A 56,333-nucleotide genomic window follows, 5' to 3' on the forward strand; every position below is an offset into this window, starting at 1 on the left:
TATGCATCCTTGGCCGTGCAGGCGGAGAAGGTGCTGAAGCTCGATCCCTTTGTCGGGCATCTGTTTGTGTTCCGGGGCCGTCGGGGTGATCTGATCAAAATCATTTGGTGGGATGGCCAAGGCGCGTGTTTGTTCTCGAAGCGCCTGGAACGCGGCAAGTTTGTGTGGCCTGCCACCAAGGGAGGCAAAGTGTCCCTCTCGCCTGCGCAACTGGCGATGCTTCTGGAGGGCATCGACTGGCGCACGCCGGGTAGAACCTGGAGACCTTTGCGCGCAGGTTAGGATTCCTTACGCAAATCCAATGGTGTAAGCTGCAGCCATGATGGCCGAAGCGATGACATTGCCGGAAGATTACGGAGAGCTCAAAGAGTTCACGACCCAGCTTCTTGCCGAGATCAAAGCCCAGGCCATGCTGATTGAGAAGCTTCGCCACCAGGTCGCGGGGCAAAAGGCCTGGCGCTACGGATCGACCTCAGAACAGACCAAGCAGCTCATGTTGGCGCTTGAGGCAAGCGAAGTGGCCGAGGCCGCGATGACGGCCAAGATGAAGCCTCCCCAAATGAGCCCAAGGACAAACCAAAGCGCCGTCCGATCCCGGACCACATCCCACGCAACAACATCGAACTCTTGCCGCCAAAAGATCACTGCACATGCGGCGGTGCATTGCGCCAGATCGGCGAGGACGTGACCGAAGAACTGGAATATGTGCCGGGACGGTTCGTCGTGAACAAGATCACCCGCCCGCGCTTTGCCTGCAAACGCTGCGAGCAGTTCACCCAGGCTATCCTTCCATCTCGCCCCATCGAACGCGGTCGCCCAGGGCCCGGGTTGCTGGCGCATGTCTTGGTCAGCAAATATGCCGACCACTTGCCGCTGTATCGCCAGAGCCAAATCTTCGAACGCGATGGACTTGATCTCGACCGTTCCACCTTGGCGGACTGGGTTGGCAAAACGACAACGCTTTTGGCCCCGCTGGCAGATGCCATCGGCAAGCACGCCTTGAAGGGCAAGGCCGTCTTCACCGACGATACACCCGTCAACATGCTCGCACCCGGAACGGGCAAGACCAAGACCGGACGCCTTTGGGTCTATGGCCGTGATGAACGGCCATGGGGCAGCGATGCGCCTCCCGCTGCCTGGTATCAGTTCTCCGAAGACCGGCGCGGGGCGCACCCGAAGGATCATCTCAGCAAATACAAAGGCTGGATGAACGCCGATGGTTATGCCGGGTATGAGGAGCTTTATCGCGACCACGGCATCAAAGAGGTCGCCTGCATGGCCCACATCCGGCGCAAGTTCGTGGATGTTCATCGATCTCAGGGCTCAAGCATCGCCGAAGAAGCGATCCTGCGGATCAGCCAGCTCTACGCCGTTGAGAAAGAGGCGCGTGGTTCACCGCCAGATCAGCGTGTTGCCATCCGGCAGGCCAAGGCCACACCTGTCTTCGATGACCTGCAGGATTGGCTGGGTAGGCAACTCACGATCATATCGGGCAAATCCCCGCTCGCTCAGGCGATCCGATATGCGCTGACGCGCACGCAGCGGCTCAGGCCTTACTTGGCCAATGGTATCCTAGAACTCGACAACAACACAGCCGAACGCGCCATGCGGGCTATCGTTTTGGGCCGCAAAAACTACCTCTTCGTCGGTTCACCCGCCGGTGGCCGCGCCGCTGCCGTGGCATACACGCTCATAGAAACGGCAAAACTCAACGGCGTTGATCCCCAAACCTGGCTCGCTTACACCATCGCGCGCATCCCCGACTACAAGATCACCCGCGTGAACGACCTGCTGCCTTGGGTAAACGGAAAGGTTATCTCATGACTGCTGAACGTCCTGCACTTGGTCTGCGTCAGGCTTCTTTGTCTTTGACCGAATACGACCCCAGATGGGCTGAATTGTTTGCCAAAGAAGCCGCGTTGATCGCACAGGCTCTGCCAGATGTGCAATTTGATATCGACCATATCGGCAGCACCTCAGTACCCGGTCTGACAGCAAAACCCATCCTGGACATTGCCATGCGCTCAACCCACGAAGAGCAGATTGCGACCGCTCTTGCGAAGTTGGGTTACATAGACAGAGGCACTCGAAGCGGGCGGCTGTTTATCCGGCTGCGCGATGGTGACATCAGAACCCACAATCTGCACCTGTACCATCCCGACGATGCCGATTGCCGCGATCAAATCGCCTTCCGTGACGCGCTACGAGGCAACCCAAAACTCCGGCATCAATACGAACACCTTAAACAGACGCTTGTCGAAGAACTCGGTGACCAAGGCCGAGGATCATATGCAGGGCGGAAAACCGAGTTCGTAAGAGCCGTCATCGACGCCCAGAACAAGTAACGGCGGTCAGACCGGACGCTTACCCTGATCCGGCAGCGTGCCGGGACGAAGGAGCGACGATGGCCAGACGACCCAGACGGAACCAAAGACGCAGCAGCCAATATGGCGATCAGTCCGGAACGCCTGCCACGGGCGCCATTGCCGCGTGAGCGGCTTCGTCCATGGGCTCACTACCGACTTGCGGCGATGCGGCGGCAGGGCTGCAGCGAAACTTTATCGGGGCGCTTCTGCCAGACGACGTTAAGCTGCCCAACGTAGGTATGGCCGCCTCATGCCAGCTAGAGGCCGGTTTGGCGAGAAGTTTCATTTCAAGTTCTTCCTCCCGCAGGCGGAGTTTTCTCTGGTCGGCTTTGAAATCCTTAAGGGCATGCCGCCGGATATCTGTCGCAATCTGGCCTTCGGCGCTTCGCCTTGCGTCTAAATCCACCGGTTCTTCCGTCATCTCTTTGTCCTCTGATACATCAGCGTTCGGCCGCGGCCGTCAGGCCGGGAGAGGAAGGAGGCGTGCTCCCAGTCGGCTCCCCGGCCTCCATTCCTCTCAGAAACCTGAAAAGTTCGCTGTCCGTTGTCAGAACCAGCGTCGTTCCCCCTGAAATCATGTCCTTGTAGGCCTGCATTGTCCGGGTGAACGCATAGAATTCGGCTGCTTGGGCGTCGGTGTTGTAGGCTTTTGCGTAGATCGCAGCCGCCGAGGCGTCAGCCACGCCGCGGATTTCCTCGACGGCGCGATACGCTTCGGACTGTATCTTGTTCAGGTCGCGCACCCGGTTGCCGCGGATCCGCGCGGCTTCGCCATTGCCCTCGGAAAGAAAACGTTCAGCGATTTGGCGGCGCTCTGAGATCATGCGGTCGTAGATCTTCGGACGCACACTCTCGTTGTAATTGATCCTCTTGAAACGGATATCGAGAAGCTCGATCCCAAAAACGCGAACCTTCTCTGAGGCGGCTGCGAAAATCTCCTGTTCTACAAGTGCGCGGCCCTTCTGGATAGGAACCAGAGAACCTATGTCCTGCGCGCGCTCCTCATCGGTCAAAAGCGTGTCCCGCAGCGGGGTCCGGCCCTTCGTGGTCCGGATAATCTCTATCAGCTCGTGTTTGGCGACGGCATTGCGGGTTTCGCTGCCGAGAATATCGTCTAGACGGGATTGCGCGCTGCGCTCATCGCGCAGCCGCAGAAAATACTGCAACGGGTCGGTTATTTTCCAGCGGGCGAACAGATCGACGGATATGTAGAGCTTGTCCTTGGTGGGCATGTCAGAAGGATTGCCGTCCCACTCAAGAACCCGGCGGTCGATCCGGTTGACGTCCTGAACGATGGGCAGCTTCAGCTTTAAACCAGCCGTTATGACTGGTTCGCCCACAGGTTTACCGAATTGGGTGATAATGGCCTGCTCGACTTCGCCAACTGTGTAGAGGGAACCGGAGGCAATCACGCCGGCAGCAACCGCAATCCCTGCGAAGAGCCCCAATCTGATGTTCATGACGGATCCTCCTGAAGCCTGTCGAGGTTCAAAAGCGGCAGGATGCTCGCAGTCGATCCGTCGACAATGATTTTTGACAGGATGCTGGGCAGAACATCCTGGAGGGTTTCTATGTATATCCGCCGCCTCGTGACCTCAGGCGCCTTGACGTATTCGGCCAAAAGCGCGGTGAACCGTGCTGCGTCGCCTTCCGCCTCGTTGACGCGTTTCAGGCGATAACCGTCAGCCTCGCGGATCCGCTGATCTTTCTCGCCTTCGGCCAGCGGAATGACTTTGTTGTATTCGCGGCGCGCCTCATTGATCAGGCGCTCCTTTTCCTGCTGTGCCTGGTTGACCTCATTGAACGACGCCTGAACCGGTCCCGGCGGGTTGATGTTCTTCAGCTGGACCTGGTCGATGCTGATACCCATGGCGTATTTCGTGGACAGAGCCTGCATCTTGAGAAGCGCCTCGCTCTCGATCTCCTGACGGCCGATGGTGATGACCTCGTCAACGGTGCGGTCGCCAACGACCTCTCGCATCACGGACTCAGAGACGTAGCGCAAAGTCGCGCTTGGCTCGCGTACCTCGAACAGGAATTTCAGGGGGTCAGAGATCCGGTACTGAACCACCCATTCCACGAGCGCGGCATTCAGATCTCCCGTGACCATTTCGGTTTCGCGCCGGCCGTCTGACGGGCTCTGGAAGGGATCACTCCGGCCCGGAGTCGTGAATCCGAATTCCTGCTTCAGCTGCCGTTTCACGGGCACCAGCGTGGCAACGTCGATGCCAAGCGGGAATTTGAAATGCAGGCCAGGCGGAACCTCAGCAGTGTATCTGCCAAAACGCTGGACAACGGCGACAGAGTCGCTCGGGACTGTGTAATATGAAGACCAGGCCGCAACCGCTGCCAAGACTATCGCTCCTGCGACCAGTATGCCCTTCACAGGGGGCCGCCCATCAGGGAGCAATCCGCCCAGCCGGTCGCGGCCTTGACGAAGAATTTCGTCGATATCGGGCGGATTGCGCTTCTGTCTGCTTTGCCAAGGCCCGCGGTCTTCCGGGCCGCCGTTCTGGTCAGGCATATCGTTTCCTCTCCTGGTCTCTCAAACCGGCATCCGATACAGACCTTTGACGCCAAGGCGCCTGCGCGCGGCTTATTCCCTCTGTGTCGGCATTCCTTCGTTCTCCGCGGCCTGGATTGGTGAATTTTCCGTTGGCAATTCACCCGCTATAGCCGCATCCGGCGCCTCTTTGTGCGCCTGAGATGCGCCCCCGCCCGAGTAAAGGTTCCGCAGCTGAGTTTCGGAGACCCCGTCGGCCACCATCACCAGCCGGACCATCGGGTCAGAAAGCATTTCTTCCAGGAAATATTCGGCCAGTTCTTTTCCGGTCAGCTTGTCCTTTGCCAGGGCGTCATCGAGGTCGGCCAGCGAAACGGTCAAGGTTCTCGCCAGCCCGGGGTGGAATTCCCTGGGATGCAACTTCACGGCGACAGAAGCTCTCCAAGTCTCAGGCTGCAGGCTGTCGGGAGGTGAACACAGTTCCGTTTCAATGTCATATTCTCCGGCAGGGAGCGTTTCGCTGAAGCCCGGAACGTTGAAAGGCCGGGCAAAGACCGCAATGGATTTTCTAACTGCCTCGTTCATGGGTGGGGTCCTCTCATCTAAGCGACAAGCGGGCCAAGGCTGCGGCTACTGACGCAGTGCCCTTGTCGTGGTAGTCCCCGTGGAAAACACCGTCCACCTTGACCTCCCAGATTCCATTCCTCTTCCGGGCACGAACGCGCTCCGCCTTCGCAGTTGGACGATAGGGGTGTGTCGAAATTTGGATATCTTCCGGTTTGTGCAGTGGCTTATCGAGCACGCTGGAGCTTGCGGCCTTTGGCAAATGCGGTTCTCCAAGAGCCATTACGGTGCGAATGAATTCCTCTGCATAATCATCCGCGTTTCGGTGGTCATGCTCATGCCTCACCATGGCCATTGGCTCAACAAAACGCTTCTTAAGGTGTTCAAGGAAACGCGGTTCCGTGCGGGACATGTAAGCAATGAGCGACTGGAGAATCCGTTCATGGGCCAGAACGCGCCGTTCAAGATCTGTCATTTCAGGCAGAGATGGTAACATGGCACTGTTCATCCTTCATTGATCGTGTTTTCCGGGCGCTCCGACGACTTTTCGACGTCAAGGGCTGCAAGACAGGCCTGCGCAATGTCCCGGTCCGGAAACTCGGTTCCCGGGACCGTCGCCCAACCGGCTTTCATGAGGGCATCCCGCTGCCGGTAGGTAGCAACGGCCCTGATCGCTGCCAGCTTTGCGTCGCGTTCCGCATCGGTTCGGGCCATGTCCAGACAGACCGGGACCAAAGCCGTGACTACATTGTTGCGGGACATGGTCACGGCCATGCCGTGTGACGTTCCGCCGGTCACCCAGCCGCCCCAGGTAAATCCGCCGATGCCTAATAATGCGCCACCTATCACGGCGCCGTAGAGGCCGGGTTTAAGCCATTCGGGAGTGTACATTGTGAATCCTCCAGCGGGGAAAGCGCCGCCTCGCTATCTTCAAGTGTTGCGTTTCGGGTCTTGGCCGAGCGCTGCTTCCAGGTCGGTCCAGGTAATTGGCCGCAACTCTGTCCGGCCCGGCAAACGCCCCTTGCCGTGGATGGTCAGGTAAATCGCCGTTCTGCGGTAAGCCGTGAAACTCAGCCCTTCGATAAGCTCCTCCTCGACCAGCACTTCGTATTCGCCGGAAGGCAGTTCGTCCGGATATCCGGGCAAGGTAAAAGGCTGCGGGAAAGTCACGGTGGATCTGATTGATCGCAAGGCCATCACCGGTCTCCGCGATATGTGCATGTCTGCCGCGCTGCCTTGGCTGCAGCATCCCGGTTGCCGAGAGGCAGCCAAACTTTGCGGCCCTCCTACATTACCCCGGAACCGGGCGGTGCGTGCTGACCCATGTTAGCGCCGCTGGGGTCCTGACCGCTCTGGCATACCCGGACCCAAACCTTCGGCTAGACTTCAGAGGACTGGAGACCGGCTGATCTGCGTCAGCGCGTGCGTCGGGCAATGCGGGTATGATCGGAGTTATCCGAAGCGTGTTACCCGGCAGGCGGCAGCCCGGTTCTTCGGGAACAGCCGCTTCCCGATCCGAACACCTAAAAAGGAAGGATATGCCGATGCCAGCCGCTGGCATTCTTCAACCCCACAGCCCTGAGTTTGACCGCTTTTTGCAAGCCTTCGTTGGCGAGGACCGGAATGGCAATGCAGTTACGGTTCTATCGGCCCTCGCGCGGCTTGAGCTCGAACCTTGGAAGGAGGCAGCCGCGCTTGCCGCGTTGGAGAAAGAGGTCGCAGGCTCGCGACTGGAGATGCTGCTGTCGCAATTCCGCGACGTGCCCGCACTCAAGCAGGATAGCGGAACGCTCGCGCGGAAACTGACCCGGCTTCTCCCCAAACGCAAGCGCTTGATGGCTGTTTCTGGCGCCGCAGAAAACGGGCCGACGAATTTGTCTGGGTTGATCTGGGCGGTACTGACGATCCTCTTTCTGATTTTGCAGTTAATACTCACAGGCACTCCGGGGACGGGCCAATGATGTCAGGCAAAACACGGGACGGCGACCGCAGTGATGGTAAGGACTATGCGGTGCTATGGGATCTGGAGGAGCGGTGCTGGACCAGCGGCGCGGACAGCGCCCGCACCGTGACTGCAAAAAATGCAGTGATGATACTTCCCTATCCGCCGGGCATTCTTCAGGGCGGGCAGATCCTGGAGCATGTGAAGAAAAACACGGGCTGGCGAACCGTGGAGATGAAAGACCGCAGCCAAATCAGGCAAGGGGCCGTTGCTGTGCTCGCCTACCGCGTATTCGCCGAGAAGTCAGGCTTGCCAATCTATGAGGCGCTCTGCGCGTCCACATATCTGCTGGACAACGGCCGGTGGCTGCGGCTGTCACATCAGCAAACCCCCACCACCTGACGCCAGCGGGATGAACCCTCACCTTGGGGCGATATCTTTAACGCACTTCTCGGCATGTGAATCGGCTTCTGAGCTCTTCGTTCAAAGATCATCAGCCAGAAGATGCGGACCCGCCCCAAGCTAACCTGCATCAGTGCTGCGGAGCAGAGAAGATGGGTACATGGCTGCGTGCCTGCCGAATCTCCGGCGGCACTCATTTCCGAGCAGCAGAGAAGCACGGGATGCGTGCGGTTCCTCAAATGGACTGCATTGCAGTGCGTGCCCTATTCTCGGAATGTCCAAGAAAGGACAATCCAATGACACCCGAACAGACCAATGCCGCCGAGAAGATGACCTCGGTCAAAGCAGCCTGTGACAAGGCAATCGCCGGCCCCAAAAAAGACCGGGCTGTGAAGCACTACCAGGCGGCCGAGAAGGCGCACGCGGCAAAGAACCACGCCGAAACGAACAAGGAACTGGACGCGGCTAAAAAAGCGCTTTCGTGATACTCCTTTGCTTTAAATGAAGATCGGGCCGCCCCAGGTTGTTCCGGGGGGAGGGGCGGCCTTTTTCATTTCAAGAGCGGGCCGGTCTGATCCAGATACGCCGGATCGAACCCCGAAAACTCTACCAGCCCGTCATAATTGCCGAACGTTACACGGCCGTCCCGAAATGTCAGCAGGCCGCGTTCGCGAAGCTGCCGCAAGACGCGGTTCACATGGACGGCGCTTAGGCCGAGCGCGTCAGCAAGATGATACTGTGTCAAAGGGCAGACGTAGCCTTTCTTGCTCCCCATTCCGACCAGCTTCAGCCTTGCCCCCAATTCCAGCAGAAAATGCGCCATGCGTGCATCCGCAGCGCGGCGGCCAACTCCTACGAGATGCTCGACCACCATGGCTTCGTCCCGTGATGCCGCCCAGAGAATTGCTGCCGCGAGGCGAGGCGTCTTCTCGAAGGCTTCCAGAAGGTCGTCCGCGAAGACTTCCGCCGCCTGAATATCCGTGACCGGCTCGAAGCTATGGTCGGACGTGCGCAGCAGCACGCTGCGCAATCCAATAAAGTCCCCCGGTATCTGGAAATCCACGATCTGGCGGGTTCCGTCCGGCTGAAGCTTGTAGGAACATACCCAGCCGGCGGCCAGAATATAAGCGGCCTGATCCGACTGCCCCTGATGCACGAGATCACGCCCCGCCAAAAAGGACCGGCGGCGCAGATGCAAACGCTTCAAGACGCCCAATTCATCTTCAGACAATGCGACGAAGACTTGCAGCTTCCGTGTAAGCGGGCTTTCTAAGATATCTGTCAACGGGGCCTCTCAAGCTGGAAAGAAACTCCAGACGCAATCGCGCACAGACTGCTTTCGGTTAGCCCAGCATACCATTTTTCTGCGAAGATGGTTGGGACAAGCGAGGCCATTCTGCTGCGCGATGTTTTACCGTCACCGGAAGGATACAATAAAATGCTCAGCGAGAAAGACTTCTCGGGAATGGCTGCCCTCTCGATCTGCGAAGCACTGCTGCTGGCGATGAACGATCACAAGCTCCTGCCCGAGCGCGAGATCGTGGGTATCCTGCGGGACGCTGCAAAGACGCATGAAAACGCAGCTGTTACTGATGGCGAGATAGAGGCGCATCGAGCCGTAGCGGGTCTCATCAACCGGATCATTGCTGGCGGGAACTCCGTTCGGAGGCCGCCGGGATGATATACTCATCGCAGCGTGATAGACTTCGCCTATGCCGCTTTCGTTCAACTCGTGCAATGCACGGAGCCACCAGGCCGACCTGCAGGACATACCGGGTGGCACGGGCCGCAAAGACGGTAACGTCCAATCTGACATTGTCTGACGTCAGCGCCAATGGGACAGTGTAGCGCGATTTGATAAGAGCGGGTTTCCGGCCCATCGTAACCACCATTGAGTGGAGATGAGGCGACGCACTTCCGTATGCGAACGCCCAAGAACGTCCGTACCGAGATGGCCTTCCATGTCCTCGCCGATAAGATCAAGCGAATGATAGCCCCGATCGGGGTACGCGGGCTTCTGACTGCCATTCCGGCCTGAAGGGCGGTGCTCAACTCAAGCTGCACCGCAGAAAACGCCACACAAGCGCGGATTCAGCCCTCTCCGGCGTATAAGACGCTAAAGTGTTCCTGGATCCGGCTGCCTCCCCAAAATCGACTGAAACATCCTCATCGTCGAGAAACCAGGCGAGTTTCCACAGACCCTCGGCTGAAGCCAGACAAATAGCTGCGGCAAAAGCCTTGGAGCATATACTTTCGTGATTGTGAGCATTGTCGCGAAGAGCCTGATCGAACAGTAGTTATGACGCAGCTGGGCGATCTCCAGGCTCTGTCCATTACCTTTGCCGCTGACGCGATATACAAACCTGTGTCCAGCAGTGATCCGGCGGGACCACCAGCCGCTTAAATCGCCTTTGAGAGCCAGTATCCTCTCCTCCCGCTGGAGCCTTGCCTAAGGCTCTACAAGTCAGAGGCAAGGCTTTGGGTATGTTTTTTAACGTCTTGGCGTCCTAGATCTCGACACTCTCGGAAATTGACAAGGCATCTTCCAGGTCAACCCCTAAGTAGCGGACTGTGCTATCCATCTTGGTATGGCCGAGAAGGAGCTGAACCGCTCGAAGGTTCCCGGTTTTGCGATAAATCTGAGCCACCTTGGTACGCCGCATCGAATGTGTTCCATAGGCGCTTGGCTCCAAGCCAATGGATTTCACCCAATCCCGAACCAGTCGCGCGTATTGGCGTGTACCTATGTGCGGCCGATCGTGCAGTCTTCCAGGCCAAAGAAACTCCGATTTCTTCATTATTGGCATATTCAGCCAGGCCTGAAGCGAAGATCGCGTTCCTTCGGTAATTTCGAACCGAACCGGTTGACTGGTTTTGCTTTGGGTTATGGACGCGCGCTCTTTCACGTGGCCTGCTGCGTAAACGTCAACAACACGCAAACGGACGAGATCACATCCTCTGAGTTTGCTGTCTATTGCCAAGTTGAAGAGTGCCAGATCACGCACCCTATCGGAGAGTTCAAGGCGAACGCGAATTGCCCAGACATGCTTGGGACGCAAAGGACGTTTTTGGCCTATGATACGCCCTTTGTTCCAGGGAGCGTGACGCATGCGAATTGCGGGAAGGTTAGGAATTGACATAGTTGGTCCTCCGACCACCGCAACCCTCCACATCCTTGGCATTTCGCCAACGGTCTATGGATAGCATTTGAAGTCCATCCGTAGGTCGAAAGACTTCAAAGTATTCTGCGTTAGAGGGTAATAGTGCGGAAAGGTCTGCTTTGCTTCGCTGCAACGCAGCAGAGTGGCGACAGGGCAAGAAAGAAGCTCCGACTTTGCAAAGCCCGCTTTCCTGCGCATCTCTACCCCTGGTGCTGACTGCAGCAATGAAGGCAGCGCGCCAAGGCGGTTCAACGGCCGCTTTTCAGGATATTTTGCAGCTGCAGCATCTTTTACATGACGCCCCCGCCAATGACCGCTCCGGGCTGCCTGGCGTTGTCTGGGAGAAGCGTCTTGGTGAAGTTTCGCTGCAACCCTATCGCCGCACCGCCGTAAGGCGGCTCCGAGCCCAAAGTTCCTGATGCTGCGTGATGCATGAATGTCCTTTTTCTTGTGAACTGACGACAAACGAACCAAGCTGTTCAGTGGCTAAAAAAATATTGGTGAGGTTCATGCTAAAGAGATTATTCGATTTATTTTTTGGTCAAAAACGCTTCGTGCAAAGCAATGATCCGTTGGAAAAGTACTTTCGCATGCAGGAGCAGGGCGAAAGAATCTTGCGCTCAGTCGATAACCCTCGTGATCTGAACAAGATTGAAGGACAAGTCAGAGCAGAACTGAATTTACATTATCGATGGTCTTCTGACAGGGGCGATATTGGTAAAGCCGCACGCGAAGAGCTCTGGGCCGTGCAAAATACCCCCAACCTTCCTTTTGTATTCATGTTTCATGGCGATGGCCGCATCAGACAGGAAGCTCTCCGAAATCTGGAAGGCCCACTGCCCACGCCTGCCAATGTCTATGGGCTGTTTTGGCGCTTGAACGATTGGGTGCCTCAGGTGAATCAAGCAGCCTATGATGCGGTTGAAAGGGTCATGCCGCGCACTTCGGCGGACGTCATTATTCCCGCGCTAACCGCAATACTGCCACATCTCAATAGCTGGGGGCGCTGGTCCCGTAAAGGACCCGAAGCAGTTCATAGAACCCTATCCAGACCAGATGTTTCGGCAAAACTTTTGGAGAATGTCAGGACGACACGACAACCACGTCTGGGTGAAGTATTCCGCGAACTCTGCCGAAACGAGCGGATAGATCAGCATATAAGCGATGTATTTGCGACAGCACCGCTCCCGCATATTAGAACAATGGCCCTCGACATGCTTCTTTCACAAAGGGCTCGCTGGCCTACAGGCGAAACGGTTCGCATTTGGACTGACCGTTCGATGGATGAGTATCGAACCGAGCACGTTTTTCGAGAACGCGAACTATCAGTAGCGGTAGACCTCATGGATCTCCTACGCGCCGGTGCCTCAGATCGTTCGGCGATGGTTCGCAGACGTGCAGCCGAGGGACTTATAGCTCTGCGGCATGATCCAGATTTGCAGCAAGAACTGGATTGCGTCGCAGCCATTCTGCACAACGACCCAAACATCGGCGTGAGAACTAGGATTGAGTTTTTCCGTCGAAAGCAGGCGGAAGTATGAGGCTGAGGTTCACCAGCAAAGCTGACGTTCGACTTTGGAAAAGCAGCGACCGTTTTGTCCCGCTGTGTGTGAATTCACCAGGTCCAACACCTCGTAGCCGCAGAGAACGGCTGGAACGGCGGGCCGCGCAGCAGCATAAAATCTCAGCTGGTTGCCTCAAACGGCCGACTTTGCAAAGCCCGCTCCCGCAACCAAAACAAAAAAATAAATCAAACAACATAGCGCCCCAAGGGGCGCTTCTGGCGTTCGTAGCACTGGATGTGTGGAAACACTATGGAAGGTGACCGTCCGGCGAACGCGCTCTGGTGTGGTTCCGATGCTGCCTGCTACGCTGCGTCAGCGGCGTAGCGCCATGGGGCATAAGTTCATTCAGACGTGTGATTTTGTGGTCCGTACCCGCGCCACTCGGCGATCCGATTCAAGTCTCGGGCGACTCGCGCACCGCCAATGGATGTGTCAACGATGGCAGCCAGACATTCCCGGCTGAAGCTGGCGCTCTGGCGTTACGATTACAACACGGTCAGGCCGCACTCATCGCTCGGGGACAAAGCACCGTCCGAAGCGCGCCGGACGCTTGAGTAACTTGAGGGCTCCGCGCCCGGCGCGCTTGCCCAGCCCGAAACCGACAACTATCAAAACCAAGCCCGAAGACTCTCGCTATGAACGAGGGACAAGTGGGGGCAGGTCGCAACGATTAGCTTAAATTACGTCAGATCCTGTTCAAAGATTGGGGAGTAGCTCACATTCAATACTGAGAGATGACCTTCAGAAAATTTCAGAAAATTTCAGCACCAGTTTCAGGACATCTGACCTCAACGACCTGATGATGATTGGGCAAGGTTCATAAAGACAGGGCCTGCTGCCAATCATCAAAGCGAGGAACTCACTATGTCTACCCTTTTGACAATTAACGTAAAAAATCTTGAGCCGGCAACACAGGGCTTCTTCTTTTTCCAAGAGCCGGCAAACTATACTGGCGGTGCAACAGTATATTCGAACAGTCTCTTTGCAGAGAACCTTGCCAACTATGGTTCGTCTGGCTCAATCCTGACCTTTCAGGTTGATCTGCAGTATTATGCGGGCATTCAGGAGGCCCATTCTGCGCCGGCCGTTGGCCAGTCCTCAGGCTATTCGTCTGCGAGCCGTGCGATCGATCTTGCGCCTGCTGGTGGCGGCGCTGCCAATGACTCCACGACCGCCAGCGTAAGCCCCGCACTTGGCCTATCGACACCGACGAACGAGGCCGGCGTACAGCCTGGCGCATTCCGGATCAACACACCGAGCTTCTCTTCACCGCCCTTCTACAACGTCGGCTCCGCGGTATCTGTAAACGGCGGGATCGTCTTGTCGAACTTCGTTCAGGCAAATCCACAGTCGCACGTCGATTGCGAGCCGATCCTGAAATACTACGTTGCGACAGGGACCTACACGCCTGGCACGGTGATGGATTTCACCGCTGCGTCAAAAACCTCGGCACTGTGTGATTTCACCGGGGGCTACACTGTGATTGACGTGGAGCTGGCAGCTAATGGGGATTGGAACATCACCAGCCGGACCTAAGCTGATCTTTCTTTGTCCCTGGTGGAACTTCGGAGCAGTTTAGGCTGGGCCGTAGAATGGACTGCACTCATGCCGTACACGCTGACCATAGTAATCAGGAACCTGTCTCAATCTAAAATGCAGTTCTATGCGTTTCAGCACCCTGCAAATTACCAGAGTTCAGGAAGTGTACTTCAGTCGTCATCGGCCAGCTTGGCTACGGGTGCAGTCCTCCCCTACAAATCATCTGGGTCCACGCTTCAGTTTCAATTTGAACGACAACCTTATGTGGCCGCATTTAGCAATCAAGCTAAACTCGCCATGCTTGTGAAGCCGCAACCTTATGAAAACGCTTCTCAAACGTCCGTTGTTGCCAAATGGCCAATTGCTCTGACGCCAAAAGACCAGACCAAGCAGGTGCCCAATAATACTCAGTTGACGGTCGGGTCGCTCGGTTTATCCATGCCGACCTACGCGTCAGGCATCCCTGAAGGGAACTTTGGTATCCAGATACCAAGCTACACTCCCACTGGTGGTTTGAAGCTCCACTGCGGCAATGGGATCAAGGTGAGAAACACGCAGGTCGTCTTGTCCAGCTACGTCACCCCCGCACCAGTCAGTCACATATTCTGCGCGCCAAAACCGAAATTCTACGTAAAGACAGGCAATCACCCCGTCGGATCACCCATTTCGTTTTCGGTCGCAGGGGCTGTTCTGTGCGATTTCACTCAGGGCTATTCCACCTGCAACGTGGACTATCAGTCAGACGGCACATTCACAGTCCACCGCCAATAACGACTTGTTGCGGGGCCTTGTTGGGCCCCGGGAAACACTTCGCCGCATGGCGATCTCCCTCAAATCTATGGCGAATAAGGAATTTAGATATGACACTTCTTAAACGACTTGCTGCCACCCTCGTGCTGTTGGTTGCCTTGCCTGCCTTTGCGCATGCTGCATGCACAGCAACCAATAATACCGAATATTCTGCCGCCATTGCCCATGGCCACGCATACACGAAGCACTCAGCCGAATTCGTACATGGAAAGGTAATCGATGGCTTGGCATTCCCCGATCCGACGATTGCCAATGCGGATGAATTCGCGACATTCCTTCTGGGGATTATGAACGCTCCGACGGAGTCCAAGCCCTTGGCCAACAGTCGCTATGCATACTGGCATACGCCCACCGGCACGGTCATCATCACAAATGATAATGCCAACGACTGCGGCACCGCGTTTCGTCCATTGACCGGCAAGACCTACTACGACAACCTAAGTTGAGTTCAGTCCTAAATCCATGCCGCCTCTCCGATTTGAGGAGGGCGGCAGATTTAATGAGGAAAGCGCAATGCCTGACAAATCTCCAAACACGTTGACGGCAACAGAGTGCATGGCTTTGGCTAACTGTCTGAATCATATGATTTCACAGACAGAAACGGACGAATTTTCTACCCTTGTAGGTATTGATAAGGAAAGCGCGAAGTCCCTGATGATCAAGCTAAAAACTATGATCGCAAACTGACCAGAAGCTCGTGAACATTGCCCCTACCAGGGCAATGTTGCTCAACCTCTTTCAGGCCAACCAAAATCCACTGAAATATCAACTTGGCCGCCACCTGTTCGGGTTATGGCAGCCTTATTGTTGGGATCTTCGGCCTCCGCCAAGGAGCGCAGCCATTTGCGGTCAGTCTCAACCCCTTCGGAGGTCATTTGAACCGCGAGGCGCGCAACCCTGGGTGCGGCGACACTGGTGCCGCCCATGCGGGTCAAGCTGCCGCTGTTGGATCCCGCGCTCAATACGCCGGTCAAGACCGGACTGTCATCCGCAAGTGCCGCCGCATCCGGTCCCAGTCGGTTTACCTTTTTCTTCCCCCGAGAAGGGGTAATCGGCCCTGCAGCGGAATAGTCTGACAGCAAGCGATTACTCTGGGTGAAGCCGGCAACCACCATCGGTGTTTTCCCGCAGGCATAACCGTTCAACGTGCCGGCGCGCCGGATTGGGCTGGTTGTTCCCGCCGGATCCACCGGAAGGGGCGCGCCGAGTGCATTATAATAGACATAGTCAGCGTTGTTAAAATACCCTTGCCGACCACCGGGCAGAAAACCGGGCAAGGTTTCGTCACGCTCTATCCAGATTTGAACGTCGTCACTGCTGTTCATATCGCAGGACATAATATCGACCCGCCAACGGCCAGCTCGGGCTAAGTCGATAGCAGATTGATGCGCAGTAGGATTGATACTGAAGGTTATCACCCCGCGACGTGTATGCCCCCCGTCGAACCGATACGTCAGGCGTGCGACCTCCTGGCCCTGCTCGTCAACCAGTCGCTGCCCGGTATTGCCGGATACATAAACTGTCTTGCTCGCAGGGCCAGATGGAACCGTGACACGGACCCCCACAAGCCGGGGCGGCGGATTGGTTGCGTGGTATGGCATCCACATCTGGAGATGGCTTGACGTTCGGTCATCCGGCTGAGCAACAAAATCCAGTTTCCACGATGGGTCCTTGGATTTGCTTTTCGCATTCTGAAGATTCAGGTCTGCATGAATACGACTAAGGTTACCATTACCCGCCGGTAGCACAATCTGGCGTGTTTGATTTGCATCGGGCTTCTTTGCTTGTGGCCCGAAATACCGGTCAATCACACGGTCAATACCGCTGGTTCCATCGTGAGGCCCCGCGAAATTCCCATAGCTGAAATTGAATATGACAGGAGGTTTACTTTTGTCAGGCAGCCGGAACCGCGCCGCCTGATTGCACAGGCGCTTGAGCGCTAGTTTAAAGCTGGGCAGCGTATTCTGTCCGGTAGAATCCTCAGTAACCCGGGAGGGCAACAACGCGCAGATAATTGGCCGGTTACTCGGGGCATTGCTCATCGAATATCCAGCGGCCAGCGCCATCACATGCGTGCCATGCGAACGACGCAAGGCGACGGCGGAGAGTGCTTTGCTAAGCGCATTTATCAAACCAACCGCTGCATAAAATGCAGGCTCATCCAACAAGCCGTTGGTCGTAAATTCCTGCAAGAGGGCGTCGATTTGGGCTTTACTATAGCTGCGTCCCGACGCCCCCACCCGAGAGAGCTGTTCAGGAGACGCTGACAGGATTGTTGCAAACTCCACCCGCGACGACACCAGGCCATCTCGAAACAGGTTATGGGCGAAGGCAATCGCATCGTCGATGACGGCTGTGATGACCGTTCCTTCGGGCACCTCAATGATCTTACGACGATTGCTGTCGTCATCATTTGTATCAACGTCAGACAGATCAGAGTCCGTAACAGTTGTTCCCAACGTCAATCCTATCACTGAATAATCGGCGGCGTGACGGTTGAACGCATCTAACAGCGGTTTGCGGGCAAAAATTGAAACGAATTGCGTTTCTTCGACCGTATCACGATCATCTGCATCATAATCAGCTGGGATGACCAGGTCGTCCGGGAACCGGCTTTGCGCACGCTCTTCAAACTCGCGGATACTAATATCTTGCAACTCAACAAGGGCGGACCACCAAGGTTGAGACGCCGCTGATGTAACGTGAATAAGTGGACGTGACAATCGATAGTCAGCAACGTCAGACAGCAGATCCTGCGAATGAAATGTTTCCCAATGCAATGGCATGATTATTGCTCCTTTTTCGGCAAGGCATTGGAGTTATAAGGTAAAGTCCTGCCACTCGGCCTGCGCCTTCTTCCACAGCCATGTCAGAACCGGAGAAGCCATGTCCGGTGTCGTCGGGTGACGCTCGCTGGTGGCCCAAGGGTTGCGTTTTTTGCCCGCCTTTTTCGTTTGGCGATCTTCGCGTGCCAGATACAGCGCGTGCCAATCAAAGTCCTCCGCAGCATTGAACGCGGGGCCATTGAAACAGGCACTTGTCAGCTCATTTGCCTCTGGGTCACATACCGCGTGCAGATAGTCCGCTAACGTGAGCCCCAGCATTGCCCCTGCGGCACTATCAACTGGAAAGTGAACGCCTGCGACAGTTCGGTTCGTGGCAATCCGGGATGCCAAACGCATGAACATTTCGCCCCAGACGCCGTCTTCGTGATATTGCTCCGAGTTGGAGGCCCGCAGCAGTTTCCATAGGAGGCGCGCAGTCACGAAGGATTCCGTGGCATGGCCACTCGGCAAAGAGCCGTGAGTGGGCGTTGGGATTATTGGTTGAACCTGTGGCGAAAACTCTATCGGGCGTTTGGCGGAAATACTGTATTTCAAACGCATGCCACAATAGTTGGTGAACCCTAGTGCTGCAGACATCAGTTCCAGCGTAAATGGGGTTCTTGCGGGATCCATAAAGGAAATCGACGCCAAAAAAGGCGTAATTGCGCTGGTCTGCGAAAGGATCTCCGCAGCCCGATCGCCGCGCAGGTCAGCATAGGCTGTGAGATAGGCCATCTGTTCCTTGAACTGATCAATCGTCGGGGCTGTGATTTGGACCAGGAGGCTATCTGCTTGAGGCGAACGACCCGCTGGCCGAGTATCCCGCCGCCAAAGGTTGGCGATAGCCGTCTCATCCATGGCATCCGAAAATGCAACCCGCGATCCTAGTTCGGACAAGTATAGGCTGGCCCGGACATCTGCCGACAACCGCGCCAGATTGCGCGGATCATGGGGACTACCCGGAGTAATGTGGGGGTTCAGATCTAAGGGCGCACCGACAATACCATCGCGCGTCGTCAACAAAGCCTCAGCTGCGACCGTGCTCCCAGAGGTTCCAAAGCTATTAAAGCTATTAAAGCTATTAAAACTATTGAAGCTGTTAAAACTATTCTCGGGCGAACCTTTGGCATTGAAGGGCAATTCAACTTTCCTTTGATAAATCATAGGGTGCTAGTGATAAATACCCGATCAGGAAGAGATCAGATGATATGTCACGGCCTTAAATTGATTGGGGCAAGGCTCGTATGAAGAAGTATGCTTAAATGACGCCACTCTATTGGCTGCGCGTACCCTGCCGTTCTCACACTGACCGACGTTCACACCCCCTGCTGCGTCAAAAATTACCGGAAACCAACACTGGCGACCGATGCGACCCCTGTGCGCCAAGGCGCAGTAGCCACCACCTTAGGGTGTTCCTGGAAAAATGAAACAAAATAAAGTTGTACGCCCTTTCATCGCGCCATGGTGCCGTCAGAACGGCAGATCTGCTGGAGATTGTGCCTAGCTTTCGGGAATCCCGAGGTCCTTCAGTGTTTCAGCAAAACGTAGACCGACTTGATAAGAGGAACTGGGAGACCGCCTGAGCCACCCGTCGACAGTCAGATTAGGCTGCACTCTCAGCAGTTCCCTGGTAGTTTTACGTGCGTCGCTCTCACGTCCCAAGCGCAATTGTGCTACAGCTTTAATCCGCAAGGTAGAGGCATGTGACCGGTTCAGTCGAAGCGAAGCGTCCGCCAGTTCAATGGTACGGGGCAAATTATCAGCGGCGAGGCTCGCCCCGGCAGAAAGCGCCAGGAACATAAAGCGGTGCGGGTCGAGTGGGGCAAGATGCATGGCCAGTTCGGTGTCGCTGACCGCCAGATCTCCCTGTCCTTGAAACGCATAGAGTGTACCCCGCAGCAGGCGTCCGTTTGCATCGTTCGGGTTCACTTCCAGCGCTGTATCGTATCGATCTTGTGCAAGCTCCAAATCTCTAAAGAGGTTGACCAAAACAGCACCTTCACTAATCAGCCCCAATGCGCATTCCGGATCAATTTCGAGCGCACGCGACGTATACTGTAGCGCACTCTGACCATCGTTTTCGGGAGTTTCTGTCCATCCTTGCTGCACCTGAAGAACATACCAGCGGGCCACCCAAGACAAAACCAATGGGTGATCCGGAGTTCGGTCCATCAACTCATCCAGCATCACTCGCGCCGCTTGGAAATCGGACTTGGATAACCGATGCATGAGAGCCACCGCACCCAGCAGAAGCGTCGAATTTTTCAACGATGTGATCGGCTGCAATCGTGATTTTCGTACTTCATTGAGGCTGATCGCTTTGCGAATGCTCATCACAATCTCATCGATAACACCGAGATTGTTGATCCAACTTTCTAACGGCTTCAAGATCCGCTCTGACCACAAAATCTTGCCGGATGAAACATCGATCAATTCAAGAGTTACGATCACCCGTGAGCCATCGTCGTCGCAGACGCCGGACACTAAAAATTCTGCGTTGAACGTCTTTTTACAAAGCTCCAACGTCATGTTTTCGGTTCGGATTCCGAAAGTTGAAAGGCGTGAAATTACGTTGAGGTCGGTTGATTGGGATAATGCCGATATGATGTCGTCAACCAGCACATTGGCCAGAACAGGATCATGAGCGCTGCGATCGCGTGTTGTAAACGGTAGGACAGCCACCGTTGGCAATACATCGTCCAGATTGGTGCGCGCAGCAGGATAGTATGTCGATCCGTATCGGTGCACACGATACAAGCGAATACCATTGACCTCAGCCAGCTGATGCTGATCTCCCAGATCCTCGAATTCGCATTCTAGACTGAAGTGTAGCTGATCCCTCACCTCGACGGTGGCGTATTCCCACTCATCGCTCGTTTCTAGCAGCAATTTTGACAAGGCTGCTATCCGGCTTCTTTCAAGAGTATCGAGGGCGGTGCGAAGAACGCCAATTCCCAACGCACGTGCACTCCTGATCAAGGCCCTGCTGCATCGAACTGCTTCGATTGGGGTTGCAAAGGTCAGAGTTGCACTGTTTCCATCAATTGCTTTTGCCCCGGTGGGCCGGTGCAGCCGTACCACCGATTGTACCGCTTCATGCAGCGGGGTTTCGTCAGGCCCTCCCGCAGGTCGACATATGATCACCACAGTACGCTGGCGTGTCGCCTCCCATTCTATCAGGTCAGCGCTGATATGGTGAGGCAGAGTTTTCTGTGCAGTGCTGGCGGCAACAACGGATCGACTATCCAGCAGGTATCCTTGTTTTGGAATGGTGCGAAGCAACTTGCGATCACTATCCCCCAGCGATTTGCGAATTTCCGAGATGCATTGTGTAAGGCTGTCATCCGTCACACTCGTATTCGGCCAGACGGCAGCAAACAGTTCAGATTTCGTAATCACTGTACCCGATTGTTTGGCCAATACTGATAAGACCTGGCCAGACTGAGGCCGCAACGGTACCGTGTTTCCAGACGGGTCTAAGAGTTCATTGGAGACGGGATCATAGAAATGGTCTCCAATCTGAAGTTGGTTTCGGGCATCGGGATGCTTTATGGTATCGGTCATGAAGCCTAAGCTACCTATATATTTGATATTTTACGCCCACGATCCCCGATTTTTCCACTCGTCAGCCGTCGGTTCTGATGGAAAATCCAGCAAATTCTAAAAGCGACCAGAAGCCTCACGCCTTACCCTTCAACATGCAAAAGTTACAATCATAAGAGCAACCCAGAATCTACCCGTCACGTTTCGATGGCGACCCGGGCGCTTGTCTCAGCCGCACTCTCCAGTTGGGAACATAACACCAAGGCACGCGCGGCAGCCGCTTGAGCAATTTGAGGGCTCCGCGCTTGCCAAGCCCGAGGCCGACGACTACCACAATCGAACCCGCAGACTCTCGTTATGAATGAGTGACCCTCGTGGGTCAGGTCATGCCGGATCGGCAATGGTCTTGGAAACCGGCGTATCCATCAGCATGCATCCAGCCTTGATACTATGCCAGATGATCCTTGAGATGTTGCCCTTTGCGGTCTGGCGAGAACTGATACCGACTGACAGGTGGAACGCGACTACCACAAGGCCGCTCATCCCAACCATAGGCCCAAATGCGTGCTGTCGTTGTTTCGCTCGTGCCGGGTGCCAGCACCTTTACTGGCGTATCATCAGCGAAGATGGCCTGACCGGCCGACACATGCCGCCCAATAGCATCCGCCAGTGGTTCTAAAAGAGCCGTGGACTTGCCGATCCAATCCGCCAGCGTCGAGCGATCAATGTCGATCCCGTCGGGCTCGAAGATGCCGCTCAGGCGGTACAGCGGCAGGTGACCCACGTATTTATTGACCAACACATGCGCTAGTAGGCCCGGACCGGGATGTCCGCGCTCAATGGCCCGCCAACTGATGCCGCAGCTTCTCGATCACGGTGATTTTGCCCTCTTTCACCGATGGCGAGACGAACCGACCCTTCTCAAGCCGCTTGCTGAACAGGCATGCGCCCTGGCCATCCCACCAGATGATCTTGATCAGATCACCGCGCGGCCCACGAAAGACAAACAGATGCCCTGCAAACGGGTCCCGCTTTAGTGCTTGCCGGGACAGGGATCATGCACAAACGCCTCGAATGAGACGCGCCAAGGCTTTGGATCAATCCTCAATTGATGACCACCTGCGATGTCGATCTCAATCATGCTGTCGCCGGGGGTGCCATTGGACGTAAGCGTCGGGGGTTCTTCGGCAACAGGCCTGTCGACGATCTCAACTGGAAGAAAGCAAGGTGATGGGGCGGCCTGATCTTCGACGCCCTGCAGATCCGGCGCAAATTTAGCGTCACGCAACCACTTGTGGATCAGATTGGTGTTCATCGCGTAAAGCCGCACGACCTGCGCTACCGATCCCCCTGGCGTGCAGATCGACACCTCCTCCTCATCCGACCAGAAACGCTTCTTCCGACCGTTCTTACCCGCCGTATCTGCACTCAAGACGTCCACCATCGTTGGTGGACACTATCAACACATGCTATGAACCGTCAGAGCAGCGAGGCCGGACGCTTACCAAAATCCAAACACAAACAGCGCACAGAACCCCGCCAAATGCAGGCACAGTCGCGTTGGGATCATCAGCTGTAAAAGCTTCACGAAAACGCAAAAACAAAACCGAAAAGCAAAGCGAATCTAAAAAAATACGGCGTTTCAGGTCGCCTGGGTCGGCTGTTTTCGGCAGAGATATCCAGAGCAGTCAGTGCTCTGACTGTATCTTTTACCTTTTATTATAATTGAATCGTTAGACATTCTACCAAGTTGCGCTGCCGCCGCGGCCTGCGAAATGCAGGGCCAAGGAGGCTTACGAAGCAAGTGGTCAAGGATTGCCAATGTCTATGTGTTGTTCTCTGTGCCAGGGTGCGCGTCTCAACAAATTCCTGGATCTGGGGCGCCAGCCGCTGGCCAACAAATACCCAAAACCGGATGAGTTCGATAGCGAGAGATATTTCCCGCTGGAGGTCTTCTTTTGCGAGACCTGCAAGAATGTTCAGCTTGGCGAGATGGTGCCACGTACCATCATGTTCGAGGATTATTACTATCTGAGTTCGGTCAATGGCGGGCTGGTTCGCCATTTCGAAGACCTTGCGGCGACCCTGAAGGATGCCGATTTCGTTGTTGATGTCGGATCAAACGATGGTGTTTTGTTGCGGCCGTTGAAGAGGCTTGGCGTTCGCGCGCTAGGCGTCGAACCTTCGGTGAACGTGTCCAAGATCGCAAATGACGAGGGGCTGGAGACGCTCTGTGCCTTTTTTGAGGAAACCTCGGCGAAACAGATCCTGGATCGCCACGGACCCGCCGATGTGATCGTCGCCAGCAGTGTGTTTACTCATCTTGATGCGCCGGATCAGTTCATCAGGGCAGCAGACATCCTACTTGCCGAGACCGGGAAGCTGGTGATCGAGGTGGAGTATATCCTCAACATGGTCACTCAGGTGCAGTTCGAGCGGTTCTATCTCGACCGGATTTTCTACTACTCGATCTCTTCGATGAAGGCGCTGTTTGGCAAACATGGCATGGTGATTGCCGGCGTCGAGCCGGTTGAGCAGCATGGCGGTTCGCTGCGCTTTACCCTGATGCGTGACACCGTGGGCATCGAAGCGCCAGACCTTGAGGACCTGATCGCGACCGAGCTCGAGGTCCTGAATTCCGATGCCTTGACCGATTTCGGTCAACGCTGCCGGGCCTTGACCGACAAGCTGGTATCGGGGCTCAGACGTTGGCAGCAAGAGGGGATAAAGGTGGCCGGCTATGGCGCTCCCGCACGGCTATCGACCATTACCAATTTTGGCGGCATCGATAGCGAATTGCTGCCCTTCACCATCGATGACAGCCCGCTGAAGCAGGGGCGCACTTCGCCCGGAGCGCATATTCCGGTTGTGGCTGCGTCGGAACTTGAGAGCTACCAGCCTCAGGTGCTGGTGGTCTTTGCCTATGAATATATCGACGACATTCGGAGAAAGACGGGTAACGCCTACGATTACTACATGCCTATTCCGCTTGTTGAACTCACAGCCTCCTGATTATTAGAATGGGGACCAAAATGTCTGAAGAAATTCAAAGAATTGTCGAACGCCTTGGTGCTCATGCCCATCGGTTCTCAGGAAAGACCGTCCTGCTTGCAGGCGGTGCCGGCTTCTTGGGGAAACATTTTCTAAAGGTGTTTCAGAAGCTGAACTGCGATGTTCTGAGCCAGCCCTGCCAGGTCATTTCGGTGGACAACTATATCACCGGGACCAAGAACCTGGATGAGAGCATTGAACGCGACCCCAGCATCACGCAGGTCTGGGCCGATGTGACCCATCCGCTGCCGGTGCGCGAAGACATCGACTTTATCATTCATGGCGCGGGCATCGCGTCGCCAGTCTACTACATGCGCTATCCACTGGAGACGATCGAAAGCGCGGTTCATGGCACCCGTAACCTGCTGGATCTCGCGTCTCGCAACAAGAACCTCGAAGGTTTCTTGTTCTTCAGTTCCTCGGAAATCTACGGTGATCCTGATCCCCGAGCGGTTCCGATCAAGGAAGACTACCACGGCAACGTCTCGACCGTTGGTCCGCGTGCCTGCTACGATGAATCCAAACGCCTCGGTGAAACACTCTGTACCATCTACAATGAGCATCATGGCGTTCCGACAAAGATCGTTCGCCCGTTCAACGTCTTTGGCCCGGGCATGGGCCACAATGATCGCCGCGTGATCCCGATGTTCACCTATCAGGCGCTGAACGGCCGCACGATTCCAGTGCATGGCACGGGGCTGCAAACACGTACGTTCTGCTACATCACTGATGCGATCTACGGTTTCCTGATGACGCTTCTTGAGGGCAAACGGGGAGAGGCCTACAATATCGGCAACCCCGACAATGAAATCTCGATGAACCAGCTTGCGGCAATGTATCCAAGGCTGGTACCGGGCGCGACCTTCACCACGATCGATTATCCGGACACATATCCGGCGGGTGAACCCAACCGGCGTTGCCCGGATATCACCAAGGCCTACGAGGCCTTTGGGTATACGTCCGAAGTTGATGTAGAGGATGGTCTGAGCAGATTCATCGACTGGGCGCGGCATGAGCACAGCTACATCGACTATGAACCTGAGACCGCAGTGAAACTGGCCGGTTAAGGCCTCATGACAACCTTGGGTTTGATCGGGCGAGGCGCTTGGGCCCGCACGATTGGCATGACACTGGATAGTCTGCCCGACGTGAACTGGCTGCCAATTACCGATCCCGGCCCACCTGTAGATGGCGTTGTCATCGCCAACAGAAGCATGGATCACGTCACGTCGGCGCTGCCTTTTGTGGCAGCCGGTGTGCCGTGTTTCGTCGAAAAACCTCTTGCTACCTGCCTTGCGGACTTTGTTGAGCTGAAGGCCGCCGCTGATGCAGCGAACTGCCCGGTCTTTGCCGGGCACCTGCATCGGTTCAATCCAGCCGCCGAAGTCTTTTGTGCAACCCTGTCGCAGATTGGACCGGTCCAATCGGCTTCAGCCTACTGCGCCAACAACAAACCACGCGACGACACATCAGTGATCTGGGACTGGTTACCGCATCCTCTCTCTTTGGCCCGGCAGATTTTCACAAGCCCGGCAGACCATGCCAGGGCGAATAGTTTGCACGGTGGCAATCGTCCGCAGCATGTCAGGGCCGAGCTCTCCTATCAGGGAAGAAAGTTCACTCTGGAGGCCAGCTGGCGAGCATCGACGCCAGCCTTTCGCATCATCGCCAAGGGCCGCGACGCGACGCTGATCTTCGATGACAAGGCTGAGGAGAAGGTTGTACTAACGCGAGAGGGCACCAGTACACCGCTCGCCTATGGGCAGGAGCCACCGCTCACCCGCGAGCTGCGTGCCTTTGTCGATATGATCGGCGGGCGGCGCGAGAATGCCTCATCACTCAGCGCGGCAGAAGATGTCATGCGCAGCCTGGACGCGGTTGCCCGTTCCGTCAGCGAAAGGGGCGCCCGGGTGGCGATCAATTGGCCCGACTAAGGTGGTGATAGATCTGCGTCAGGATCTCCTGAACGCGCCTGTCCACATGGCTGGTTTCCATGGCCAGCTCATGACGGGCGATCAAACCCGCCTCGCCCTGTGTCCGGAAATGATCGTTGGCCGCCTCTGCTATGGCTCTAGGGTTCTCCAGATCACTCGGCTCAAAATAGAACAGATGCTCCTGCAGCGGCGCCAGCGCAGGTAGTTCCCTGAGGCTGGCTGGCAGGATTGGAATACCGCCGGTGATCAGCGCATCAAATACCCGGATCGGCAGATCGTCGCGCGTTGGAATGATCCAATGGCTCATATGGGCTGCCCATTCATCCAGTCGGTCCAGCTCGGTTCGATTATGATACAGCCGTGTTGCGGGCCCGACATGTTTGAAATGCGTGTTCAACCCTTCCAGCATCGCGTTGCGTTCAGGGAATTGGGGATAGACGATATGACGCCCGAGAGGTTCCGGATCCCGAACAGAGGCCAGAAGGCGACCACGGTGCTCTGTCAAAAAGGACCGGGTCCATTGGATGACCGCAGCACTGATCGGTGCGCTCATCGCCGCCGTCATCTGGGCATAGGTCTCATTGTTATGCGGATGGCATGGGACGTAAAAGTCCGACAGAAGCGCAAAGTTCACGGATTCGGTAATCTGATGATGGTTGTCGAAATCCCAGATACACACATGTGCACGCGGCTGATTGGCAAACATGGCCGCATATTTATTCATACCGGCCTGAATAATGTCATTACTGTTTAGAATATAGATAGTGCCAGCGTCGAAGTGGGTAATGGATTTCAGGTCGACCAGCCCAATCTGATCCGTTTTCTCCGCCTTGCCGAAAATACCGGCGCTGAGAAGAACATTGGTCTGAGGGCGTAGCTTCATTCCTTGAGAGAAAGCGCTGCGGCGTGCTTCCTTTTGCTGGTTCCATTGTGCGATCTGTTTGTTTTGGGGCGATATATGCTGCGACGAAGGATCCTGGGTCTCTTGATAAGTATGTGCCACTGTTCAATCTCTCAAATAATTATCTCTACGCGCTGACTTGCCGCCTCTGGTTGTACTTTTGCATGGCAGCATCCGCAGGCGCGTCGGTAAGGGGACCAAGACCAAATTAAGCCAATAATACTGAAAATTTCTCTAATCGGGCACTCCGCAGGCAGAATGCAGCAGTATGCCGGAACAGGTTCGGCGCTCCTCACCCGCAGGATATCTGCAATCGACCGCAGATAAAGACCGGCAATACCGCTGGGAGCAGCCCGGGGGCATTCACGGGCGACAGCGTCACCCGGTCAAGCGGCCTCCAGGCCAATGCGCAAAGCCTCAAGCAGGCTGCTGGCCTCTCCCTCACTCAGGATCAGCGGCGGCGAAAGAATGACATTTGCGCCCGAAACCCGAACCAGGGCACCGGCCTCATAGCAGGCCTCCTGGACGGCCAAGGCCCTGCGCCCGTCAAGTGGCGCTCGTGTCTGGCGATCACTCACCAGTTCAATGGCCGTCATCAACCCATGCCCGCCACGCACATCCCCGACAATCTCGTAACGCTCCTTCAGCGCCAGACAGCCCTCGTAGAGCTGGGTGCCGCGGGCAGCGGCGGTCTCCGTCACCTTCAGCCGCTGCATTTCCGCCAGGCAGGCCAGCGCTGCGGCGGCGCCGACCGGATGGCCGGAATAGGTGTAGCCGTGGCCGATCTTGGCGTCCGGGTTATCCTCGAACACCTCGATCATCCGATCCCCCAGCATAACCGCGCCAAAGGGGAAGAACCCGTTGGTGATGGCCTTCGCGGTGCACATCATGTCGGGCTGAATGCCCCAGAGCCGGGCGCCGGACCAGGCGCCGGTGCGGCCATAGGCGGTGATCACCTCATCGGTGATCAGCAGGATACCATGGCGATTGCAGATCTCCTGAACCATCGGGGCAAATGACTTATGGGGCGGGATGACGCCTCCGGCGCCCAGAATGGGCTCCATGATCATCGCAGCGATCGTATTGGCCCCCTGAAACGCGATTTCATCTTCCAAAGCCGCGACGCAGAGCTGGGCAAGACGCTCGGGGTCGCTCTCATTGAATGGGTTGCGATATGTATAGGGCGCGGGGATATGAAAACAGCCCGGCAGCAAGGGTTCATAGGCCGTACGGAAATTGGCGTTTCCGTTGACCGAGGCCCCTCCGATATGGGTGCCGTGATAGCCTTTCTTGAGGCTGAGGAACTTGGTGCGGCCCGCATCGCCGCGCAGTTTGTGATATTGCCGTGCCAGCCGGAGCGCGGTCTCGACGGAATCGGAACCGCCGGAGGTGAAAAAGGCTCGGCTTAGCCCGTCAGGGGCAAAGAACCGGCTCAGCTCATAGGACAGCTCGATCGCCGCATCGTTGGAGGTGCCGCGAAAGGTCGAATAATAGGGCAGTTTATCCAGCTGCGCGGCCATGGCGTCCTTTACCGGCTGGCAGGAATAGCCCAGGTTCACATTCCACAGGCCGCCCACCCCATCAATGACCCGATGGCCGTCGATATCCGTGATCGACACGCCTTCGGCCTCGGTGATGATCTTCGGGGGCTGGTTGATGCTATCCTGCGGCGAGGTCATCGGATGCCACATCAGCCGACCGTTCTGTTCCTTGAGAAAGTTAGAATCTTTCATGATGCGATATCCGATACATGTATGTGTGACGGGGACGGCTCTAGCGCGGTTGCCCAGGCAGCCTGCACCGCTGCGGGAACCGCGCCGCCCCAATTGCGGGTGATCTCGCGGCTGGCGGATGTCAGTTCTGTCTTGATCAGCCGCTGCTGTTCCGGTGTGACCCGTGCGGCCACGCTGGCCACCGATACCGCTCCGACAAACAGCCCGGTCTGATCGTAGAGGGGCGCAGACAGGCTATGGATCTCCGCTTCGAAACTCCGGTCTGAGCAGGCAAATCCGCTGGTGCGTGCCGCCGCGACCAATTCGTGCAGCGCCTCAGCTGTTGTTGCGGTATGGGGCGTGAACCGATCCAGCCGGGCAAGGGCAGAGGTCATCAGGGCCTCCGGGCCAAAGGCCAGCGCGCATAGCCCCGACGCCGTCGCATGAAGCGGAAAGGTCGTGATGTCGATAATCGCCCTCGTGCCGTGCCGGGGGGATTCGCAGGACGCCAGCGCGTAGAGCGTCGTTCCTGAGAGCACTGACACATGCGCGGTCTCGCCGGTGACCTCGGCCAGCTGCGCCAGCGCCAGCTGAGCGCCCATCTCACGGGGGACGGTGGCCTCCCGCACCTGTGCCAGCTGCAGGATAGCAGGCCCCAGGCGATAGTGTTTTGTCACTGGATTCTGTTCGACAAATCCAGCGGTTTCAAGGGCCTGGAGGTGGCGGTAGGTGGTCGCCTTGTCCCGTCCCGCGATCCGGCACAGTTGCGACAGCCCGATCTCAGGCCGGTCGGTAGAGAAGTGCGACAAGAGCGCCAGCGTTTTGGTTGCAGAGGACATGCCTTCGGTCACCCTTCAAGCGAATTCAGAAAAAATTTGACACATGATGTTTAGCAAGGCAACCTTTTTTACGTAACATCGGTTCGATATATGAACCGATGACAGGGAGGGAAACATGTCAAAGTTCAAGATTTCTGCCACTGCGCTTACCTTGGCCATGATGGCTGCTGCCGGTGCGGCATATGCCGAATACCCGGAGAAACCCGTTGAATTTGTGGTGCCATGGCCGCCCGGCGACCTGGAGGACGTCCTGACCCGTATGATCGCGGAGGATTTCTCGGCCGCCTATGATGTGCCCACTGCGGTTGTGAACAAACCCGGTGGCGGCGGCGGCCCGTTTCCCGGTGCGGTCGAGGTCGCCACTGCGCCTGCTGACGGCTATACGGTCGGATCCTTCATCATCGCCATTCCCGTGGTCGGCCCGCAGATCGGCATCCCGGAGCTGAGCCCGGATCCATTTGTACCGCTGGGCAATTTCCTGACCTACCCTTTCGTAATCGCTGCCGGGGCGAATGCGCCCTATGATGATATGGCCGGGCTGGCCGCCCATGCGGCGGAAAACGATGTGGTGCTTGGCCATTTTGGCGCTCCTCTGGTGCCGACGCAGGTCACATTGGGTCTGGCCAAGGAGATGGGGTTCTCCTACGCCTCCGACGCTGCCTTTGACGCCCTGGACTGCAACACGCTGGCCTCCGGGGATGTGGATGTGATCAACACCACGCTTCAGCTGATCCTGCCATGCCTCGACAGTGTAAAGGTGCTTGCCTCCATCGGCGCCGAGCGGATCCCGCTGACACCGGATGCGCCCACCGTCGCAGAGCTGGCGCCGGATCTGAATGTCTCGCTGTGGAACGGGCTCTTTGTGCACAAGGACACGCCGCAGGATGTGCGCGATAAGATCATCGCTGTCGCGGAGCAGACGGTGATGTCGGAGCGCGCCCAGGCGCTGGCCGCAGAAACCGGTGCGGCGGTCTATTGGCAGCCCGCCGCTGAGGTGGCCACTCAGATCAAGGCCGATATCGAGACCATGGCCCGGATCGACGGTATGTTGAGCAACTAACGGATCTCGCAGGCTCGGCGGCGTCGATCGCCGGGCCTGCGCAGCTCTAGCAAGGGGGCGACCAATGTCGCGGGTCAAAACGCTTCAAGCCTTGTTCAAACGCTACCGAAGACCGGGGGATATCGTCTTTGCCTGGATTGTGCTGGTCGGCGCTCTCCTGCTCCTGTCGCAAATCTTCGAGCAGACCGTCTGGCGTAAAGGCAGCGCGCTTTTTGCTCAACCTCGGTTCTGGCCAGCGGTGTCTCTTGGTGGCATGGCTGCTTTTGCCGCATTTCACCTGCTTGGCTCGGCGCTGTCCGAACGGATCGAAGGACGCTGGCAGGAGGTCCTGCTCTGGATCGCCTCGCTGGAATATGCAGGGTGGTTCATCGCCTATGCTGCTGCGGTTCCCTATGCGGGCTACCTGCCGGCCACGGTGATATGCGCGGTCGCTCTGGCGCTGAGGGTGGGCTACCGGCGCCCCGCAACACTGGCGGTCGCGGCGCTTTCGGCGCTGCTGATCGTGGTGCTGTTCAAGACCTTGCTGAAGGTGAATCTGCCCGCAGGCCTCGCCTATGACTCCTTGCCCGACGGGCTACGCCAAATCATGCTGACCTATTTCTGATCGGGGCAACCAATGGAAAATCTCCTCGCCGGGGCCGAGATGCTGGCCCGCTGGGATGTGATCGTCGCGCTGTTGATCGGGTCAATCGGCGGCGTGATCATCGGGGCCATTCCGGGCGTCGGACCCGCAGTGGCGATCGCCATCCTGCTGCCGGCGACCTTTGCCTTCGAGCCTATCGTGGGATTGACGATGCTATTGGGGATCTACGGATCCTCGATGTATGGCGGGGCCATCCCTGCGGTCCTGATCAATACGCCGGGCACGGCGGTGAATGCGCTCACATCATATGACGGCTATCCGATGACGAAACAGGGGCAGGCCCATCGGGCGCTGTCGCTGGCCTATAGCGCGTCGTTCTGGGGTGGGATATTCGGCATCCTCTGCCTGATCCTGCTGTCACCGGTCCTGGCTCTCGTGGCTCCGATGTTCGGCTCCAGAGAGATCTTTCTTGCTGCACTTCTGGGGATCATCCTGGTCATCCTTGCCCACCGGGGCCAGATCTTTGCCGCCGGCGTTCTGGCGATGTTCGGCATCTTTCTACAGACCGTCGGCCTCGATGCGGTGACCTACACCCAGCGCTATACCTTCGGCCTCACCTTTCTCAACTCTGGCGTGAACCTGATTGTTGTCGTGCTCGGCCTCTTTGCGCTGAGCCAGGCGTTTTTCCTGCTGACCGCCCCCGACAGCCAGCCGGATGCAAAGCCGGTATCGGGGCGGATGGGGGCCGGCATCAGGGAGCTGATGCAGCACAAGCGGGTAGCAACCGTCGCCTCCGCCTGTGGCGTGATCCTGGGCATGATCCCCGGCACCGGCGAGTTCACCGCCCAATTCATGAGCTACACCTACGCCCAGAAAACCTCCAAGACGCCGGAGCTGTTTGGCAAGGGATCCCCCGAAGGTCTGATCGCCTCGGAGGCTGCCAATAACGCGGTTCCGGCTGCGGCGATGATCCCGCTTCTCGCGCTCGGCATCCCGGGGGAGGCGCTGACGGCCATGATGCTGTCGGTGTTCTATGTTCATAACGTCATCCCCGGCCCACAGCTGTTTCAGAACAATATCGACCTGGTCTATGGTCTCTATCTGGCGCTGATCCTGCTCAATGTGATCGTGCTCGCCTTCCTGATGGTCTCCACCAATCTGCTGACCCGGATCATTCGCATCCCAACCCGGTTTCTGGGGGTGATGATCCTTTTGCTGTCCTTTGTCGGCGTCTATTCGCTGCGAAATTCCCTGACGGACTGCATGATTTCGGCAGGGTTCGGGGTGCTTGGCCTGATCCTGAAACGTCTGAACCTGCCGATTGTCCCGATCATCCTGGGCATGGTTCTGGGCGGCATCATGGAGGTGAAGCTGCGTTCGGCCCTGCCGCGCCTCAAGACGCCGCTGGATATGATCGACCGCCCGATTTCCTTTCTCCTCTTCATTCTGATCCTGATCGTTCTGGCCCTGCACCTGCGCGCGCTGATGCGTGAATGGCAGGCGCATCAGCCCGACGAAGACCACGATCTGCACGACAGCCAAACAAGGTAGCCCCATGGACCAAAGCAAGATCGACGCCCTTCGGTCACAACCGGTGCAGCCGGTTTCACATCTCATCGACGGTCGGCAGGTTGCGGCCTCTGATGGGGCGATGCTGGATGTGCTGTCGCCGATCGACGGGTGCGTGCTGACCCGGATCGCGCGGGGAACTGCGGCGGATATGGAGGCGGCCATCGCCTCCGCCCGCGCCGCCTTCGAGGATCGCCGCTGGGCCGGGCAGCCGCCCGCCGCCCGCAAGAAGGTTCTGATGAAATGGGCCGAGCTGATCGAGGCGCACGCGCTCGAACTCGCCGTTCTGGGCGTGCGCGACAATGGCACCGAAATCAATATGGCGCTCAAGGCCGAACCCGGATCAGCCGCCGCCACGATCCGCTACTACGCCGAGGCACTGGACAAGCTCTATGGCGAAATCGCGCCCACGGCGGGTGATGTGCTGGGCCTGATCCACAAGGATCCCGTCGGTGTGGTCGGCGCGATAATTCCGTGGAATTTTCCGCTGATGATTGGGGCTTGGAAACTGGGCCCGGCGCTTGCGATGGGAAATTCCGTGGTGCTGAAACCCGCTGAAACCGCCTCTCTCTCGCTGATGCGGGTGGCGGAACTGGCGCTTGAGGCGGGCCTGCCACCCGGCGTCCTGAACGTGATCACCGGCGAAGGCGCGGTGGTCGGCGAAACCCTCGGCCTTTCGATGGACGTCGACGTTCTGGTGTTCACCGGATCGGGGCAGACCGGGCGTCGGTTGCTGGATTATTCCGCCCGTTCAAACATGAAACGTGTCTATCTGGAGCTGGGCGGCAAATCTCCCAATATTGTCTTCGCTGATGCGCCGGATCTGGCAGAGGCCGCAAAAGTGACCGCCGCAGGTATCTTCCGCAACTCGGGTCAGGTCTGCGTCGCAGGCTCCCGCCTGCTGGTCGAGGCCTCGATCCACGACAGATTTGTGCAGGAGGTCGCGCGGGCAGCAGAGGCGATGCAGGTCGGCGACCCGCTTCGGCTGGAGACCCAGATCGGGGCGATCAATTCCGAAGCACAGCTGAAGCAGAACCTGACCTTCGTCGCCACCGCCCAGCAGGAAGGCGGGCAGATCGTCACCGGCGGGCAGCGTATTTTGTCGGAAACCGGCGGCTATTACATGGCGCCGACCATCGTCACTGATGTCACGCCAGCGGCGACATTGGCACAGCAGGAGGTGTTTGGCCCAGTGCTTGCCGTGACCCCCTTCAAGACCGAGGACGACGCCGTGCGGATCGCCAATTCCACGGTCTACGGTCTCGCCGGTGCGGTGTGGACATCCGGGCTCAGCCGCGCCCATCGCATGGTGCAGCGTGTCCGAACCGGGGTGATGCATGTCAACACCTATGGCGGCGCGGATGGCACCGTCCCGCTTGGCGGGGTCGGGCAGTCCGGGAACGGGTCGGACAAATCGCTTCATGCCATCGACAAATACATCAACCTGAAAACCGCATGGATCAAACTCTGAAAGGTGGGGCAATGACCGAGAAAACCATTCTGGTGGTTGGCACCTATGACACCAAGGACGATGAGCTTGGTTTTCTGGCGAGCGTGATCGGCGATCAGGGGGGCAGGGTCCTGACCATGGATGTCTCGGTTCTGGGCGACCCATCGACGCCGACCGACTATTCCAAACACGACGTCGCCGAGGCCGGTGGCAGCTCGATCCGGGCGGCCATCGACAGCGGGGATGAAAACACCGCCATGCAGATCATGGCGCATGGTGCCAGCTTGCTGACGGCGCGGCTGCACCGGATGGCGGCTTTTGACGGGGTGATCGTCCTTGGCGGCACGATGGGCACCGATCTGGCGCTTGATGTCTGTTCGGGCTTGCCGCTTGGGGTGCCGAAATACATTGTCTCAACCGTTTCCTTCTCGCCGCTGATCCCGGCCGAAAGACTGGCGGCCGACACCCAGATGATCCTCTGGGCTGGTGGGCTTTACGGGCTGAATTCCGTCTGCAAGGCCTCGCTCAGCCAGGCCGCAGGCGCCGTTCTGGGTGCCGCGAGGGCCGCGCAGATACCGGACCCGGATAAACCGCTGATCGGTATCATGTCCCTTGGCACATCGGCGCTGAAATACGTCATTCCGCTGAAACCGGCGCTTGAGGCGCGCGGGTTTGAGGTTGCGGTCTTTCACGCCACCGGCATGGGAGGGCGCGCCTTTGAGAGCCTCGCAGAGCAGGGCGCCTTTGCCTGCGTGTTTGACTTCTGCACCCAGGAGCTTGGCAACCATATCCACGGATCGTCGATTTCCGCCGGCGCGGATCGCCTTACCAATGCCGGCGCCAGGGGGACGCCGCAGATTGTCGCCCCCGGCTGCTATGATCTGGTTGATGTGGTCGGCTGGCAGCCAATCGCCGAGAAATGGTCGGACCATCCGAAACACGCGCACAACCGGCTGCTGACCTCGATTGTCCTCAACACCGAGGAACGGCGCCAGGTCGCCCGCGCCCATTCGAAACAGCTGGCTGACGCCGACGGTCCTGTGGCGATGATCCTGCCGGAGCGTGGACTCGGCGAATGGGACCGCGAAGGTGCCGACCTGCACGACAGCGCGGGGCTGGCGGCGTTTCTGGCGGAGCTTGAGGCGACATTGCCCGCGCATGTCTCCGTGCACCGCCTCGACAGCCATATCAACGACCGTGCCTTCGCCGATAAGGCACTGGAGATTTTCGACCGCTGGTGCGCCGACGGCATTGTTTCGCCGTAACGCCTGCCGCCCGGATCCTGCGCTTGACTCACCGTGCGCTTTTTACTTAACTTGATAAGCAATAAATCGCCAAGGTGCCCCGATGCCCCATTTCCAGATCGAATATTCCGCCAATCTAGAGGACGTGCTGGACATCTCTGCACTGTGCGAGGCGATCCGCGCAGAGGCGGCCGCGATCGACACCTTTCCCATTGCAGGGATCCGGGTGCGGGCGCTGCGCGTCGATCATGTGGCAATTGCCGATGGCAACCCGGACCATGGTTTCATCGACCTGTCCATCCGCCTGCGGGAGGGGCGCAGCGACACCGTAAAGCAAGATGCAACCGCCCGTATCTTTGCCGTGCTGCGCACCTTCGTGGCCCCGGCGATGGATCGCCATTCCATCGCCCTGTCAGCAGAGATGCGCGACATCAACGCAGCGCTTTCACCGAAATTCGGAAATATCCGTGATCATCTGGAGGACCCGGCATGAGCCAGCTCGACAGCCATATCCGCAAATTGGACAGCTATCTGGAGCGGTTCCGTGCCTCCGGGATCCAGAACCGGATTGCCGGCGCCGATGTGGCCGGCGGAGCAGGGGTGTTTCAGACCATCTCGCCGGTGGACAAAAGCGTGATCTGCGATGTTGCCCAGGGCTCAGCCGCAGATATCGACGCCGCCGCCCGCGCCGCGCAGCAGGCCTTTGCAGATTGGCGCGACCTGTCGGCCTCTGAACGCAGGAAGATCCTCATTCGGATCGCCGAAGGCATCGAAGCCCGCGCCGAAGAAATCGCGCTCTGTGAATGCTGGGATACTGGCCAGGCCTATAAATTCATGTCCAAAGCGGCGCTGCGCGGAGCCGAGAATTTCCGGTATTTTGCCGATCAGGTTGTGCAGGCGCGCGATGGCCAGCATCTCAAATCCCCAACCCTGATGAATGTGACCACCCGTGTGCCCATCGGCCCGGTTGGGGTGATCACGCCGTGGAACACACCCTTCATGCTCTCGACCTGGAAAATTGCGCCGGCGCTAGCGGCGGGATGTACCGTCGTTCACAAACCCGCCGAAGCCTCACCGCTGACCGCGCGGCTGCTGGTCGAGATCGCCGAGGAGGCCGGACTGCCACCGGGTGTGCTGAACACTGTCAACGGGTTCGGCGATGAGGCGGGCAAGGCGCTGTGCGAACACCCGGCGATCCGGGCCATCGCCTTTGTCGGGGAATCGCGCACCGGCAGCCTGATCGTCAAACAGGGCGCCGATACGCTGAAGCGCAACCATCTTGAGCTGGGCGGCAAGAACCCCGTCATCGTGTTTGAGGATGCCGATCTTGAGCGCGCGCTCGATGCGGTGATCTTCATGATCTATTCGATCAACGGCGAACGCTGCACCTCCTCCTCCCGGCTTCTGGTCCAGGACAGCATCCGCGCCGACTTCGAAACCCGGCTGATCGAGCGCATCAACAATATCAGGGTTGGCCACCCCCTGGATCCCGCGACCGAGATCGGCCCGCTTGTCAGCGAGGAGCATTTCAACAAGGTCACCAGCTATTTCGGCATTGCCAAAGACGACGGCGCGACGATTGCCGCCGGCGGCGAGGTGCTGGGCAACGAGGGGTATTTCGTCCGCCCGACGCTGTTCACCGGTGCCCGCAACGATATGCGGATCGCGCAGGAGGAGATCTTTGGCCCGGTGCTGACCTCAATCCCCTTTGCGACCGAGGAGGAGGCGCTGGCGCTGGCCAATGACACCGCCTATGGGCTCACCGGTTATCTCTGGACCAACGATCTGACGCGGGCGCTGCGCTTCACCGACAAGCTGGAAGCGGGCATGATCTGGGTGAACTCGGAGAATGTGCGCCATCTGCCCACGCCCTTTGGTGGCGTCAAAGCCTCCGGCATCGGTCGCGACGGCGGCGACTGGTCGTTTGAGTTCTACATGGAGCAAAAACACATCGGTTTTGCCACCGGCTCCCATAAGATCACCAAGCTAGGAGCGCTCTGATGCCTGTTCCCGCCCCAAATCTCTATCCCGATTTCAACACGATCCGGCTCAGCCACGTTTGCCTGAACGTCAAGGATCTGGCCGCCTCCAAGCGTTTCTACACCGAGATCCTCGGTCTTCAGGTCAGCGACGAGGACACACAGCGCGTCTACCTGCGCGCGATGGAGGAGCGCGGTCACCACTGCGTGATCCTGCAACAATCAGATCAGCCGGGCACGGTTGAGGTGATGGGGTTCAAGACCTTTGACGAGGAGGATCTGGACCGCGCCGACGCCTATTTCCGCAAGAAGGGACGGCCAACAGAATGGGTGCAGCGCCCGTATCAAGGGCGTACGCTGCTGACCTCGGACAATATGGGGATCCCGCTGGAGTTCTACCACAAGATGGACCGGCTGGCGCCGATCCACCAGCAATACGCGCTCTATCGCGGTGTGAAACCTTTGCGGATCGACCACTTCAACTGCTTCAGCCATGACGTCGATGCCTCGGTCGCCTTCTATAGCGATTTCGGCTTTCGGGTGACGGAATATACCGAAGACGAAGACAGCAAGAAACTCTGGGCGGCCTGGTTGCATCGCAAAGGTGGCGTGCATGACATGGCCTTCACCAATGGCACCGGCCCGCGTATGCACCATGTGGCCTTCTGGGTGCCGAACCCGCTCAATATCATCGACCTGCTCGATCTTATGGCGACCACCGGCTATGTGACCAATATCGAACGCGGCCCCGGTCGACATGGCATTTCTAACGCCTTCTTCCTCTATATCCTCGATCCCGATGGCCACCGGATCGAAATCTACTGTTCCGATTATCAGACCGTCGATCCCGACCTTGAACCGATCAAATGGGATCTGAAGGATCCGCAGCGCCAGACGCTCTGGGGGGCGCCGGCCCCGGAAAGCTGGTTCAAACATGGCAGCCGTTTTGTCGGCGTCACGCCAAAGGACTCTGATCTGCAAGCCAGCCCGATCATCGCGCCATGAAGTTTGCAAGTTACAGCGCAGCCGGGCAGGCTTTCTACGGGGCCGCAACCGATGACGGGATGATCGCGCTTAGCCCGGACTTCCCGCAATGGCCGACCCTGCTGGATGTGGTGCGCGCGGGCGGGCTGGATCAGCTGATGGTCGCGGTCGAGGGCAGATCCGTCACCCACACAGATGTGCAGTACGACATGGTGCTGCCCAATGCGCGGCGGATCCTCTGTGTCGGCGTCAACTTCCCGGATCGCAATGCCGAATACAAAGACGGCAGCGAGCAGCCGAAATACATGTCGCTGTTCCCCCGCTTTGCCAGTGGCTTCACTGGCCACAATCGCCCGCTCATCCGCCCCCCCGAAAGCCATATGCTCGATTATGAGGGCGAGGTGGCGATTGTCATCGGCAAAGGCGGGCGGCGCATCGCACCGGCCGACGCCTATGACCATATCGCCGCGCTCACCATCTGCAACGAAGGCACCATCCGCGACTGGGTGCGCCACGCGAAATTCAACGTCACCCAGGGCAAGAACTGGGACAACTCCGGTGCCATCGGCCCCTGGCTGGTGCCGTTCCGGGATCCGGCGCAGCTGGATGACGCGCGGATCATCACCCGTGTGAACGGAGAGGTCAGGCAGGACGATGTCCTGTCGCGCATGATGCACCCGATCCGGCGGGAGATCGAATATATCTCCACCTTCATGACGCTTGAGCCGGGCGATATTATCGTGACCGGAACCCCCACCGGGTCCGGCGCACGGCTGGATCCGCCGCAGTTCCTGAAACCCGGCGATGTGGTTGAGGTCGAGGTTTCCGGCATCGGCACGCTGCGCAACACGATCGAGGACGAAGCCCCATGACACCGCAGGATCACGCGAGGGCCGCAGAGGATCTCCTGCGGGCGGAGGCAACGGGACAGCAGATCGGCCTGCTCAGCAGACGCTATCCGCAGATGGATATGGACGATGCCTATGCGATCCAGAAGGCGATCTGCGAAGCCAAGCTGGCGCAGGGGCACAACGTCGTCGGCTGGAAAATCGGCCTCACCTCCAAGGCGATGCAATACGCGCTGAACATCGACATACCCGACAGCGGTATCCTGTTTGACGACATGGTGTTTTCACATGGCACGACAGTTCCCGCCGGTCGTTTCATCCAGCCGCGGATCGAGGCGGAGATCGCCTTTGTCATGAAACACGCCCTCAGTGGCGGCGATATTACCCGGGCTGCGGTGCTTGCCGCCACCGACTATGTGGCACCCGCGCTGGAGATCCTCGACACGCGCATCGCGCGCAAAGACAGGGAAACCGGCCAAAGCCGCAACGTATTCGACACCATCAGCGACAATGCGGCCAACGCAGGTGTCGTACTGGGACCGCAGCGCCACGCGGTCGACGCCTTTGATCTGCGCTGGGTCGGGGCAATCACATCGCGCAATGGCGAGGTTGAGGAAACGGGGCTTGGTGCAGGCGTGCTTAATGATCCGGTCGAAAGCGTGGTCTGGCTGGCCCGCCGCATGGCGCAATATGGCCAGCGCATCGAACCCGGTCAGATCATCCTTTCTGGCAGCTTCATCCGCCCCGTCGAATGCCCCTCCGGCACTGCGATCAGGGCTGATTTCGGCCCCTTCGGCGCGGTGGAGATCACCTTCGCCTGAGACAACTTCACCTGTGCGATGCTTATGGCACTGCGACGGCGCCGCCTGCGAGAATGGGCTTGTTGTTTTTCAGATGCCGCGCCACCAACCGGCGTTGCTGTCTGCCACTGGGGATATGGCAGGCCGAGCTGCATGCGGCCTGCGGCGCAAGCAGCTCGGGAAACAGCAGGGTGACCTCTTCATAGGCCTCCGGCGTCAGCGCCTTCAGCGCTTCGGCACCGGTATACAGGCTCTCGGTCGGGGCACCCTCGGCAAAAATCACCTCATGCCTGTCGAACAACAGGTGGAAATACTCCACCGGCTCGCAGGTGTGCTCGATATCAATACCTGGCAGCTCGGTCAGCCGCACGGCGGCGACGAGCACATCGGCGTCGGCAAACATCCGTTCGCTGATCTTTGACGAAACCAACATGCGATGCTGCCGAGACACCAGAAGATCGCGCATCGGCAGACCATGCCCCAGCGCCCCGGCGGTGATCCTGACCGGGCGCAGCTTGGGGTTGGCGCGCAGCGCATCCGCCGTCAGCGCGCGGCTCATCACCATACGCAGCGGCCGGTAGCTGCCATCAGCGACCAGCACGCGATCACCGACGGTCAGGGAGTCGACAGCCACCCGACCCCGTTCGGTTTCGATCAGGGTGCCGCGGACAAAACAGGTGATCTCGGAATAATTCCAGCCCGTGGTGTGGCTCTGGTAACTGCCAAGCGTCGCACCAACGGTGAATTCAGAACCCGGGCCGGGGACAAAATACCAGCTGCCGCCGGTGTTGAAGAAATAGAAGGTCTCGACATGGGGGGTGCCGCCGGTGTCGGTAAAGGAGACGTCAATGGCGTAAGGCTCCCCTACAGATCCGCCGAAGGCGCCCCCGTTGATGCTGATGCTCTCGTTGCCGTCGGCACCGCCCTGATAGGCCCCGTCATCGTCATCCAGCGTCGCGGTATAGGATGTATTGTACTGGGCGTTGTAGCCAGCCGCGCTCCAATTGAAGGCTGTGACGGTATACTGTGGCATCTAGCTCTGCCCCTGCGATCCGCTATCGTCTTGCGACAGCGATTTGAACAGATGGCGCAGCCCTGCCGGATTGAGCTTGTACCGTATCGCCCCGGAGCCAAGCTCAGCCTCGGCCAACTGCCGCTCCGCCGCGTCCACCTCTGTGCCGCAGCGTGTTCTCAGATCGGAACAGAAGTCTTGGTTCTTGCGCGTCGCCATCACTCACCCGGCTCACTCTTTAATCATGGTTACCAATTACTTTAGGCGAGTGTGGCGTTTCGCCAAACAGTTTTTGCGCGACTCCACGCAGCGCCGCCGAAAAGGGGCCCGTAAATGCGCAGATCAGTGGCGATGTGATCGGTATCGCGGCGGCCGACGCTGGCCTCAGCGCAGCGGCAGATGGCCCAGGTGGTCGTCGCCGCGTTCCCGCGCCAGTCTCATCTGTTTCTGCCGCTCGCGGAACCGGGCCTTGTCGGCCTCAGAGGTCTCATTGATACAGAGATGGCAGGACACCCCCTGCTCAAAGGCCGGATTGGATTTGTCCTCTGGCAGAATGGGCCTGCGGCAGCCGTTGCACAGCTCATGCGGACCTTCCTGCAACCCGTGTCCGACGGACACCCGGCTGTCAAAGACGAAACATTCGCCGGTCCAGCTGCTGTCTTCCTGCGGCATCTCCTCAAGATAGCGCAGGATACCACCTTTCAGGTGATAGACATCCTCCACGCCCTGACCAATCAGGAAGTTGGTGGATTTCTCGCAGCGGATGCCACCGGTGCAGAACATCGCAACACGCTTGTTGTGGAACCGGTCCTTGTTCTGTTCCCACCAGGCCGGAAATTCGCGGAAGCTCTCGGTCTTGGGGTCGATCGCGCCTTCGAAGGTGCCGATGGCAACCTCGTAGTCATTGCGGGTGTCGATCACAACCACATCATCCGAGCGGATCAGATCGTTCCAGTCTTCCGGCTCCACGTAATGGCCGACGCGGGCACGCGGGTCGATGTCCGGCTGGCCCATGGTGACAATCTCTTTCTTCAGCCGCACCTTCATCTTGCCAAAGGGGGGCTTGTCGCTGGTGGCTTCCTTCCATTCAAGATCGCTGCAACCGGGCAGCGCCTTGATATGGGCCAGCACCGCATCAATCCCGGCGCGCGGGCCAGCGATGGTGCCGTTGATGCCTTCCTGCGCCAGCAGCAATGAGCCCCTGACCCCCTGCGCCTCGCAAAGGGCCAGAAGCGCCGGTTTCAGAGCGGCGGGATCGTCGAAACGGGTGAAGTGGTAGAGAGCGGCAATCGTATACATGGCGCCGCTCTACACCAACCAGGCAAGGCGCTGCAAGGTCGTGGAATGCCGCATCGCCGCAGCTTTGTTGACGGGTGGGCGCAGGGGGCGTACCCCTGTCAGGCAAGACGTGGAGAACCCGATGACCAAAGCCCTGATCGTGATTGATGTTCAGCTGGATTTCTGCCCCGGCGGTGCCCTGGCGGTGCCGGACGGGGATCAGGTCGTGGCGCCGATCAATGCGATGATGCCTGACTACGACGCAGTGCTGATGACACAGGACTGGCACCCGGCCAACCACAGTTCCTTTGCTTCGCAACACCGCGACGCTGCCGCCTATGACAGCATCGACATGCCCTATGGCCCGCAGGTGCTCTGGCCCGATCACTGCGTGATCGACAGCGCCGGGGCGCAGTTCCACCCGGATCTGGACCTGCGTGGCGACCTGATTCTGCGCAAGGGTTACCGCCGTCATATCGACAGCTATTCGGCGTTCTTTGAAAACGACCAGAGCACGCCCACCGGATTGCACGGCTATCTGCAGGACCGCAGCATCCGCGATCTGACGCTGGTCGGGCTTGCCACCGATTTTTGTGTCGCATTTTCGGCACTGGATGCCGCCCGTTTGGGCTACGACGTGACAGTGGATTTGACAGCCTGCCGCGCGATTGATCTGGATGGCTCTCTGACAACCGCAGTGACGCATATGCAATCGGCAGGCGTGCGGCTGGTTGGTGCCTTTGGGTAAGTTATTAACGAATTGACGATATTCAGAGACTCGTCGTCATCAGGGACCTTGCAAAGAGATGCCGCAGGCCGATGCGCTCAACACTGGGCCGCTAGAAACCTATAGCAGGCGATACAGCCAGCGCGGGCTGCTCAACCGATATGCGGATGGGCGGTGCCGGTATTTTGCGTTCCGCCAGCTGATCATGGCAGGGCTGTCGGCGCTAATCGGTCTGCTGATATCGCCAATGGCTGGTCTCTTGGTCTTTGTGGTCGCGTTTCTCGGCGACCTGGTTGATACGCTCTACCTTATGAGGGCAACGCCGATTGCGGATAATGCCCCCTATAAGCGCGTGCTGGCCATCAGCAGCCTCACCGCTGGGGTGCAGGCGGTTTCCCTCTCCTTTCTGGCCTGTTCACCATCGTATTTCATCCACGCGGAAAACCACCTGCATCAGGCCCATGCCACGCCGCTGTTCACCGTCGGTATCCTGGTCGGGGCCGCCATCAATGCCACGGTGATCCTGCCCTATCAGATCTCTGCCGGTATCGTGCGGCTGGTGGTCTATTCGCTGACACCTCTGGTCAGCATCGCGATTGAAACCCTTGCCGATCACAGCACTGCCGTGATCGAGGTGCAATCCTTTCAATTCGCCGGTCTGGGCGTGCTCTATGTCAGCGTCTTCTTCTTCGTCAGCTTTATCGCAGGTCGCTACACCCGCAGCCGGAAAAACACCCTGGCGATGGCCCTGCAACATAAGCAGCTGGCCAAGATCAACGCCAAGCTACAGGCCCAGCAGCTGCAATCCCAACAGCTTGCTCTGGTGGCCGAGAATGCCAACGACAGCGTCTTCCTCATGGATCAGGAGGGGCGGATCACATGGGTCAATGAGGCGTTCACCCGGATCACCGGCTACCGCTACGATGAGGCGATTGGCAGGATGCCGGGTGAGCTGCTGAACGGTGAAGACACCGATATGGCGGTGGTCAAGGCACTGGAGAAGGGGCGCGCCACCGGCAAACCGTTTCGGCTTGAGATCTGCAATCGTCGCAAGGATGGTCAGCGTCTGTGGCTGGAGACCAATCAGGTGCCGATGCTGCGCGACGACGGGACGGTGGAGACCATCATTGCCGTCGAACGTGATATCACCGCCTCCAAACAATACGAACAGCAGCTGAAGGATGCCCGCATCGCCGCGGAGGAGGGCGCGCGGGTGAAATCCGAATTCCTCGCCACCATGAGCCATGAGATCCGCACCCCGATGAACGGGGTTATCGGCATGGCGCAGATGCTGGAACGGACCAATCTGGATGACGAGCAAAAGCTCTATGCCGATACGATCCTCGGCTCGGCCCGCACCCTTTTGTCGCTGATCAACGATGTGCTTGATCTCTCGAAGATGGACGCGGGCGAGGTCATCCTGAGCGAGGTTGATTTTGATCTGCGCACCTGTTTCCAGCAAACCTTGAAGCTGTTTGAACCGCAGGCGCAGGAGAAGGGCATCAGCCTTGATCTCGATATCGCGCCGGACGTGCCCCGGCTGATCAATGGCGACGATCGGCGCCTGCGCCAGGTCTTGCTGAATCTGGTCGGCAATGCGGTGAAATTCACCGAGACCGGCGGCGTTCGCGTCGCGGTGGCCACCACGCAGGCGGGCGACCGGCTGCGCCTGCGTTTCTCGGTCACCGATACAGGCATCGGCATCGCCAAGGACAAGCAGGATCAGATCTTTGAACGCTTCTCTCAGGCCGATGCGGCGATCACGCGGCGGTTTGGCGGCACCGGTCTTGGCCTCACCATATCGCGCCTCCTGTGCGAGGCGATGGGCGGTGAGATCGACGTGACCTCTGACCTTGGCAAAGGGGCCTGTTTTTCCGTCCACCTGCGCATGCAGCCTGCCATTGGCTCCGCCCTGTCCGACACCGACGGCATCATCCCGCAGGAAGAAGGCTGTTTGCAGGGGATGCGTATCCTCGTCGCTGAGGACAACAGGATCAACCGCCTCCTGGTTGAGAAATACCTTCAGGACGAACCGGTTACGCTGGAATTTGCCGTGGATGGCGCCGAGGCGGTCGAGAAAACGCCGGAGTTTGATCCCGATGTCATTCTGATGGATATGTCGATGCCGGTGATGAACGGGCTGGAGGCCACCCGCATGATCCGCGAGATGGAGATCCGCCAGCCTGTCATTGCGGCACTGACGGCCAATGCCTTTGATTCCGATCGCGAGGCCTGCCTGTCCGCCGGCATGGATGATTTCCTCAGCAAGCCGATCAACCGCGATGACCTGCTTGCGGTTCTGTGCAAACACAGCCTTCCTCAGGGTCGTCGCGCAGCAGTCTGATTTCCTTTGCTCCTGGCTGCGGCCTGTTTTATCAACCATTGAAACACGATGGATGAGGCCGCCTGTGGACATTGCAACCCGCGTCTATAACCACAAGTGGAAGATCGATCCGATCGTGCGCTCGCTGATCGACACCGATTTTTACAAACTGCTGATGTGCCAGTCGGTGTATCGCAATCGCCGCGACACCAATGTCCGCTTCTCGCTGATCAACCGATCCAAACATATCCCGCTGGCCGATCTGATCGACGAAGGCGAGCTGCGCGAACAGCTCGACCACATCCGCTCGCTATCGCTGTCGCGTGGCGAAAGCACTTGGCTGCGCGGCAATACGTTCTACGGCAAGCGCCAGATGTTCCGCTCCGATTTCATGGAGTGGTTCGAGGGTTTGCGCCTGCCGCCCTATGAGCTGGAGCGCAAGGGCGACCAATACGAACTGACGTTTGAAGGCAAATGGCCCGAGGTCATGCTCTGGGAAATCCCGGCCCTGTCGGTCCTTATGGAACTGCGCAGCCGCGCGGTGATCAACAGCATGGGCCGGTTTGAACTCCAGGTGCTCTATGCCCGCGCCATGACCCGGGTCTGGGAAAAGATTGAACAGCTGCGCGACATAGACGGCCTCAGCATCGCCGATTTCGGCACCCGCCGCCGTCATGGGTTTCTCTGGCAGGACTGGTGCGTGCAGGCGATGATGGAGGGGCTGGGCGATAAATTCACCGGTACCTCGAACTGCCTGATTGCCATGCGCCGCGAGGTCGAGGCTATTGGCACCAACGCCCATGAGCTGCCGATGGTCTATTCCGCGCTGGCCGAAGATGATGTCGCACTTGCGCAGGCCCCCTATGATGTGCTGTCCGACTGGCATGACGAGCATGAAGGCAATCTGCGCATCATCCTGCCCGATACCTATGGCACCCGGGGTTTCCTGGATCGCGCGCCGGACTGGCTGGCGGGCTGGACTGGCATCCGTATCGACAGCGGCGATCCCGCAAGCGGCGCCGAAACCGCGATCCGCTGGTGGCAGGAGCGGGGCGAGGACCCGCAGGACAAACGGGTGATCTTCTCCGACGGGTTGGATGTTGCCAAGATCAAGGAACTGCATGCGCAGTTTTCAGGCCGCACCAAAGTGTCCTTTGGCTGGGGCACGCTGCTGACCAATGACTTCCGCGGGCTGGTGCCGGATGACGGCCTCGCGCCGTTCTCCCTGGTGTGCAAGGCGGTGTCGGCCAATGGCCGCCCCACCGTCAAACTCTCCGACAACCCGGAAAAGGCGATGGGCCCGCAGGCTGAAATCGACCGTTACAAGCGGGTGTTTGGTGTCGGTGAACAGCAAAGCCAGGCGGTAATAGTCTAGAAATACTTCGCCCATCTGGGGGCGTTGGGCGCGGATTTCCCAATAAGTTGCGGCAATAGATCTGCCCCAATGTTTCGCACGCGAAACAATGGGTGAGTCCTGCTGACCTTGATCGCGGGCGTCGGCCTAGCCGTGATAGGCCGCAACCGTTTTCAGCTGCGAAAACCCGTAGAGCGCTTCAAAGCCTTTTTCGCGGCCATGGCCCGATTTGCCCACCCCGCCAAAGGGCAGCTCAACCCCGCCACCGGCGCCATAGTTGTTGAGGAAGACCTGACCCGCGCGCAGGCGCTTGGCCAGCCGCATCTGGCGGGCGCCGTCGCGGGTCCAGATGCCCGCAACCAGCCCGTAGTCGGTGCTGTTGGCAATCCGGACCGCCTCTGCCTCATCCTCAAATGGGATCAGCACCTGCACCGGGCCGAATACCTCGTCCTGCGCCAGCGGATGATCCGCCGCAACATCTGCAAACAGGGTTGGGCGCACATAGGCGCCTTTGTCGCTGGCCGCCTCACTCAGCACACCCTGCGCCGCAATCGTGAGGTCGGCGCCCTGCGCCAGATAGCCCTCGACGATCTCTTTCTGCCGGGCGGAAATCAGCGGTCCCAGACGCAGGTCGGACAGGGCCGGCCCCACGGTCAGCCGGCTGTAGGCCTCGGCCATGGCGGCGCGCACCTGATCATAGACGCCCCGTTGCACCAGAATGCGCGAAGCGGCGGAACAGGTCTGGCCTGCGTTCTGGATCCCTGCGTTCACCAGAAACGGCAGGGCGGCCTCCAGATCGGCATCGTCAAACACCAGCTGCGGAGACTTCCCACCCAGTTCCAGCGTGACCGGCACCACATTGGCCCCTGCCGCCTGTTGCACCAGCGCGCCGGTTCTGACCGACCCGGTAAAGGAGATATGATCAACACCCGGATGCCCCGCCAGCGCCGCGCCAGCCTCGGCGCCGATGCCCGGAACCACGTTCAGCGCGCCTGCGGGCAGCCCGGCCTCCACCGCGATATGGGCAAAGGCGAGCGCGGTCAGGCAGGCTTCCTCGGCGGGTTTCAGGACGCAGGCATTGCCCATTGCCAGCGCGGCACCGACAGAACGGCCAATGATCTGCATCGGGTAGTTCCAGGGTACGATATGACCGGTGACCCCATGGGGTTCGCGCAGGGTGTAGACGGTATAACCGGCCTGATAGGGGATGGTCTCGCCATGCAGTTTGTCGGCCGCGCCGCCGTAGAATTCCAGATACCGCGCCAGCGCCACCGCATCCGCCCGCGCCTGTGCCAGTGGCTTGCCGACGTCCAGTGCCTCCAGCTGGGCGAGGGTATCGACCCGTTCCAGCACCATCTGGCCCATCCGGGTCAGAAGCCGCCCGCGTTCGGTGGCGGTCATCTCTCCCCAAACACCATTCAGAGCGGTGCGGGCAGCGGCAACCGCGGCGTCAATGTCGCGGGAGTCACCACGGGCAATCTGGCAGAGGATATTGCCATCAGACGGGTTCGTGAGGGGAAGCGTTCCGCCCCCGGCAGGGGCCTGCCAGCTGCCACCGATCAGGCAGAGTGCGGGATCAAACCAAAGCGGCGCTGCGTCAGTCATTCTGGGCTCCTGCGATGTGGAAACTGTAACTCTTGATCTGATGCTCGGTAAAAGGCGCGCCTTCACGCAGCTGCTCGACCCCCTTCACGGCGCTGAGACAGGTGCCCCAGAACGCCACTGCATTGGGCGAGCCTGCGGAAATGCCCATTCGCCAATACCCCGGAAATTCGGCAAAGATCAGGCTGGCCGCGGCATGGCCGTACCCCTGCCTGCGATAGGCCGGATCAATGGCAAATTCCGACAGTTCACGGCGATCATCGGGCAGGTTGAGCACGATGGCAAACCCGATGCGGTCCTGCTCCTGGCGGATCCAGAACGCCGTCACATCCTTGCGGTGCAGCATCTGGCCTGCGCGCTCACTGGGGTCGATCCGCAGGTCCGGGGCAATTTCGGAGTAGTAGCGGGTCAGCGCCGCTGCCAGCCGCGCCCGTTCGCGCGGCAGGATCAAGGTCAGTCTAAAGCTCATGCAGCCCCCGTTTTCAGATCGGGTAGCACCGGAGCGGCTGCGATCAGAGATGTCGTATATGGATGTTGCGGATTGGCAAACAGATCTTCTGTCCTGCCGTGTTCGACGATCTGACCCTTTTGCATGACCAGACAGCGGTCGGTCATGCTGCGCACCACATGCAGGTCATGGCTGATGAACAGATAGCTGAGCCCATAGGAGGTGCAGAGCTCTGCCAGAAGGTCAAGGATCTGCGCCCGCACGGAGACATCCAGCGCCGAGACCGCTTCGTCAAACAGGATCAGCTCCGGCCGGGTGATGAGCGCGCGGGCAATGGCGATGCGCTGGCGCTGCCCGCCGGAAAACTGGTGGATATAGCGGCCTGCGTCCTCGGGGTTGAGGCCAACGGCACTTAGTGCCTCAGCCACGCGATCGTCCCGGTCTTGCCCACTGGGGGCGTCTGGAACGCCGTGGAAGGGTTCGGTGATCAGCCGTGCGACGCGGTGGCGGGGGTTGAAACTGCCAAAGGGATCCTGGAACACCACCTGCATCTTACGCCGCTGCTCGGCGCTCAACCCCCTGGGCGACAGCGGGGTGCCATCCAGCAGGATCTCGCCGCCTTGCAGCGGTTCCAGCCCCAGAATGGCGCGGGTCAGGGTGGATTTCCCGCAGCCGGATTCGCCCACCAGACCCAGCCGTTCGCCACGATGCAGGGCAAAGCTGACGTGATCCACCGCGCGCATATGGTCTGCTGGCGCAAACAGGCGTTTGCGTGGCAGGGGATAGTCGCGCACCGCGTCGCGCACCTCCAGAAGGGGGGTGTCCTGCGGGTCGGTATCCACCACCGGGGGCAGGGCGGCCTGATGGTTCGAGGCGGCAAAGAGTTTCTGCGTATAGGGATGACGGCGATTGGCAAGAAGCTGCGTCGTGCTGCCGGTCTCGACCACTTCGCCTTTTCGCATGACGACGATCTGGTCGGCCATATCAGCCACCACCGCCAGATCATGGGTGATGATGATCATCCCCATACCGTAGTCGCGCACCAGATCGCGCAGCAGGTCGAGGATCTGCGCCTGTGTTGTCACATCCAGCGCGGTTGTCGGCTCATCTGCGATCAGCAGCGCCGGCCGCATGGCGATGGCCATGGCGATGACCACGCGCTGGCGCTGGCCACCGGACAGCTCGTGCGGATACCGGCTGAGCGGGAAGCGTTCGGCGGGCAGGCCCACCCGGTCCAGCAGGCTGCGCGCCTCTGCTTCGGCTTCGGCTTTGGTCACGCTGCTGTGTAGCAGGAGGGTTTCCATCACCTGATCGCCAATGCTCTGCACCGGGTTGAGCGCGGTCATCGGCTCCTGAAACACCATGCCAATCTTGCGCCCGCGCAGATCGCACATCTGCTCTTCGCTCAGCGCCAGCAGGTCCTGGCCCTCAAGGCTCAGATGCCCGGAGAGGCGGGTGCAATTGGGCAGAAGCCGCAGGATGGTCAGCGCGGTCAGGGATTTGCCGGACCCGCTTTCGCCGGTGATGGCTAGGATCTCGCCCGGATCTACCGACAGGGAGACATCACGCAGGATCGGGAAGGTCCCGATGGAGAGCGAGAGGTTGGTGATCTCAAGCAGGGTCACGCGCGACCTCCCTGCAATTTCGGGTCCAGCCAGTCGCGCAGCCCGTCCCCCATCAGGTTTAGCCCCAGAACGGTGAGGATGATCGCGCAGCCCGGCACCAGCGCCATATGGGGGGCGAGGCTGACCATGGTCTGCGCATCGGCCAGCATCCGGCCCCAGCTGGGCACCGGCGGTTGTGCGCCAAGGCCGACGTAGCTGAGCCCCGCCTCGGCCAGAATGCCAAGCGAGAACTGGATGGTGCCCTGCACGATCAGCAGGTTGGCGACATTGGGCAGGATATGTTCGGCTGAAATCCTGGTCGCGCCCTTGCCTGCGACGCGGGCGGCCAGAATGAACTCCCGCTGCCAGAGCGACAGCGCCGCGCCACGGGTGACGCGGGCAAAGACGGGGATGTTGAAAATGCCGATGGCGATGATCGCATTGATCGCACCGGCGCCAAGGATGGCGGTGATCAGGATGGCGATCACCAGCGACGGGAAGGCAAAGACCAGATCATTGGCCCGCATGATGCCTTCGTCCAGCCAGGAGCCGCGTTTGGCTGCCGCGGCGAGGCCAAGCGGCACGCCGAGCCCCATGCCGATGCCCACCGCCACCAGTGCCACCGCAATCGAGGTGCGTGCGCCAACCATGATCATCGACAGGATATCGCGGCCAAAGTGATCGGTGCCGAGCCAGTGTATGGCGTTTGGGGCTTGCAGCTTGGCGGGGATGTTCATCGCGGTGTGGTCGTAAGGCGTCCAGATGAACGACAGCAGTGCTGCCAGCAGAACCAGTGCGGACAGGACACCACCAAGGATGAGACTACGGGTCATCGGGGTCCTCGGGTGTCGCGGAGTGGCTTGCGTCCGACCCTGGGTGGGTGCAAAGCGCCCTCCCGGGGGGAGGGTCGGGCGCTGCCCGGCTGTGCCGGGCATGTGCGGGACATGTGGTTTGTCATCCGCGCCCCCGCAGTCTTGGGTCGACCAGCGCATAGGTCAGATCGACAAGGAAATTCACCAGGATCACCGCAAAGACCAGAAGCATCACGACGCTTTCCACCACGATCAGATCGCGGGCAGAGATCGCCTGAAACACCAGCCGCCCCAGACCCGGCAGGTAGAACACCTGTTCAATGATGATCGCGCCGGCAAGGAGGAAGGAAAACTGTAACCCGATGATGGTCAGCACCGGGATCAGCGCATTGCGCAGCCCGTGACGCCACAGAGCCTGCCGCTGGCTCAACCCTTTGGCGCGGGCGGTGCGGATGAAATCCTCGCCCAGAATATCCAAGAGAGCCGAGCGCATGACGCGGGCCAGAATAGCCGCCTGCGGCAGGGCCAGCGCAATGGCGGGCAGGGTGAGGGAATGCAGCGCGGCCAGCGGGCCGGCCTCCCAGCCGACAAACCCGCCGGCGCTGAACCAGCGCAGATTGATGGCAAACACCAGCACCAGCATCATCGCAAACCAGAAGTTCGGGACAGCGACCCCCAGCTGGGTTGCGCCCATCACGGCAATATCCCCTGATTTGCCCCGGCGCGCGGCGGCATAGATGCCTGCGGGCAAGGCAATCAGTGTCGAGAGTGTCAGCGCATAGATCGCAAGCGGCAGCGAGACCCAGAGCCGATCCGCAACCATCTGGGCCACCGGTGTGCGATAGGTATAGGAGGTGCCGAAATCGCCCTGCAACATGCCGGTGAACCAGCTGATGTAGCGGGCGAATTTCCCCTCGTCCAAGCCCAGTTCGCTGCGCAGCGCAGCGATCGTGTCGGGCTGTGCGTTGATTCCCAGCATGAAGGAGGCCGGATCGCCCGGTGCAATCTCGATGACGAAGAAGATCACCCAAGAGGCGATGACAAGGCTGACGATCAGCGACAGTAGGCGTTTGGCGATATAGCGTCCCATTGGCGGCAGGTTAGGGGGGCGCTGGGCGGGGGTCCAGAGCGGGCGGGCATCGACCTTGATAAATCGTCAAAGGCATTGTTTTCCAGTTGTCTGGCAGGATCGCATTAGGCGAAGGCGTGCGGCTATCGCGCAGCTGTCGCGTCGGTTGCAGATACGGGGTTTGGCGACGCGCGGTTCCGGGCTATCTCTGGTCGCATGACACCGAGAGCCGCCGCCATTTCACTGTCTGATCCTGCTCGGACAAGGTCCGTTCCAAAGGCGCTGGAGGCGCCGGTTTTTATCGGCTCGGAGATTTACCGTGGTTCCAGCTACGGGCGTGCGCATCCGTTGCGGGTGCCGCGGGTCTCAACGGTGATGGATCTGACACGGGCGCTGGGCTGGCTGCCTGCGGCGCAGTATCAGGTCTCTCCCCGGGCAAAGCCGGCCGCCCTTCGGCGCTGGCACAGCGCTGAGTATATCGCGGCGCTTCAGGCTGCCGAGCAGGCGCAGGCTGTCAGCGATGAGGTCAAGGCACGCCATCACATCGGCACCATTTCCAACCCGGTGTTCCCCGAGATTTTTCGCAGGCCGGCCACGGCTGCCGGCGGATCTATTCTGGCCGGTGAGCAGCTCGCACATGGTGGGGTGATCTACAATCCGGCCGGTGGCACCCATCACGGGATGCCGGATCGGGCGAATGGGTTCTGTTATCTGAACGACCCGGTGCTGGCGATGCTGTCACTGCGCCATCACGGCGCAGAGCGGATCGCCTATGTCGATATTGATGCCCATCATGCCGATGGGGTCGAGCATGGGTTTGCGGGGGATCCCGATGTGTTGATGATCTCCACTCATGAGGAGAACCTCTGGCCGAAGACTGGTCGGCTGGACGATGACGCAGGTGGAAGCGCGCTGAATCTGCCGGTGCCGCGCGGGTTCAATGACAGCGAGATGGGCTATGTGCTGGAAGAGCTGATCCTACCGGCGGTGGCGGATTTCGCGCCTGATGCGGTGGTCCTGCAATGCGGGGCGGATGCGGTCACCGAGGATCCTTTGGCGCATCTGGATCTGTCCAACAACGCGCATTGGTCGGTGGTGGCGGCGCTGCGCCCGCTTGCGCCGCGCTATCTGGTGCTGGGTGGCGGTGGCTATAATCCATGGTCCGTCGGGCGGCTGTGGACCGGGGTCTGGGCGACCCTGAACGGGCATCAGATCCCCGAGCGTCTGCCACCGGCGGCCGAGGGGGTGCTGCGCGGGCTGGAGTTCAAGGGGCACCGACTGGGGCGCAACCCGCCGGAGCATTGGTTCACCACGTTGCGCGATGAACCGCGCCCCGGCCCCGTGCGCGATCAGATCCGCGAGGCTGTGACGCTGCTGCGCAGGCGGCGGGGGCTGCGCTGAGGCCTGAGCAAACGGCAACAGCGCCCCGGTCTGGGGCGCTGTTATTCAGTCTCTAACACTGGGGGAATGGTCTATTTTGCCCAGCTGACCGCCGTCAGGTCGGTGGCCTGTGTGGGGGCATTGGCCCAGAGACCTTGCAGATCCGCCTTGGCCACGCTCAGCGATGCCAGCTGGAACAGGAAGCCATTCACATAGTCGTTTGCGATGATCTCCTGCGCCTGTTGCAGCATCTTTGTCCGGGTGTCGGGATCGGTGGTGCCCGAGAGATCCGTCATCAGCTGCTGGAAGGCGACATTGTCATACTGGAAGTAGTAATCGGGGCGGGCATAGATGCCGATATCCATCGGCTCCGTGTGGCTGACGATGGAGAGGCCAAAGCTTTTGCCCCGGAACACGGTTTCCAGCCACTGCGCCCATTCCACATTGATGATCTCTGCGGTGATGCCGACCTCGGCCAGCTGGGCGGCGATGATTTCCCCGCCCCGGCGCGCATATGAGGGCGGCGGCAGGTGCAGCGTGGTGGTGAAGCCATCGGCCAGACCTGCCTCGGCCAGGAGGGCGCGGGATTTCTCCGGGTCATAGGCGCTGCTGCCGGTCAGATCGACATAGGCGGGGTGATGTGGTGCGAAATGGCTGCCAATCGGCGTGCCGTAGCCGAACATCGCACCATCAATGATGGCCTGACGGTCGATCGCATGGGCGACGGCGGCGCGGACCTTGGGATTGTCGAAGGGCGCCTGTTTGTTGTTGATCGACAGGATTGTCTCGCCCTCGGTGGAGCCGACAAGCACCTGAAAACGCGGGTCGGCCTCAAACTGGGGCAGGTTTTCCGGCGCGGGGAAACTGGAGAAGGCATCGACATCTTCGGCCATCATCGCCGCAAAGGCCGCCGTGGGATCGGAGATGAATTTGAAGGTTGCTCCGTCCAGCATGGCGGGCGTGCCCCAGTAATCCGGGTTGCGCACAAGATCTATCCGGTCGCCCTGAACCCAGCCATCAAAGGCAAAGGCCCCGGTGCCGACGGGCATGGTCTTGATGCTCTCGATGCTTTCGGGGGCCACGATGACGGCATCGCCCCATGCGAGGTTGAACAGCATCATACCGTTGGGCTGCGACAGGGTCAGCCTGACGGTGAGCGGATCGACCGCATCAACACTGGCGATATCTGCAAACAGCGCCTTCTGGGCATTTGTGCTATCCTCGGCGCGGGCGCGATCAAGGCTGAATTTCACATCCTCGGCGTCCATCGTGGAGCCATCGTGAAAGCGGACGTCCTTGTGCAGAGAGAAGGTGTAGGTCAGCCCATCCTCGGAGATTTTCCAGCTCTCGGCGAGACCGGGTACAACCGAGCCATCGCCCATGAAGCGGGTGAGCCCTTCAAAGACGTTGGAATAGAGCACCTGATCAATGGCCCCGGCGGCAGCGCTGGTGGGGTCCAGATGCGGCGGTTCCAGCTGCAGGGCCACGGTGACGGTCTCTCGCGCCGCAGCCGCCCCCGCCAGAATGGACAGTGCGGAACTGGCAGCAAACAGGAATGGCAATCGTGTCATTGGTGGTCTCTCCCTCTGGGTGGTGGCCGCATTTTGTGACCTTTCGGAAAACTGTTCCGCGTTTTCCGTCAGGTAATCAAGGTTAGCGGGACATTTCGCCCCCTAGAAGCGCGCAGCGTAAATTGCTAGCGGTGCGCAATGCGAACGGAGAGGACAGCATCATGAGTGCAACGGCCCGCAAAATGGCACCCAATGCCGAGGATATCCGCGCCCGCAAAGGCGGCACCCCGCTGGTGAGCCTCACGGCCTATACCACGCCGATGGCGCAGCTGATGGACGCGCATTGCGATTTTGTGCTGGTCGGCGACAGCGTTGGCATGGTGCTGCACGGTTTGCCCTCGACGCTTGGCGTCACGATGGAGATGATGATCCTGCACGGGCAGGCGGTGGCGCGCGGATTGAAACAGGCGATGATGGTCATCGACATGCCCTTTGCCAGCTATGAGGAAGGTCCGCAGCAGGCGTTTCGCAATGCCGCAAGGCTGATGGCTGAAACCGGCGCCGGGGCGGTCAAGCTGGAGGGCGGTGTCGAGATGGCCGAGACCATCCGCTTTCTCGTGAAGCGCGGCATCCCGGTGATGGCGCATATCGGCCTCACGCCGCAGTCGATCAACACGCTGGGGGGCTACAAGGTGCAGGGCCGCGACGCGCAGGCCGATGCCGTGCTGGCGGATGCTCATGCGGTGGCGGATGCAGGCGCGTTTTCCGTGGTGCTGGAAAAGGTGCCGCAGGGGCTGGCCGATCGGATCACCGCTGAGGTGGCGATTCCGACCATCGGTATCGGGGCCAGTGCCGACTGTGACGGTCAGATTCTGGTTGTCGATGACATGCTGGGATTCTTTACCGCCTTTAAGCCGAAATTCGTGAAACGTTATGCCGATCTCGGCCCCTTGGCAGAGGCGGCGATTTCCGAGTATGCAGCCGAGGTGCGCGCGCGGAGCTTCCCGGCGGCTGAACATGTATTTGCAGACCAGGCCCC

Annotated in this window: 56 protein-coding genes and 2 pseudogenes (1 of these 58 running past the window's edge); 30 read left to right on the forward strand and 28 right to left on the reverse strand. The window is 59.1% G+C overall.

Annotated features, from left to right (window positions below; all coding sequences use genetic code 11):
* The 3 genes and pseudogenes from tnpB (VXL81_RS16000) to VXL81_RS16010 form a co-directional block, all read left to right on the forward strand.
* Positions 1-282, forward strand: a 282-nt coding sequence (gene tnpB, locus VXL81_RS16000) for an IS66 family insertion sequence element accessory protein TnpB (RefSeq protein ID WP_416555126.1), incomplete at its 5' end; no start/stop codon positions are given.
* Positions 283-319: 37 nt separating this feature from the next.
* Positions 320-1,824 (forward strand): annotated as a pseudogene (tnpC, locus tag VXL81_RS16005) (IS66 family transposase).
* Positions 1,821-2,345 (forward strand): GrpB family protein, encoded by a 525-nt coding sequence (locus tag VXL81_RS16010; protein WP_416555128.1) that lies wholly within the window; start codon positions 1,821-1,823, stop codon positions 2,343-2,345. The pseudogene tnpC and the gene VXL81_RS16010 overlap by 4 nt, the downstream one beginning before the upstream one ends.
* A gap of 109 nt (positions 2,346-2,454) precedes the next feature.
* Here VXL81_RS16010 and VXL81_RS16015 read toward each other — a convergent pair whose 3' ends face one another.
* The 7 genes from VXL81_RS16015 to VXL81_RS16045 all read right to left on the reverse strand — a co-directional run bounded on the left by VXL81_RS16015 (position 2,455) and on the right by VXL81_RS16045 (position 6,630).
* On the reverse strand, positions 2,455-2,787 hold the full coding sequence (locus VXL81_RS16015; RefSeq protein WP_416555130.1) for a hypothetical protein: 333 nt from the start codon (positions 2,785-2,787) through the stop codon (positions 2,455-2,457).
* Positions 2,788-2,806: 19 nt separating this feature from the next.
* Complete coding sequence (gene hflC / locus VXL81_RS16020) at positions 2,807-3,826, reverse strand: protease modulator HflC (RefSeq protein ID WP_416555132.1); 1,020 nt, start codon at positions 3,824-3,826, stop codon at positions 2,807-2,809.
* Positions 3,823-4,890: an FtsH protease activity modulator HflK gene (gene hflK, locus VXL81_RS16025; RefSeq protein ID WP_340545778.1), complete on the reverse strand. Its 1,068-nt coding sequence runs from the start codon at positions 4,888-4,890 to the stop codon at positions 3,823-3,825. The genes hflC and hflK overlap by 4 nt, the downstream gene beginning before the upstream one ends.
* A 72-nt stretch (positions 4,891-4,962) precedes the next feature.
* Positions 4,963-5,454: a hypothetical protein gene (locus VXL81_RS16030; protein WP_340545777.1), complete on the reverse strand. Its 492-nt coding sequence runs from the start codon at positions 5,452-5,454 to the stop codon at positions 4,963-4,965.
* Between the two features lie 13 nt (positions 5,455-5,467).
* Complete coding sequence (locus VXL81_RS16035) at positions 5,468-5,929, reverse strand: hypothetical protein (protein WP_416542202.1); 462 nt, start codon at positions 5,927-5,929, stop codon at positions 5,468-5,470.
* An 8-nt stretch (positions 5,930-5,937) separates the two neighbouring features.
* Entirely contained in the window at positions 5,938-6,324 is a 387-nt protein-coding gene (locus VXL81_RS16040) for a hypothetical protein (RefSeq protein ID WP_416536347.1), read from the reverse strand.
* Between the two features lie 39 nt (positions 6,325-6,363).
* Complete coding sequence (locus tag VXL81_RS16045) at positions 6,364-6,630, reverse strand: hypothetical protein (protein ID WP_340545774.1); 267 nt, start codon at positions 6,628-6,630, stop codon at positions 6,364-6,366.
* A gap of 347 nt (positions 6,631-6,977) precedes the next feature.
* Between VXL81_RS16045 and VXL81_RS16050 the strand changes: the two genes are divergently transcribed.
* From VXL81_RS16050 to VXL81_RS16060, 3 genes are all read left to right on the forward strand, one after another.
* Positions 6,978-7,394, forward strand: coding sequence for a hypothetical protein (locus VXL81_RS16050; protein ID WP_416555134.1), 417 nt, complete (start codon positions 6,978-6,980; stop codon positions 7,392-7,394).
* Entirely contained in the window at positions 7,391-7,777 is a 387-nt protein-coding gene (locus VXL81_RS16055; protein ID WP_416536350.1) for a hypothetical protein, read from the forward strand. Before VXL81_RS16050 ends, VXL81_RS16055 begins: the two co-directional genes overlap by 4 nt.
* Positions 7,778-8,073: 296 nt before the next feature.
* Complete coding sequence (locus VXL81_RS16060; protein ID WP_340545771.1) at positions 8,074-8,262, forward strand: hypothetical protein; 189 nt, start codon at positions 8,074-8,076, stop codon at positions 8,260-8,262.
* Positions 8,263-8,327: 65 nt separating this feature from the next.
* Here the strand turns inward: VXL81_RS16060 and VXL81_RS16065 are convergent, their stop codons facing one another.
* The gene (locus VXL81_RS16065) at positions 8,328-9,062 is read right to left on the reverse strand and encodes a Crp/Fnr family transcriptional regulator (RefSeq protein ID WP_340545770.1); all 735 of its coding nucleotides are present in this window, start codon (positions 9,060-9,062) and stop codon (positions 8,328-8,330) included.
* Positions 9,063-9,215: 153 nt separating this feature from the next.
* Between VXL81_RS16065 and VXL81_RS16070 the strand changes: the two genes are divergently transcribed.
* Entirely contained in the window at positions 9,216-9,458 is a 243-nt protein-coding gene (locus VXL81_RS16070) for a hypothetical protein (RefSeq protein ID WP_340545769.1), read from the forward strand.
* Positions 9,459-9,893: 435 nt separating this feature from the next.
* Here VXL81_RS16070 and VXL81_RS16075 read toward each other — a convergent pair whose 3' ends face one another.
* Complete coding sequence (locus VXL81_RS16075) at positions 9,894-10,202, reverse strand: type II toxin-antitoxin system YoeB family toxin (protein WP_374015618.1); 309 nt, start codon at positions 10,200-10,202, stop codon at positions 9,894-9,896.
* An 82-nt stretch (positions 10,203-10,284) separates the two neighbouring features.
* The gene (locus VXL81_RS16080) at positions 10,285-10,917 is read right to left on the reverse strand and encodes a tyrosine-type recombinase/integrase (protein ID WP_416555136.1); all 633 of its coding nucleotides are present in this window, start codon (positions 10,915-10,917) and stop codon (positions 10,285-10,287) included.
* 530 nt (positions 10,918-11,447) lie between these two features.
* Here VXL81_RS16080 and VXL81_RS16085 point away from each other — a divergent pair.
* The 5 genes and pseudogenes from VXL81_RS16085 (at position 11,448) to VXL81_RS16105 (ending at position 15,298) form a co-directional block, all read left to right on the forward strand.
* Complete coding sequence (locus tag VXL81_RS16085; RefSeq protein ID WP_416549066.1) at positions 11,448-12,479, forward strand: hypothetical protein; 1,032 nt, start codon at positions 11,448-11,450, stop codon at positions 12,477-12,479.
* A 477-nt stretch (positions 12,480-12,956) separates the two neighbouring features.
* A pseudogene (locus VXL81_RS16090) lies at positions 12,957-13,142 on the forward strand (integrase core domain-containing protein); the annotation flags it as partial.
* A 225-nt stretch (positions 13,143-13,367) separates the two neighbouring features.
* Positions 13,368-14,039: a hypothetical protein gene (locus VXL81_RS16095; RefSeq protein WP_340546352.1), complete on the forward strand. Its 672-nt coding sequence runs from the start codon at positions 13,368-13,370 to the stop codon at positions 14,037-14,039.
* 69 nt (positions 14,040-14,108) lie between these two features.
* Positions 14,109-14,813 (forward strand): hypothetical protein, encoded by a 705-nt coding sequence (locus tag VXL81_RS16100; protein WP_416541636.1) that lies wholly within the window; start codon positions 14,109-14,111, stop codon positions 14,811-14,813.
* 89 nt (positions 14,814-14,902) lie between these two features.
* A complete protein-coding gene (locus VXL81_RS16105; RefSeq protein ID WP_416537606.1) occupies positions 14,903-15,298 on the forward strand; it encodes a hypothetical protein in 396 nt (131 codons plus the stop codon).
* A 282-nt stretch (positions 15,299-15,580) separates the two neighbouring features.
* Here VXL81_RS16105 and VXL81_RS16110 read toward each other — a convergent pair whose 3' ends face one another.
* From VXL81_RS16110 to VXL81_RS16135, 6 genes are all read right to left on the reverse strand, one after another.
* Complete coding sequence (locus VXL81_RS16110; RefSeq protein WP_416555138.1) at positions 15,581-17,638, reverse strand: hypothetical protein; 2,058 nt, start codon at positions 17,636-17,638, stop codon at positions 15,581-15,583.
* A gap of 33 nt (positions 17,639-17,671) precedes the next feature.
* The gene (locus VXL81_RS16115) at positions 17,672-18,817 is read right to left on the reverse strand and encodes a phosphatase PAP2 family protein (protein ID WP_416555140.1); all 1,146 of its coding nucleotides are present in this window, start codon (positions 18,815-18,817) and stop codon (positions 17,672-17,674) included.
* Between the two features lie 360 nt (positions 18,818-19,177).
* Positions 19,178-21,241, reverse strand: a complete 2,064-nt coding sequence (locus VXL81_RS16120; protein ID WP_416555142.1) for a winged helix-turn-helix domain-containing tetratricopeptide repeat protein — start codon at positions 21,239-21,241, stop codon at positions 19,178-19,180.
* A 427-nt stretch (positions 21,242-21,668) separates the two neighbouring features.
* Positions 21,669-22,076: an IS66 family transposase gene (locus VXL81_RS16125; protein ID WP_416555178.1), complete on the reverse strand. Its 408-nt coding sequence runs from the start codon at positions 22,074-22,076 to the stop codon at positions 21,669-21,671.
* Positions 22,057-22,272 carry an IS66 family insertion sequence element accessory protein TnpB gene (gene tnpB / locus VXL81_RS16130; RefSeq protein WP_416555180.1) on the reverse strand — a complete coding sequence of 72 codons (216 nt, stop codon included), beginning with the start codon at positions 22,270-22,272 and terminating at the stop codon, positions 22,057-22,059. Before tnpB (VXL81_RS16130) ends, VXL81_RS16125 begins: the two co-directional genes overlap by 20 nt.
* The gene (locus tag VXL81_RS16135) at positions 22,254-22,664 is read right to left on the reverse strand and encodes a hypothetical protein (RefSeq protein ID WP_416555144.1); all 411 of its coding nucleotides are present in this window, start codon (positions 22,662-22,664) and stop codon (positions 22,254-22,256) included. Before VXL81_RS16135 ends, tnpB (VXL81_RS16130) begins: the two co-directional genes overlap by 19 nt.
* Positions 22,665-23,041: 377 nt before the next feature.
* Here VXL81_RS16135 and VXL81_RS16140 point away from each other — a divergent pair, with 377 nt between their 5' ends.
* From VXL81_RS16140 to VXL81_RS16150, 3 genes are read left to right on the forward strand one after another with little or no spacing between them, the layout of a single operon-like run.
* A complete protein-coding gene (locus tag VXL81_RS16140) occupies positions 23,042-24,232 on the forward strand; it encodes a class I SAM-dependent methyltransferase (RefSeq protein ID WP_416555146.1) in 1,191 nt (396 codons plus the stop codon).
* A gap of 20 nt (positions 24,233-24,252) precedes the next feature.
* Positions 24,253-25,338, forward strand: a complete 1,086-nt coding sequence (locus VXL81_RS16145) for an NAD-dependent epimerase/dehydratase family protein (protein WP_416534251.1) — start codon at positions 24,253-24,255, stop codon at positions 25,336-25,338.
* A 57-nt stretch (positions 25,339-25,395) separates the two neighbouring features.
* Positions 25,396-26,205 (forward strand): Gfo/Idh/MocA family protein, encoded by an 810-nt coding sequence (locus tag VXL81_RS16150; protein WP_416555148.1) that lies wholly within the window; start codon positions 25,396-25,398, stop codon positions 26,203-26,205.
* Here VXL81_RS16150 and VXL81_RS16155 read toward each other — a convergent pair.
* From VXL81_RS16155 to VXL81_RS16165, 3 genes are all read right to left on the reverse strand, one after another.
* The gene (locus VXL81_RS16155) at positions 26,189-27,208 is read right to left on the reverse strand and encodes a hypothetical protein (RefSeq protein WP_416555150.1); all 1,020 of its coding nucleotides are present in this window, start codon (positions 27,206-27,208) and stop codon (positions 26,189-26,191) included. The two genes, VXL81_RS16150 and VXL81_RS16155, sit on opposite strands and share 17 nt — an antisense overlap.
* 284 nt (positions 27,209-27,492) lie before the next feature.
* Positions 27,493-28,839: an aminotransferase class III-fold pyridoxal phosphate-dependent enzyme gene (locus tag VXL81_RS16160; RefSeq protein WP_340546364.1), complete on the reverse strand. Its 1,347-nt coding sequence runs from the start codon at positions 28,837-28,839 to the stop codon at positions 27,493-27,495.
* Positions 28,836-29,657 (reverse strand): IclR family transcriptional regulator, encoded by an 822-nt coding sequence (locus VXL81_RS16165; RefSeq protein ID WP_416555152.1) that lies wholly within the window; start codon positions 29,655-29,657, stop codon positions 28,836-28,838. The genes VXL81_RS16160 and VXL81_RS16165 overlap by 4 nt, the downstream gene beginning before the upstream one ends.
* A 115-nt stretch (positions 29,658-29,772) precedes the next feature.
* Here VXL81_RS16165 and VXL81_RS16170 point away from each other — a divergent pair, with 115 nt between their 5' ends.
* The 10 genes from VXL81_RS16170 (at position 29,773) to hpaH (ending at position 40,195) form a co-directional block, all read left to right on the forward strand.
* Entirely contained in the window at positions 29,773-30,717 is a 945-nt protein-coding gene (locus VXL81_RS16170; RefSeq protein WP_416534256.1) for a tripartite tricarboxylate transporter substrate binding protein, read from the forward strand.
* Positions 30,718-30,781: 64 nt separating this feature from the next.
* Positions 30,782-31,321: a tripartite tricarboxylate transporter TctB family protein gene (locus VXL81_RS16175; RefSeq protein WP_416537616.1), complete on the forward strand. Its 540-nt coding sequence runs from the start codon at positions 30,782-30,784 to the stop codon at positions 31,319-31,321.
* 12 nt (positions 31,322-31,333) lie between these two features.
* On the forward strand, positions 31,334-32,851 hold the full coding sequence (locus VXL81_RS16180) for a tripartite tricarboxylate transporter permease (RefSeq protein WP_416555154.1): 1,518 nt from the start codon (positions 31,334-31,336) through the stop codon (positions 32,849-32,851).
* A 4-nt stretch (positions 32,852-32,855) separates the two neighbouring features.
* Positions 32,856-34,340 (forward strand): aldehyde dehydrogenase, encoded by a 1,485-nt coding sequence (locus tag VXL81_RS16185; RefSeq protein ID WP_416555156.1) that lies wholly within the window; start codon positions 32,856-32,858, stop codon positions 34,338-34,340.
* Between the two features lie 11 nt (positions 34,341-34,351).
* Positions 34,352-35,584, forward strand: coding sequence for a Tm-1-like ATP-binding domain-containing protein (locus VXL81_RS16190; protein WP_416555158.1), 1,233 nt, complete (start codon positions 34,352-34,354; stop codon positions 35,582-35,584).
* 82 nt (positions 35,585-35,666) lie between these two features.
* Positions 35,667-36,056 (forward strand): 5-carboxymethyl-2-hydroxymuconate isomerase, encoded by a 390-nt coding sequence (locus tag VXL81_RS16195; RefSeq protein ID WP_340546371.1) that lies wholly within the window; start codon positions 35,667-35,669, stop codon positions 36,054-36,056.
* Positions 36,053-37,564, forward strand: coding sequence for a 5-carboxymethyl-2-hydroxymuconate semialdehyde dehydrogenase (hpaE, locus tag VXL81_RS16200; RefSeq protein WP_416543047.1), 1,512 nt, complete (start codon positions 36,053-36,055; stop codon positions 37,562-37,564). The genes VXL81_RS16195 and hpaE overlap by 4 nt, the downstream gene beginning before the upstream one ends.
* A complete protein-coding gene (hpaD, locus tag VXL81_RS16205) occupies positions 37,564-38,547 on the forward strand; it encodes a 3,4-dihydroxyphenylacetate 2,3-dioxygenase (protein ID WP_416555160.1) in 984 nt (327 codons plus the stop codon). The genes hpaE and hpaD overlap by 1 nt, the downstream gene beginning before the upstream one ends.
* Positions 38,544-39,398, forward strand: coding sequence for a fumarylacetoacetate hydrolase family protein (locus VXL81_RS16210; protein ID WP_416555162.1), 855 nt, complete (start codon positions 38,544-38,546; stop codon positions 39,396-39,398). Before hpaD ends, VXL81_RS16210 begins: the two co-directional genes overlap by 4 nt.
* The gene (gene hpaH, locus VXL81_RS16215) at positions 39,395-40,195 is read left to right on the forward strand and encodes a 2-oxo-hept-4-ene-1,7-dioate hydratase (protein ID WP_416555164.1); all 801 of its coding nucleotides are present in this window, start codon (positions 39,395-39,397) and stop codon (positions 40,193-40,195) included. The genes VXL81_RS16210 and hpaH overlap by 4 nt, the downstream gene beginning before the upstream one ends.
* Positions 40,196-40,217: 22 nt before the next feature.
* On the opposite strand, the gene VXL81_RS16220 is transcribed toward hpaH, so the two are convergent.
* The 3 genes from VXL81_RS16220 to VXL81_RS16230 form a co-directional block, all read right to left on the reverse strand.
* Positions 40,218-41,207 (reverse strand): Hint domain-containing protein, encoded by a 990-nt coding sequence (locus VXL81_RS16220; RefSeq protein ID WP_416555166.1) that lies wholly within the window; start codon positions 41,205-41,207, stop codon positions 40,218-40,220.
* Positions 41,208-41,405 carry a hypothetical protein gene (locus VXL81_RS16225; RefSeq protein WP_416534267.1) on the reverse strand — a complete coding sequence of 66 codons (198 nt, stop codon included), beginning with the start codon at positions 41,403-41,405 and terminating at the stop codon, positions 41,208-41,210.
* 165 nt (positions 41,406-41,570) lie between these two features.
* Positions 41,571-42,485, reverse strand: coding sequence for a rhodanese-related sulfurtransferase (locus VXL81_RS16230; RefSeq protein ID WP_340546378.1), 915 nt, complete (start codon positions 42,483-42,485; stop codon positions 41,571-41,573).
* Between the two features lie 121 nt (positions 42,486-42,606).
* Between VXL81_RS16230 and pncA the strand changes: the two genes are divergently transcribed.
* The 3 genes from pncA (at position 42,607) to pncB (ending at position 46,889) form a co-directional block, all read left to right on the forward strand.
* The gene (gene pncA, locus VXL81_RS16235) at positions 42,607-43,212 is read left to right on the forward strand and encodes a bifunctional nicotinamidase/pyrazinamidase (RefSeq protein ID WP_416534269.1); all 606 of its coding nucleotides are present in this window, start codon (positions 42,607-42,609) and stop codon (positions 43,210-43,212) included.
* A 58-nt stretch (positions 43,213-43,270) separates the two neighbouring features.
* Positions 43,271-45,535, forward strand: coding sequence for an ATP-binding protein (locus VXL81_RS16240; RefSeq protein WP_416555168.1), 2,265 nt, complete (start codon positions 43,271-43,273; stop codon positions 45,533-45,535).
* Between the two features lie 64 nt (positions 45,536-45,599).
* A complete protein-coding gene (gene pncB / locus VXL81_RS16245) occupies positions 45,600-46,889 on the forward strand; it encodes a nicotinate phosphoribosyltransferase (RefSeq protein ID WP_416555170.1) in 1,290 nt (429 codons plus the stop codon).
* 126 nt (positions 46,890-47,015) lie between these two features.
* Here pncB and VXL81_RS16250 read toward each other — a convergent pair whose 3' ends face one another.
* The 5 genes from VXL81_RS16250 to VXL81_RS16270 form a co-directional block, all read right to left on the reverse strand.
* The gene (locus tag VXL81_RS16250) at positions 47,016-48,473 is read right to left on the reverse strand and encodes an aldehyde dehydrogenase family protein (RefSeq protein ID WP_416555172.1); all 1,458 of its coding nucleotides are present in this window, start codon (positions 48,471-48,473) and stop codon (positions 47,016-47,018) included.
* Complete coding sequence (locus VXL81_RS16255) at positions 48,466-48,939, reverse strand: GNAT family N-acetyltransferase (RefSeq protein ID WP_260078801.1); 474 nt, start codon at positions 48,937-48,939, stop codon at positions 48,466-48,468. The genes VXL81_RS16250 and VXL81_RS16255 overlap by 8 nt, the downstream gene beginning before the upstream one ends.
* A complete protein-coding gene (locus VXL81_RS16260) occupies positions 48,936-50,543 on the reverse strand; it encodes a dipeptide ABC transporter ATP-binding protein (RefSeq protein WP_340546384.1) in 1,608 nt (535 codons plus the stop codon). Before VXL81_RS16260 ends, VXL81_RS16255 begins: the two co-directional genes overlap by 4 nt.
* On the reverse strand, positions 50,540-51,355 hold the full coding sequence (locus tag VXL81_RS16265; RefSeq protein WP_340546385.1) for an ABC transporter permease: 816 nt from the start codon (positions 51,353-51,355) through the stop codon (positions 50,540-50,542). The genes VXL81_RS16260 and VXL81_RS16265 overlap by 4 nt, the downstream gene beginning before the upstream one ends.
* 121 nt (positions 51,356-51,476) lie before the next feature.
* The gene (locus tag VXL81_RS16270) at positions 51,477-52,424 is read right to left on the reverse strand and encodes an ABC transporter permease (protein WP_340546386.1); all 948 of its coding nucleotides are present in this window, start codon (positions 52,422-52,424) and stop codon (positions 51,477-51,479) included.
* 195 nt (positions 52,425-52,619) lie between these two features.
* On the opposite strand from VXL81_RS16270, the gene VXL81_RS16275 reads away from it, so the two are divergent.
* Complete coding sequence (locus tag VXL81_RS16275; RefSeq protein WP_416555174.1) at positions 52,620-53,804, forward strand: acetoin utilization protein AcuC; 1,185 nt, start codon at positions 52,620-52,622, stop codon at positions 53,802-53,804.
* A 71-nt stretch (positions 53,805-53,875) separates the two neighbouring features.
* Here VXL81_RS16275 and VXL81_RS16280 read toward each other — a convergent pair whose 3' ends face one another.
* Complete coding sequence (locus VXL81_RS16280) at positions 53,876-55,354, reverse strand: ABC transporter substrate-binding protein (protein ID WP_416555176.1); 1,479 nt, start codon at positions 55,352-55,354, stop codon at positions 53,876-53,878.
* Between the two features lie 161 nt (positions 55,355-55,515).
* On the opposite strand from VXL81_RS16280, the gene panB reads away from it, so the two are divergent.
* Positions 55,516-56,333: the 5' portion of a 3-methyl-2-oxobutanoate hydroxymethyltransferase gene (panB, locus tag VXL81_RS16285; RefSeq protein WP_416534277.1), read on the forward strand. 46 nt of this gene lie beyond the right edge of the window; only the first 818 of its 864 coding nucleotides appear in the window; the start codon lies at positions 55,516-55,518; its stop codon lies off the right edge, out of view.

Origin of the sequence: Phaeobacter sp. JH204B (assembly GCF_048055755.1) — a bacterium.
In the GTDB taxonomy this organism is placed as follows: Bacteria; Pseudomonadota; Alphaproteobacteria; order Rhodobacterales; family Rhodobacteraceae; genus Phaeobacter; species Phaeobacter bryozoorum.

Bases quoted from the DNA above. Each gene is read 5' to 3' on its own strand.
- VXL81_RS16045 (WP_340545774.1), bottom strand. From the start codon at position 6,630: ATGGCCTTGCGATCAATCAGATCCACCGTGACTTTCCCGCAGCCTTTT.
- hflC (WP_416555132.1), bottom strand. From the start codon at position 3,826: ATGAACATCAGATTGGGGCTCTTCGCAGGGATTGCGGTTGCTGCCGGC.
- VXL81_RS16170 (WP_416534256.1), top strand. From the start codon at position 29,773: ATGTCAAAGTTCAAGATTTCTGCCACTGCGCTTACCTTGGCCATGATG.
- VXL81_RS16100 (WP_416541636.1), top strand. From the start codon at position 14,109: ATGCCGTACACGCTGACCATAGTAATCAGGAACCTGTCTCAATCTAAA.
- hflK (WP_340545778.1), bottom strand. From the start codon at position 4,890: ATGCCTGACCAGAACGGCGGCCCGGAAGACCGCGGGCCTTGGCAAAGC.
- VXL81_RS16185 (WP_416555156.1), top strand. From the start codon at position 32,856: ATGGACCAAAGCAAGATCGACGCCCTTCGGTCACAACCGGTGCAGCCG.
- VXL81_RS16110 (WP_416555138.1), bottom strand. From the start codon at position 17,638: ATGCCATTGCATTGGGAAACATTTCATTCGCAGGATCTGCTGTCTGAC.
- VXL81_RS16255 (WP_260078801.1), bottom strand. From the start codon at position 48,939: ATGAGCTTTAGACTGACCTTGATCCTGCCGCGCGAACGGGCGCGGCTG.
- VXL81_RS16210 (WP_416555162.1), top strand. From the start codon at position 38,544: ATGAAGTTTGCAAGTTACAGCGCAGCCGGGCAGGCTTTCTACGGGGCC.
- VXL81_RS16050 (WP_416555134.1), top strand. From the start codon at position 6,978: ATGCCAGCCGCTGGCATTCTTCAACCCCACAGCCCTGAGTTTGACCGC.
- VXL81_RS16070 (WP_340545769.1), top strand. From the start codon at position 9,216: ATGCTCAGCGAGAAAGACTTCTCGGGAATGGCTGCCCTCTCGATCTGC.
- VXL81_RS16040 (WP_416536347.1), bottom strand. From the start codon at position 6,324: ATGTACACTCCCGAATGGCTTAAACCCGGCCTCTACGGCGCCGTGATA.
- VXL81_RS16010 (WP_416555128.1), top strand. From the start codon at position 1,821: ATGACTGCTGAACGTCCTGCACTTGGTCTGCGTCAGGCTTCTTTGTCT.
- VXL81_RS16240 (WP_416555168.1), top strand. From the start codon at position 43,271: ATGCCGCAGGCCGATGCGCTCAACACTGGGCCGCTAGAAACCTATAGC.
- VXL81_RS16160 (WP_340546364.1), bottom strand. From the start codon at position 28,839: ATGAAAGATTCTAACTTTCTCAAGGAACAGAACGGTCGGCTGATGTGG.
- VXL81_RS16190 (WP_416555158.1), top strand. From the start codon at position 34,352: ATGACCGAGAAAACCATTCTGGTGGTTGGCACCTATGACACCAAGGAC.
- VXL81_RS16150 (WP_416555148.1), top strand. From the start codon at position 25,396: ATGACACTGGATAGTCTGCCCGACGTGAACTGGCTGCCAATTACCGAT.
- hpaD (WP_416555160.1), top strand. From the start codon at position 37,564: ATGCCTGTTCCCGCCCCAAATCTCTATCCCGATTTCAACACGATCCGG.
- pncA (WP_416534269.1), top strand. From the start codon at position 42,607: ATGACCAAAGCCCTGATCGTGATTGATGTTCAGCTGGATTTCTGCCCC.
- VXL81_RS16270 (WP_340546386.1), bottom strand. From the start codon at position 52,424: ATGGGACGCTATATCGCCAAACGCCTACTGTCGCTGATCGTCAGCCTT.
- hpaH (WP_416555164.1), top strand. From the start codon at position 39,395: ATGACACCGCAGGATCACGCGAGGGCCGCAGAGGATCTCCTGCGGGCG.
- VXL81_RS16030 (WP_340545777.1), bottom strand. From the start codon at position 5,454: ATGAACGAGGCAGTTAGAAAATCCATTGCGGTCTTTGCCCGGCCTTTC.
- hpaE (WP_416543047.1), top strand. From the start codon at position 36,053: ATGAGCCAGCTCGACAGCCATATCCGCAAATTGGACAGCTATCTGGAG.
- VXL81_RS16225 (WP_416534267.1), bottom strand. From the start codon at position 41,405: ATGGCGACGCGCAAGAACCAAGACTTCTGTTCCGATCTGAGAACACGC.
- VXL81_RS16265 (WP_340546385.1), bottom strand. From the start codon at position 51,355: ATGACCCGTAGTCTCATCCTTGGTGGTGTCCTGTCCGCACTGGTTCTG.
- VXL81_RS16085 (WP_416549066.1), top strand. From the start codon at position 11,448: ATGCTAAAGAGATTATTCGATTTATTTTTTGGTCAAAAACGCTTCGTG.
- VXL81_RS16035 (WP_416542202.1), bottom strand. From the start codon at position 5,929: ATGTTACCATCTCTGCCTGAAATGACAGATCTTGAACGGCGCGTTCTG.
- VXL81_RS16145 (WP_416534251.1), top strand. From the start codon at position 24,253: ATGTCTGAAGAAATTCAAAGAATTGTCGAACGCCTTGGTGCTCATGCC.
- VXL81_RS16165 (WP_416555152.1), bottom strand. From the start codon at position 29,657: ATGTCCTCTGCAACCAAAACGCTGGCGCTCTTGTCGCACTTCTCTACC.
- VXL81_RS16180 (WP_416555154.1), top strand. From the start codon at position 31,334: ATGGAAAATCTCCTCGCCGGGGCCGAGATGCTGGCCCGCTGGGATGTG.
- VXL81_RS16275 (WP_416555174.1), top strand. From the start codon at position 52,620: ATGACACCGAGAGCCGCCGCCATTTCACTGTCTGATCCTGCTCGGACA.
- VXL81_RS16060 (WP_340545771.1), top strand. From the start codon at position 8,074: ATGACACCCGAACAGACCAATGCCGCCGAGAAGATGACCTCGGTCAAA.
- VXL81_RS16080 (WP_416555136.1), bottom strand. From the start codon at position 10,917: ATGTCAATTCCTAACCTTCCCGCAATTCGCATGCGTCACGCTCCCTGG.
- VXL81_RS16120 (WP_416555142.1), bottom strand. From the start codon at position 21,241: ATGACCGATACCATAAAGCATCCCGATGCCCGAAACCAACTTCAGATT.
- VXL81_RS16135 (WP_416555144.1), bottom strand. From the start codon at position 22,664: ATGGTGGACGTCTTGAGTGCAGATACGGCGGGTAAGAACGGTCGGAAG.
- VXL81_RS16250 (WP_416555172.1), bottom strand. From the start codon at position 48,473: ATGACTGACGCAGCGCCGCTTTGGTTTGATCCCGCACTCTGCCTGATC.
- VXL81_RS16055 (WP_416536350.1), top strand. From the start codon at position 7,391: ATGATGTCAGGCAAAACACGGGACGGCGACCGCAGTGATGGTAAGGAC.
- VXL81_RS16015 (WP_416555130.1), bottom strand. From the start codon at position 2,787: ATGACGGAAGAACCGGTGGATTTAGACGCAAGGCGAAGCGCCGAAGGC.
- VXL81_RS16095 (WP_340546352.1), top strand. From the start codon at position 13,368: ATGTCTACCCTTTTGACAATTAACGTAAAAAATCTTGAGCCGGCAACA.
- VXL81_RS16105 (WP_416537606.1), top strand. From the start codon at position 14,903: ATGACACTTCTTAAACGACTTGCTGCCACCCTCGTGCTGTTGGTTGCC.
- VXL81_RS16175 (WP_416537616.1), top strand. From the start codon at position 30,782: ATGTCGCGGGTCAAAACGCTTCAAGCCTTGTTCAAACGCTACCGAAGA.
- VXL81_RS16280 (WP_416555176.1), bottom strand. From the start codon at position 55,354: ATGACACGATTGCCATTCCTGTTTGCTGCCAGTTCCGCACTGTCCATT.
- VXL81_RS16230 (WP_340546378.1), bottom strand. From the start codon at position 42,485: ATGTATACGATTGCCGCTCTCTACCACTTCACCCGTTTCGACGATCCC.
- VXL81_RS16220 (WP_416555166.1), bottom strand. From the start codon at position 41,207: ATGCCACAGTATACCGTCACAGCCTTCAATTGGAGCGCGGCTGGCTAC.
- VXL81_RS16140 (WP_416555146.1), top strand. From the start codon at position 23,042: ATGTCTATGTGTTGTTCTCTGTGCCAGGGTGCGCGTCTCAACAAATTC.
- VXL81_RS16195 (WP_340546371.1), top strand. From the start codon at position 35,667: ATGCCCCATTTCCAGATCGAATATTCCGCCAATCTAGAGGACGTGCTG.